Genomic DNA, 55,061 nt, shown 5'->3' on the forward strand with positions numbered 1-55,061 from the left:
CACGCGCACGCGCTCGGTGTAACGTACCAGATGAGGCGAACTATAGACGCCCACACGGTATCCCGCCGCGATTAACACCGACTCCAGCGTGCGACAGGTCGTACCTTTGCCGTTGGTTCCCGCAACGGTAAAAACGAACGGCGCAGGCTTGAGGATGTCCAGACGCGCTGCCACCTGGCTTACGCGCTCAAGGCCTAAATCGATACTCTTGCTGTGCAGGTTTTCCAGATAAGAAAGCCACGAGGCCAGGGGCGACGCAGCTTGAGGTATAGATTTGTTTTTCATTGATTCCGCTGCTTCTTTACGGTGAAAAGCAAAAGGGCAGAGCCTGCGGCCCTGCCCTTTTCAGTTATCAGGCCTCAGACTCCTGATCCGGCGCCGGAGGCACCACCACGCCTTCACGCGGGGCGTCCGGGTTCGGCGCGGGCAGATTCATCAGCTTCGCCAGAATGCTCGCCAGCTTCAGGCGCATTTCCGGGCGGCGGACTATCATATCAATAGCGCCTTTTTCGATCAGGAACTCACTGCGCTGGAATCCTGGCGGCAGTTTTTCGCGAACGGTCTGTTCGATAACGCGCGGGCCGGCGAAGCCAATCAGGGCTTTTGGCTCGGCGATGTTGAGATCGCCCAGCATCGCAAAACTGGCGGAAACGCCGCCCATTGTCGGATCGGTCAATACCGAGATGTAGGGCAGACCACGTTCCTGCATTTTCGCCAGCGCAGCAGAGGTTTTCGCCATCTGCATCAGCGACATCAACGCTTCTTGCATACGCGCGCCGCCGGAAGCAGAGAAACACACTAACGGACAGTTATCTTCCAGCGCCTGTTCAACGGCGCGAACGAAGCGTGCGCCAACGACAGACCCCATTGAGCCGCCCATGAACGCGAATTCAAACGCGGCGGCGACAACCGGCATACCGTGAAGCGTCCCTTTCATGACCACCAGCGCGTCTTTCTCGCCGGTTTCTTTCTGCGCGGACGCCAGTCTGTCTTTATATTTTTTGGAGTCGCGGAACTTGAGCACGTCTTTTGGCTCCAGCTCGCTACCCAACTCCACAAGGGAACCTTCATCTAACAGGCTATGCAGGCGATTGCGCGCCGACATGCGCATATGATGGTCACACTTAGGACAGACCTCAAGATTACGTTCCAGCTCAGCGCGGTATAAAACCTGACCGCAGCTATCACACTTGGTCCACACCCCTTCAGGAATGCTTGCCTTGCGGGTGGGAGTAATGTTGCTTTTAATTCGTTCAATCCAGCTCATTGGTGACCTTTCTGCCTGAACCTTAGTCAGCTTTATTATAAGGGGCGCATAATGCCATTTTTGCCCCCAACAGACCATGAATGTTGCACATTAAAACATAACAGCCCGAAACTTTGGATAAAAAAGTGGTCGAACCGCTGAGTTACTTTCTATTTTGCGGCACGCGACGCAGCGCGCTTATGCCGGACAATCTCAATGACGCCAGGTAATATCGAAACCACGATAATCCCCACAATCAGCAGCTTAAGGTTATCCTGAATCAACGGTATCGTACCGAAGAAATAACCGGCGTAGGTAAAGAGCAGTACCCACAGCAGCGCGCCGATGACGTTATAGGCGGCAAAATGCCGATAGGACATGTGCCCCATCCCTGCCACAAACGGCGCAAAGGTTCTGACGATCGGCACGAAGCGAGCGAGAATGATAGTTTTACCGCCGTGTTTTTCATAAAACTGGTGGGTTTTATCCAGATAACTGCGGCGGAAAATTTTCGAATTCGGATTACTGAACAGTTTTTCGCCGAACAGTCGACCAATCGTGTAATTTACCGCATCGCCGACAATTGCGGCGATCAGCATTAACGCCACCATGACATGCACATTGAGATCGTTGGTTTCCAGCGAAGCCAGCGCCCCGGCGACAAACAGCAGCGAGTCGCCCGGCAGGAACGGCGTGACGACCAGGCCGGTTTCACAAAACAGAATCAAAAACAAAATAGCGTACACCCAGACGCCGTACTCCGCGACCAGCTCCGCCAGATGCACATCGATGTGCAGAATAAAATCAATAATAAAGTAGATCAGGTCCATATTTGTCTTTGCCTTTCTACCCGACACGTTTCGGGTGTGCGATTCGGATTAGTCCGCCAGAAATAGCGGGCCCATTGGTGGTTTTGGAAGGTCAAACCGGTCAGGGTAATCCACCGCAACCAAATATAGCCCTTCCGCCTTCGCCGTTGCCGCCGCCAGCGTTCTGTCCCTGGCCGCTAACAGCTCTGCGATCCAGCTCTCCGGCTGGTTGTGAGCGCCTACTTCCAGCAGGCTGCCGACAATATTCCTGACCATATGATGAACAAAGGCATTCGCTTTGATATCGACCACCACATAAGGACCGTGGCGGGTAACGTTGATGTGCATCACATTACGCCACGGCGTGCGCGACTGGCACTGCACCGCGCGAAACGAGGTAAAATCATTTTCGCCAAGCAGACACTGCGCCGCGCGATGCATCCGCTCTGCATCCAGCGGCTCATAGTAATGCGTCACGCCTTTTGCTAACACCGCAGGACGCAGTCGATGATTGTAGATGATATAGCGATAACGGCGAGCCGTAGCGCTAAATCGCGCGTGAAAATCATCCGGTACAGTTTTCACCCAGCGCACGGCAATGTCACCAGGCAAATTCGCATTTACCCCCAGCGTCCATGCCGCATCTTTGCGCAATGCGGTCGTTTCGAAATGGACAACCTGCCCGGTGCCGTGAACGCCGGCATCGGTGCGCCCGGCGCAGAACACGTTAATAGGTTCATTTGCCACCTGCGAGAGCGCTTTTTCCAGCTTTTCCTGCACGCTGCGCACTTCATTCTGACGCTGCCAGCCATAATACTTGCTGCCGTCGTACTCAATACCCAGCGCAATTTTATAGACCGGCGATGATTGCTGTCCGGACATCAGTACAGATACTCCTGCACCAGCTTCTCCGCAATTTTAACGGCCATCAGCGCGCCGCCGAAACGCACGTTGTCCGCCACTGACCAGAACTGAATTTGTTCCGGCATACCGTAATCATTATGCACACAGCCAATAGAGAGCTGTGGATTGCCGGAAGCGTCGCCCACCTGCGTCGGGTAATCCGTCTCTTCTGACAGTACGATATCTTCACCGCGGGAAAACGCCTCGCGCGCCTCTTCCGCCGCCAGCGGACGGAGCGCTTCAAAGCTCACCATCTGCGCATGGCCATAGAACACCGGCGACTGCACGACACTGGCGGAGATCATCACGCCATCGTCCTGCAAAATTTTACGCACTTCATCGACGATACGACGTTCCTGGCGCACGCTGCCTTCACGATCCGGCAGCAGCGGCAGCATATTGAACGCCAACTGGCGGCCAAAGAAATCATCTTCATCAATCGGTATGCCGTTAAGCAGCTTCGCACTCTGTCCGGCCAGCGCATCGACCGCTTTTTTCCCCTGTGCGGACGCTGATAACATACTGGTGACGGCGATGCGCGACAGTCCCCCCTGATCGATTAACGGCTTGAGCGCCGCCAGCAGTTGACTGGTCAGACTATCGGCGACCGCAATCACGTTACGGTTACGGTAATCCGCCAGTACATACGGGTTAACTTCCGGCACGACCAGCGGCACATCAGGCTCCAGCGCGAACAGACCGCTGGAATCTATCACCAGGCAACCTGCATTAGTCGCGTCGTCTATCCAGGCAGCCGATGCCTCTGCGCCGGCAACGAAAAACGCCAACTGCGCCTGCGTCCAGTCAAAGTCCGCCGCATCCTGGACAATGACCGACTTGCCACCAAAACGGAGGTGCTCGCCCGCGCTTTCATGACGCGCCAACGCATAAATTTCACCGACCGGGAACTGGCGTTCAGCCAGTGTTTCAAGCAGGGCTTCGCCTACGGCGCCCGTTGCGCCCAGAATGGCAATGTTCCAGCCTTCAGACATGGTGATTTACTCCAGAAATACATAAGCGTCCCTGTCGCATTATTCGACAGGGAGCATTAAGAAGACATTAATGTGCCGGGTGATGAACAGCGTTAAAACCTAGCTTACACAGCAAGGCGGCTGCCGTTTCGTCGTCACACATCACGTATAAAGACGACCATTCACGGCGCTCAAGATAATTTTTACGCAATTTATCAAATTCACCCGGAATTCCAGCGACTTTACGCAGCGGCGCATCGTCGCGGCGCACATCATACACCAAATGCGCCAGTCTTTTCAGCGTCGGTTGATCCAGCGGGCCATGAAGCGTAATACGACCAAACTCAGGCGCAGGCAGTAATGTCTCCAGCGCGACATGCTGCTCGCGGCCAATAAACGCGCTATACGCCTCAAAGACCTGGGTGGTGCCGCGCGCTTTGCCTTCCAGCGTATAGCCGGCAATATGCGACGTGCCGATATCCACGGCTTCCAGTAGCGCGACGTTAAGATCCGGTTCGCCCTCCCACACATCAAGCACCACGCTCAGCGGCTGCCCGGCATTAAGTCGCGCCAGCAACGCGGCGTTATCCACCACCGGACCGCGGCAGGCGTTAATGAGAATGGCGCCGGGTTTCAGTCGACGGATCAGCGTCTCATCGGCCAGATGCAGCGTTTTGTACGGTCCGTCTTTATAGAGCGGCGTATGGAAAGTCAGGACATCCGCTTCCTGCACCAGCTCATCCAGCGTACGAAAATCACCCTCGTCCCCGCGTGCGGCGCGTGGCGGATCGCACAGCAACGTGCGGATACCCAACGCTTCAAGCCTGGTCTGTAGTCGGCTTCCGACGTTACCCACGCCGACAATCCCTATAGTGCGATCGCGTAACGAAAAGCCGTCACGTTCGGCCAACATCAACAGCGCGGAAAACACATACTCCACCACGGCGATAGCATTACAGCCGGGCGCGGCTGAAAAACCGATGCCCGCCTGCTTCAGCCATGCCTCATCCACATGATCGGTGCCTGCCGTAGCAGTACCAACGAAGTTAATCGGCGTGCCGCTCAGCAGCGATTCATTCACTTTCGTGACCGAACGCACCATTAACGCATCGGCATGGTTCAATTCTTCAACGGGGATCGGGCGACCCGGCACTGCCTTTACCTCACCCAGGCGGCTAAATAATTCGCGGGCGTAAGGCATATTTTCATCAACGAGAATTTTCACGACTGTCGTACCTGTTTGAGAACGAGAGTTAACCGGACAAGTGTGCCATAATCTGGCCGCCAGGCATATATTGCTCAGATTTATGGTTAAAGGATAATTAATTATGCATCCCATCTCCGGCGCCCCTGCACAGCCTCCAGGCGAAGGGCGTAATCCTCTTTCCGCTGCGAGCGAGCAGCCGCTTTCCATGCAACAGCGTACGGTACTGGAAAGGCTGATCACGCGCCTGATTTCACTGACCCAGCAGCAAAGCGCGGAAGTATGGGCCGGAATGAAACACGATCTGGGGATAAAAAATGACGCGCCGCTACTGTCGCGCCACTTCCCCGCCGCTGAACAGAATCTTACCCAGCGTCTGGGCGTAGCGCAGCAAAATCACGCCAATCGTCAGGTACTTTCACAGCTAACAGAGCTGCTTGGCGTCGGGAATAATCGTCAGGCCGTCAGCGATTTTATCCGTCAGCAATACGGTCAAACCGCGCTTAGCCAGCTTACGCCCGATCAACTCAAAAACGTGCTGACGCTCCTGCAACAGGGGCAGCTTTCCATTCCGCAGCCGCAGCAACGTCCGGCAACGGATCGGCCATTATTGCCTGCTGAACATAATACGTTGAATCAGTTGGTGACGAAGCTGGCGGCCGCGACCGGCGAGTCAAACAAACTTATCTGGCAATCAATGCTGGAACTCTCCGGCGTGAAAAGCGGCGAGCTCATTCCGGCAAAACAGTTTACCCATCTGGCGACATGGCTACAGGCGCGGCAGACGCTGTCACTACAACACGCGCCTACGCTACATACGCTGCAAGCTGCGTTAAAACAACCGCTGGAGCCAGACGAGCTCACAGCGATCAAAGAGTATGCCCAACACACTTATCAAATTCAGCCGCAAACGGTGCTGACCACCGCACAGGTACAGGATTTACTTAACCATATTTTCCTGCGTCGCGTAGAGCGAGAGGCGGATGAGCTGGAACCGCTCTCTATTCAACCCATCTACCGTCCGTTCGCGCCGATGATTGAAACCGTGAAAAATCTGTCTGCGCAACCAGGCCTGTTGTTTATCGCGCTAATAATTGTACTGGCGCTTTTCTGGCTGGTTTCTTAACCACGCCGGAACGATAATATCGTCACCAGGATGCCAACCACTGCGGAGATCGCTCCCGCGAGGAATACGGAAGGATAGCCGCATGACGTGGCCAGCATGCCCGCCAGCGGGCCGGTAACGCCGTAGGAGATATCCTGAAACGCGGCGTAGCCGCCGAGCGCCGTACCGCGTACCTGTGCAGGTACGCGTTTCACAACCTCCACGCCCAGCGCCGGGAAAATCAGTGAACACCCAGCCCCGGTGAGCGCCGCGCCTACCAGCGCTATCCAGGCCGTCGGCGCCAGCCACAAGAGCAGCAGCCCTGCCGTCTCAACCAGCAATGAGACAACGGCGACCTTCACGCCGCCAAAGCGGTCCGGCATCCAACCGAACAACATGCGCATCAGTACAAACGCACCGCCAAACGCGGTCAGGGTGAATCCCGCCATCGTCCAGCCATTGCTGACAAAATAAAGTGAAATAAACGTACCGATGACGGCAAAGCCCACGCCCTGCAATGCCAGACCCAGGCCCGGTTTCCAGATAAGCCCGACCACGCTCCACAGTGAAGGTCGCTCCCCCGTATACGCAGGCACTTTACGCACGGTGCCGTTGAATGCCCAGGCCAGCAGCGGTAAAACCATCGTCGTCCCCGCCAGCGCCGCGAAGCCAAAGTGGCTATGGATCAGCAAGCCCAACGGCGCACCAGCCGCCAGCGCGCCGTAAATCGCCATTCCGTTCCACGACATCACCTTACCGGAACGCGTTGGGCCAACCAGCCCCAGTCCCCAGGTCAGGGTTCCGGTCAGCAGCTGGCTTTCGCCAAATCCGAGGATCAAACGCCCGACAATAAGCAGCGCGAATTTTACCGGCGCGGAAACCGGCAACAGCGCGGCCAGGAGCCAGGCGGCGCCCGCCAGTCCGCAGGCAAACATCCCCTGTAACGCCGATCGTTTAGCGCCATATTGATCCGCCAGCCGTCCGGCATAGCCGCGCGTCAGTACCGTCGCAAAAAACTGAATGCCCACGGCGATCCCAACCATCGTATTGCTATAGCCCAGTTCGTGATGGACAAAAAGCGGGATGACGGGTAACGGCAGGCCGACCGTCATATAGGTCAGGAAAACCGCAAAGGCGATGCGGAACAGCGAAAAATTCGCAGACGGGGTCGTTGTTTTTTGGCTAACTGCTGTCATGCATTACTCCAGAATGCAGAGTAAGGCGGGGAAAGGCCACGCCCCCCTCTACCTGAACGTCAGGATTAAGGTGCGTTGGATAACGTTAAACGCTTACGCATTATCGGAAGGATAATGTAGAAAGTGAAGTCTGCCTGTGAGACGCGAAACTTGTCAACCTTGAAATTGCAGCCAGGGTATCAACGTGGCGGCGTGTCATCAAACAGAAAGGGAAAGACCGCTTTCATCCCTCTCACCTTAAACCGTCCGGTCACCTGCTTGCGCTGTTCTGGCGTCAGTAACCTGAACATCATCTCCTGGATATCTTCAGGCTCCGCTTCCTGTAAGGAAATGGGTTCTGGCGTCGGTTCCTCTCCGCTGTCGTCCAGATAACGATGAACATAAAGAGGGAAAACAGATATATGAAACTCCTCGGCCTTTGATTTAACACGCTTACGCCTGACCCCCTCTTTCCCTTCGCTGTACTTATACAAACGTTCGCGAACCGCAGGCTCGCTTCCCGGAAACCCCGGTAAGCCAAGACATTCCTTAACCGTGAACCATTCCTTTGCCATCGGTTTCTTTCCTTTCTCCTGATGAAATAAAAATATTTCTTCTTTTTCGCGAAATTTTGCTTTCTTTCTGGCACTATTCTCAGAGTGAAAAAGAAAGTAACTTTCTTTTTCTCGCGCTAATTTTTACCTTAAAAATATCGGTGCCGATAACACATCTTCTTAGGATTACAGAATGGAACCAAAAAGCCAGGACTGGCATCGTGCAGATATTAAAAGTGCACTTGAAAAAAGAGGTATTACGCTCAGAGATCTTTCTCGTCAGGCCGGTGTGCGGAATTTACCCGAAAGGCAATTCAGGCGGGCGGTATCACGCTGGGGCATACGTATCATGCGAAAGATTATGGCCCAATGTTAAGAAGCGCCGGATTCACCGCCATTGGTACCTATGAAATGCCGCGCGAGGGTGACGTCATTATTATTCAACCTTACGCTGGCGGAAACCCGAGCGGTCACATGGCGATATACGATGGCGCAGAGTGGTATTCGGATTTTAAACAACGCGATATGTGGGCCGGCCCGGGCTACCGGGCAGCCAGGCCCTCATATACCATCTACAGGAAGAATTAATGAAAACGTTCTCCCTTGTCGCGCTTATCCTGTTGCTTTGTAGTTGCTCTGCGCCTCATCACGACAGTACGCAGGCCGTGAAGCAGTTCTATACCTCATGGATGACGACGTTCACGAACGATGTGAATACCCCTGACGACACCACCGCCTTAATGCAACGTTACGTTGCTAAAGAGGTTATTCATCGCCTGGCGCTAATACAGTCCCTTTATGAACAGGAGATTGTGGGGGCAGATTATTTTATGTATGCGCAGGACTATGCGCCAGAGTGGATTCCACAGTTACGGGTTGGGAAGGCACACCCTTTCCTCGGCGGAGAAAAAGTGGATGTTCTGTTGGCTACAGAGTCAACACCCATCCACCTGGAAGTTTATACCCGTTGGGAAGAGGGACGCTGGAAAATTTACCGCGTTCGGGATGCTGACAGGGGTTATGAACAGCCGATTTATGACGCAGGCGCCATCACCCAGGCTGAGGCCTGGTCAGCGAAAGTCGCGCCGGAATATAAGAAGCATTAAAAAAGGGAACCGCCATCGGTCTCTTGTTCGTACCGGAGAGGTTAAAGCGCCTCTTGCATCAGGCTCTTATTCTGTCGCTGAAAACAGTAAGCCGAAAATAACCCAGGCATTATTTAAAATATGAAGTATTATCGGTATCATTAGCCCACGACTTCTCATTCGAACAACGCATAATATCGATGAAAAAACAAACAGATAAACAAAAGTCACCGCAAAGAGATATTGTGTATGCATAATTGCAAAAGCGAGTGAGGTAATAATAATACCGGAAACTCTTGAGTACCGACCCCAACCGATACTGCTGTTTAATAAAAACCCTCTGAATATAATTTCCTCCGCCACAGGAGCCAGAAAGCACATCGCCAGCGTGTTAAGAAATTTATGAAGAAAAAATTGCCTTGATAACTCGGCCATCCAGGGTTCCGGGCCACTAAAAGCATTGTAGAGAACGGTAAGGCACACCAGGGCCAGCGCCGGAAAAAAACATTCCACAAATGATAAGCGGCCCAATGATAAAAACGGATAATACTTTGAATAAATACTCCAGGCAGCAATCGCATAGACAAAAACAATACTATATATAAAAGGCGCAGCCAGACCTCCCAAATAAAGCCAGGCATAGGAAGGCGAAAATGAGGCAAAAACAAAAATGCCAAGCAAACCAAATAAAACAGCCACACAACTCAAACTATGCCTAATTTTATCTAATGTATTAGTTGGCATTTATAGAATATCCATATAATTTGTTGTTCCCTGAATGAAAAAACAGGTCGCATTAGCGACCTGTTTCATTATTGATACTACAACGTAATAGTCAGGCTTACAACTTACGCATCACCAGCGTGGCGTTGGTGCCGCCAAAACCGAAGCTGTTAGACATTACAGTAGTCAGTTCACGCTCGGTCGTTTCGGTCACGATGTCCAGACCCGCAGCCTGCTCATCCAGCTCTTCGATGTTGATACTCGGCGCGATAAAACCGTGCTCCAGCATCAGCAGAGAGTAGATAGCTTCCTGCACGCCTGCGGCACCCAGCGAGTGGCCGGTCATCGCTTTGGTTGCTGAAATTGCCGGGCTGTTATCGCCAAACACTTCACGGATTGCACCGAGTTCTTTCACGTCGCCTACCGGAGTAGAGGTACCGTGAGAGTTCAGGTAGTCGATCGGCGTGTCTACGCCGTGCATCGCCATCTGCATGCAACGTACTGCGCCTTCACCAGACGGAGCAACCATGTCTGCGCCATCGGATGTTGCGCCGTAACCGACGATTTCCGCATAGATATGCGCGCCGCGCGCCAGAGCGTGTTCCAGCTCTTCGACAACAACCATACCGCCACCGCCCGCGATGACAAACCCATCACGGTGCGCATCATAGGTACGGGACGCTTTTTCAGGCGTATCGTTATATTTGGTGGACAGTGCGCCCATCGCATCGAACTCACAGGCCATTTCCCAGCACAGCTCTTCGCCGCCGCCAGCAAAAACGATGTCCTGTTTGCCCAGTTGGATCTGTTCAACCGCATTGCCGATACAGTGTGCGGAGGTCGCGCAAGCGGAGCTAATGGAGTAGTTCACGCCATAAATTTTAAACGGCGTAGCGAGGCAGGCGGAAACGCCGGATGCCATTGCTTTCGTCACCACATACGGGCCCACGGCTTTCAGACCACGCGGGCTACGCATGGCGTCTGCGCCAAAGACCTGGAATTTCGGGGAGCCGCCGCCGGAACCTGCAATCAGGCCGACACGCGGGTTATTCTGATAGACTTCCGGCGCCAGACCGGCGTCGGCCACTGCCTGCTCCATAGACAGATAAGCATAGATGGAGGCGTCGCTCATAAAGCGCACGACTTTGCGGTCAATGAGGCCAGTGGTATCCAGTTTTACGTTGCCCCATACCTGGCTACGCATGCCGGCGTCCTTCAGCTCCTGAGAGAAAGTGATCCCTGAACGTCCTTCACGCAGAGATGCCAGGACTTCCTGCTGGTTATTACCGATGCTGGAAACGATGCCCAGGCCAGTAATCACTGCACGTTTCATTCAATACCTCTGTAATTCGCACTATTTTTAAGTTTCGATTGGCACAATAGCGTACACTTGTACGCCGAACAAGTCCGATCAGCCATTTAGTACGGAAATTTGCGCCGTCAGGCACACATCGTTAAGATCGCGATACCGCCCGTCAGACGAGTAACTTACGTGAAACAATACGCCATACAACCCGCCACACTCGAATTTAACGCTGAGGGTACACCTGTTTCCCGAGATTTTGATGATGTCTATTTTTCTAATGACAATGGACTCGAAGAGACACGCTACGTTTTTCTTGGCGGCAATCGTCTTGCGGAGCGATTTCCCGTACATTCACATCCATTATTTATAGTCGCGGAAAGCGGTTTTGGCACCGGACTCAACTTCCTGACGCTGTGGCAGGCGTTTGACAGCTTTCGTTCTGCGCACCCACAAGCGACGCTGCAAAGGTTACATTTCATCAGTTTTGAGAAATTCCCGTTAACGCGCGACGATCTGGCGCTGGCGCACCAACACTGGCCGGAGCTCGCGCCCTGGGCAGAGCAGCTGCAGGCGCAATGGCCGCTGCCGCTCCCGGGGTGCCACCGCCTATTGCTGGATCGGGGCCGGGTGACGCTGGATTTGTGGTTTGGCGATATTAATGAACTGACCGACCAACTGGACGCCACGCTGAATCAAACAGTCGACGCCTGGTTCCTCGACGGTTTTGCCCCGGCGAAAAATCCGGATATGTGGACGCCAAACCTGTTTAACGCGATGGCGCGGCTGGCGCGGCCCGGCGCAACGCTGGCGACGTTTACCTCGGCGGGCTTCGTTCGTCGGGGATTACAGGAAGCCGGTTTTACCATGCAAAAACGCAAAGGCTTCGGACGTAAACGCGAGATGCTTTGCGGAGTGATGGAACAACACCTCATGCCGACCCTTTCCGCGCCCTGGTTTTACCGCAGCGGAAGCGAAAAACGTGAAACGGCGATCATTGGCGGCGGCATCGCCAGCGCGCTGTTATCACTGGCGTTACTGCGTCGCGGCTGGCAGGTGACGCTCTATTGCGCTGATGATCAGCCCGCCCAGGGCGCTTCCGGTAATCGACAGGGCGCGCTTTATCCGCTCCTTAGCAAACATGACGCCGCCATTAATCGCTTTTTCCCGACCGCATTCACCTTTGCCCGTCGCCTGTATGATGCCCTACCCGTCTCTTTTGATCATGACTGGTGCGGCGTGACGCAGCTCGGATGGGATGAGAAAAGCCAGCAGAAAATTGCCCAGATGCTGTCCCTGGCGCTGCCCGCCGGACTGGCCTCGGCGCTCAATGCCGAAGAGGCGGAACAGGCGGTTGGCGTGACGACACGCTGCGGAGGAATTACCTATCCGGCAGGCGGCTGGCTGTGCCCGGAACAATTAACTCGCGCAGTCATCGCACTGGCGACCGAACAGGGTTTACAAACGCGCTTTCGCCATACGCTCACGTCGCTCGTTGCGCAGGAGTCGCGCTGGCAACTGCGCTTTACGTCAGGTGAAACCGCCAGCCATGAGACCGTCGTCCTGGCGAACGGCCATCAGATTAACCGTTTTGATCAGACCCAGCCGCTGCCGGTGTATGCCGTCGGGGGGCAGGTCAGTCATATTCCCACCACCCCCGCTCTCTCGGCGTTGCGTCAGGTGTTATGCTACGACGGCTATCTGACGCCGCAAAATCCGCATAATCAGCAGCACTGTATTGGCGCCAGCTATCACCGGGGCGACGAAAGCACCGTCTGGCGCGAAGAAGATCAGCGTCAGAACCGACAGCGTCTGCTTGACTGTTTTCCGGATGCGAACTGGGCCACAGAGGTTGACGTTAGCGGCAACAGCGCCCGTTGCGGCGTGCGTTGCGCCACCCGCGACCATCTGCCGATGGTGGGCAATGTCCCGGATTACCATGCCACGCTGACGCATTACGCCGATTTAGCCGATAATAAAACGTCGGCGGCGCCTGCGCCTGTGTATCCGGGTTTATTTATGCTCGGCGCGCTGGGATCGCGTGGTTTGTGCTCAGCGCCATTATGCGCAGAAATTCTGGCGGCGCAGATGAGTAACGAGCCGATTCCACTGGATGCCGGTACGCTGGCGGCGTTAAATCCGAATCGGTTATGGGTGAGAAAGTTATTGAAGGGAAAAGCGGTGAAGTAATGGGCCAGTCAATAGCGGAAGGCGGCAAGCGTCGCCTTCCAGCCCACGGCGTTATTGTTTTGCCTTGTCGAACAAATTGTCCCACATCGCTTTGACTAACGCCTGATCGCGCGGCGACAGTTCGCCGGCGCCGATCGCTTTTTCCAGACTTTGGCTAACGTTGGCATAGACCGCCTCAACGGAGTGGTCATCACCGCTCTCCAGCTCGGCAATGGCTAACGTCAGGTGGCCACGCAGGTATCCACTGGCAAAAAGCTCATCGTCGCTGGCGTGCTCTACCATATCGTCAATTAATGCCAGAATGCGTGATTCAAACTCCGCGATCATCTTCTTTCCTCATTGTAAACGTGGCGCTGGCTTTAATTAAGCGCTTCCGGCCACGGGAACTGTTCCGCCTTAAGTTCGGGCGTGTGATAGTAATTCTGTAGCGCTTTGATGAAGCGGGCCGGACGTTCAGGAATGCCCTGCTCCAGATACGCCATTACCTGCGCATGAACCCGGCGCTGAAACGCCACGCGATCCGGCTCAATATCGCCTTCCAGATTGTCGCAACTGACGTTAAAGGGATACCCCGCCGCCACGCAAAACAACCAGTCGAAAGCCTGTGGCTTCACCTCAACGTCTTCGAATTGACTTTGGGTCTGCGCGTCGCGTCCGTCCGGGCAGTACCAGTAACCAAAGTCAACCAGTTCGCGGCGCGCCTTACCGGCGATACACCAGTGAGAAATCTCATGCAGCGCGCTGGCGTAAAACCCATGCGCAAAGACGATACGGTGGTACGGTACCTGCGCGTCAGCAGGAAGATAGATCGGTTCGTCGTCGCCTTTAATCAGACGGGTATTAAATTCTTCGGCAAAGCAGCCGTTAAAAATCTCAATTAACTGTTCGTAATGGTGCGTACTGTTCATTAATTCATCCCCAACCAGTGGAGGATCTCCTGTCCGTGGCTATCATAAAGTAACCTGGCGCTCATTACCGCCGAGACAATAACGATCATCGGTCTGATAAGCTTTTGGCCTTTGCTCAACACCAGACGCGACCCCATTCGCGCCCCTAAAAACTGACCAACCAGCATCACGAAGCCCGTCGCCCAGATCACTTTGCCGCCGATGATAAATAACAGCAGGCCGCCAACGTTGGAGGTAGCGTTAAGCACTTTGGCATGTGCCGTGGATTTCGCCAGGTTATAGCCACATAAGGTGACAAACGCCAGAGCGTAAAACGACCCGGCGGCAGGCCCGAAAAAGCCGTCGTAAAACCCGACGCATCCCCCGGCTATCAGCGCGAACGGTAATCCATACAGGCGGCGCTGGCGATCTTCCTCGCCCAGCTTCGGCATCAATAAAAAATAGAGGCCGATGAAAATCACCAGGATGGGCAAGATCTGGCGCAAAATATCCGCCTGCACGTGCTGCACCAGCAGCGCGCCGCTCATCGAGCCAATGAACGTCATCAGAATATTGAGCTTTTGCTCGGCCAGGTTTACCACTTTACGGCGAATAAAATAGAGCGAAGATGAGAGGGAGCCGCCGCACGCCTGTAATTTATTGGTCGCCAGCGCGTTTGCCGGCGACATCCCGGCGGCCATCAGCGCAGGAATAGTGAGCAGCCCTCCGCCCCCGGCGATAGAATCGATAAATCCTGCCAGTACGGCGACAAAAAACAGCACCACCAGCAGCAGCGGGGAGACCATAAACAGATCATAAAAATTGTCCATCAGAGTACATGCTCATCCAGTAGCGCCTGGCAGGAAGGCGGCAGCGGCGGCGGTGTCTTCTTCTCAGGCTTTGTGGTGCCAGGTTTTGGCGGTTCGAACCAGCTTTGCAGTTCAGCGCCGCATCCATCGCCCGGCGGGGGTAAAGGTTGATCTTCGCACTCCAGGCTGTCGGCAGGGCAGCGTAAACGCACGTGCATATGCGCGCGATGCTGGAACCAGGGGCGTACTTTACGTAGCCAGTCACGATCGCTTCCGGCATCGAGGCAAAGCTGTTGTTTAATAGCCGGATTGACGAAAATACGGGTGACCTCATTGTCTTGTGCCGCCAGTTTGATCAGACTGGCGATATCCGACGACCAGCGCGACGGCACGACATGTTTACCGTCGCGGGACACCAGATCTAACGCCTGCGGGCGCAATAGCTGCGCCTGGCTCCAGCGCGTTTTCGGCAACTGCAAGAAAATATCCACATCAAGCCCGGTCTGATGACTGGCGTGTCCGCCATTAAAGCGGCCTCCGGCAGGCATCCCCATGTCGCCTATCAGGACGGTTCCGAGCCCCCGTTGCTGCGCCTGATGACTCAACCGCTGGATAAACATGACCAGATCCGGGTGGCCGAAATAACGGCGCTGATCGGTGCGCATCACCTGATAATTATCGGACTGTACCGGCAACGTGTCGGCGCCAATGATGCATCCGTTGGCAAAGCTACCGATAGACTGGGCGGCGCCGGGGACAGGATGAGTTATTTTCTGCCACGGCGTCGCCGCCAGGCTGGCGCTACTGACAAACCATGCCAGCAGCGCAATCGCGGTTTTTTTCATTTCTTACCAGCGTGGAATCTCTGTCTTTACATCCGCATTCTGTGCCCGATGGCGCAGCAGGTGATCCATCAGCACGATCGCCAGCATGGCTTCTGCGATCGGCACTGCGCGAATCCCCACACACGGATCGTGGCGCCCTTTGGTGATCATTTCGACTTCTTCACCCATCCGGTTGATCGTACGTCCCGGCACGGTAATGCTGGAGGTAGGCTTCAGCGCCATATGCGCCACAATGTGTTGCCCGCTACTGATGCCACCGAGGATGCCGCCAGCGTGGTTGCTCTGAAAACCCTGCGCCGTGATTTCATCGCGATTCTGGCTGCCGCGCAGCGCCACTACGTTAAATCCTTCGCCGATCTCCACGCCTTTCACCGCATTAATGCTCATCAGCGCATGGGCGATGTCCGCATCCAGTCGGTCAAATACCGGTTCGCCAAGCCCTGCCGGCACGCCGCTCGCCATCACCGTCACTTTCGCGCCGATGGAGTCACCCTCTTTTTTCAGCGCGCGCATCAGTTCGTCCAGCGCGTCAAGTTTGTCCGCATCGGGACAAAAGAACGGATTAAGCTCAACCTGACGCCAGTCTTTAATCTCCAGCGGAATGTCGCCCATCTGGGTCAGGCAGCCGCGGATTTCGATGCCGAACTTTTCCGCCAGGTATTTCTTGGCAATCGCCCCTGCCGCTACGCGCATCGCGGTTTCACGCGCGGAAGAACGTCCACCGCCACGGTAATCGCGCAGGCCGTATTTCTGCTCATAGGTGTAATCCGCGTGTCCCGGACGAAAAACATCTTTAATCGCGCTGTAGTCCTGCGAGCGCTGATCGGTGTTTTCAATCAGCAGGCCAATGCTGGTGCCGGTCGTCACGCCATCAAACACGCCGGAGAGAATTTTTACCTGGTCCGGTTCGCGGCGCTGGGTAGTATAGCGCGAGGTGCCGGGGCGGCGTCTGTCGAGATCGTGCTGCAGATCGGCCTCCGTCAACGGGATGCCGGGCGGCACGCCATCGACGATACACCCAAGCGCCAGCCCGTGTGATTCGCCGAAAGTGGTTACGCGAAAGAGTTGTCCAATTGTGTTTCCTGCCATCACGGCTCCGTTATCGTTGTTGTCGTTTGCGTGTTTTAATCTTTATAAATATTGAAATGTTCACGGGCCGCGAGCAACTGCGCTTTGGTCAACATAAAGACGCCATCGCCGCCGTTGTCAAACTCCAGCCAGGTGAACGGCACATCCGGATACTGCTCCATCAGATGTACCATGCTGTTTCCGACTTCACAAATCAGAACGCCGTCATCGGACAGATAATCCGGCGCATTTCCCAGGATACGACGGGTCAATTTGAGGCCGTCAGTGCCGGACGCCAGCCCCAGCTCAGGTTCGTGGCGATATTCGTTCGGCAGATCGGACATATCCTCCGCATCGACATAAGGCGGGTTAGTGACAATCAGATCGTACTGAACTTTCGGCAGATCGCGGAACAGATCGGAACGGATTGGCGTCACGTGATGGATAAGACCGTGTTCTTCAATGTTATGCTCGGCGACAGCCAGCGCATCCGGCGAAATATCGACCGCATCAACCTCTGCGTCCGGGAAAGCATAAGCACAGGCGATGGCGATGCAGCCGCTGCCGGTGCACATATCCAGAATATATTTCGGCTGTTGGCTAATAAGGCCGGCGAAGTGGTTATTAATCAGCTCGCCAATGGGCGAACGCGGCACCAGCACGCGCTCATCGACATAAAATTCGTGGCCGCAGAACCAGGCTTTATTGGTCAGGTAGGCGACCGGGATACGCTCGTTAATGCGACGAATCACTCGCTCGACAATGCGGTGTTTTTCGCTGGACGTCAGCCGCGCGGTCCGCATATCTTCCGGAATATCCAGCGGCAGATAAAGAGACGGCAACACCAGTTGTACCGCTTCATCCCACGGGTTATCGGTACCGTGTCCATACCAGATATTCGCCGCGCTAAAGCGGCTTACCGCCCAGCGCAACATGTCCTGAATGGTATGCAGTTCACTTACTGCTTCATCGACGAAAATTTTATCCACGTATTCCTCCAGGGCATGCTCGCATTAAATTCGGCGGCTAGTTTGCCACGAAGGCAGGGATAAATCAGCATTGACGCGGCGGGAGAATACGAAAAATCCGTTTTGACCGTTCGGATATCCTCCAGGTCGGGTAAACTAAGGCAAAAGATCAGACGAGACCCACGAATGAAAAAGAAAACATCGCTCAGCGAGGAGGACCAGGCGCTGTTCCGTCAGCTGATGGTCGGCACCCGAAAGATTAAACAGGATACTATCGTCCATCGGCCACTGCGCAAGAAAATCACGGAAGTCCCTACCCGAAGGTTAATTCAGGAACAGGCGGACGCCAGCCACTATTTTTCTGATGAGTTCCAGCCGCTGCTCAATACGGAAGGGCCGGTAAAGTATGTCCGTGAAGATGTCAGCCATTTCGAGCTAAAAAAAATGCGCCGCGGCGACTATTCGCCGGAACTGTTTCTGGATTTACACGGCTTAACGCAGCTTCAGGCCAAGCAGGAACTGGGGGCGCTGATTGCCGCCTGCCGTCGGGAACATATTTTTTGCGCCTGCGTCATGCATGGACACGGTAAACATATTCTGAAACAGCAAACGCCGTTATGGCTGGCGCAGCATCCGCATGTGATGGCCTTTCACCAGGCGCCAAAAGAGTACGGCGGCGACGCCGCGCTGCTGGTGTTGATTGAAGTGGAAGAGTGGCAACCGCCCGAATTACCCTGATGCGGAATTGCCGGATGGCGGCGCAAGCGGCTTATCCAGCCTACGAACAGCCAGCGCTGTCGTAGGCCTGATAAGCGAAGCGCCATCAGGCAGCAAAGATTAAATCGCTTTCGCCATTTTCAGATTGCAGGGACTCATTTGCCAGTTGAATGTCCCCTTGCCGCTTTCATCAAGCGTAACGTTGGCAATTGCGGACGTCGTGAACATCGGCGGCGTTTCGCCCGGACAAAGCTCAGATACCAGGTATCCGACCAGAGGTAAGTGAGAGATCACCAGCACCGATCCGATCTCTTCATTGGCCAGCGCCTGGAGGTAGGCGCTGACCAGACCGACATCGCCACAGGGCGTTAGCTCCGGCAGGACATCCACCTGAGCCGGCAGATTCATACAATCGCCGACCACATCTAACGTCTGTTCGGCCCGAAGAAACGGACTCACCAGAACACGTTCGATATCCACTTTTTGACCTTTCAGCCAGTTCGCCATCAGGCGAGACTCGTCACACCCACAAGGGGTCAAGGGACGAACCGAATCACTGGCGGCATCGAGGGCTGCGTCGCCGTGACGCATGATAAAAACTTGCATATTGCACCGCTTTTGTTAACCAGTTTCACCAACACGCTTACCACATGCCCCTATTGGCTGCGGCAAAAATGCGGTGGCCGGCATTGTGCCTTATCCATTCACTGAATGAAACGCTGTTTTTTACCTCAATGGCGTAAGTATAGTCAATCCTTGATTATTATTTCGCCACTAAGGAGGCATTCAGTGCGGATTCATATTCTCTTTGACCTCAATTTCCCTGGTCAGTTTCCCCATTCGTCCAGAAATGCTCCCTGCGCTCCGCCATGCGCACTAATTGTTCACAAGGCGCGTAACGAGGACCGTAAAGTGCGGCCAGGCGCTGTAATGTCGCCACCATTTCACCCGGCCCGAGAGCATCCATATAGCGGAACGGGCCACCGAGAAACGGCGGAAAACCGATACCAAACACGGCGCCGATATCGCCATCGCGCGCGCTGCGAATCACTTTTTCGTCGAAACAGCGCGCCGCTTCGTTAAGCATTAACATGACACAGCGCTCTGCCACCTGCTGCGCAGATAGTCGACTCTGCCCTTGCACGCCAATAAGCTTATAAATAGCAGGGTCAACCTGTTTTTTGCTTTTACGCCCTTTTTCGCCATAAAGATAGAAACCGCGACCATTTTTTCTACCTTTGCGATCGTCATTCAAAATTGAAGCGACAACATTTGCAGGCGCGCTAAAACGTTCTCCATACGCCGCCTCAAGCACAGGAATAATTTTAGTGCCCGTGTCGATTCCTACCTCATCCAAAAGTTGGATTGGCCCCACCGGAAAACCAAATTTTACCAGGGCGGCGTCAATATGTTCGACGCGTTCGCCTTCAGTCAGCATCCGAATCGCCTCATTGATATACGGCGCAAGAATTCGGTTAACATAAAACCCGGCTTTATCACTGACGACTATCGGGGTTTTACCCTGTTTTTTCGCCAGCTTAACGGTCGTGGCGATGGTCTGCGCGGAAGTAGACGCATGAGGAATAACCTCAACCAGCGGCATTTTTTCGACCGGGCTAAAAAAGTGCAATCCAATCACCTGTTCCGGTCTGGCCGCATTCGCCGCAATATCGCCAATCGGCAGGGAAGAAGTATTGGAGGCAAAAATGGTGTGAGCAGCGCAATTTTGCTCCACTTCCGCCACCATCTGTTGTTTTAACGGCAGATCTTCAAACACCGCTTCAATGACCAGATCACGATGACTGAAACCACGGTAATCGGTAGAACCTGATATCAACGCCAACTGTTTATCGCGTTCGCTGGCTTTGATATGGCGGCGGCGTACTTTTGTTTCAAGCAGATCCCAGCTGTATTTCAGAGCATGATTGATCCCCTGAGTATTTATATCCTTAATTCGTACTGGCAAACCGCCTTTACAGGCCGTAACCCAGGCGATACCGCCGCCCATTAACCCGCCGCCTAAGATGCCCACGCTGTTCAGCGGGCCGGGCGGCGCATCGCTACCGGGATCTTTTTTCACCTCGGTACTGGCAAAGAAAACAGCGCGCAGCGCCTGCGATTGAGGCGTCATCGCCAGCTCGCCGAAAGCGCGCGCTTCCGCGTCATAGCCGCTACTGCTGCCCTGCGCCAGTCCGGTTTCAATCACATCAATGATCCGCTCCGTCGCCGGATAATTACCCTGCGTTTTTTGCGCTGTCTTTTTACGCACCAGGCGAAATAACAGCGCGCGCCCCAGCGGCCCCGCCAGGATACGTTCACGGACCGGTAATGTCCGCTGCGCCAGGCGTTCTTTTTTAGCCAGCTCGACAGCCGCTTCCAGTAAAATAGTTTGCGGCACCACATCATCAACCAGCCCGGCTTTAAGCGCCTGTCTGGCGCGAAGCTGTTTACCTGTCAGGATCATATCCAGCGCGGTACTGACCCCCACCAGCCGTGGAAGTCGCTGCGTTCCGCCCGATCCCGGTAAAAGCCCTAACTGTACCTCCGGCAGTCCAAGAACGGTTTTAACGTCATCGGTACAGATGCGCCGATGGCAGGCCAGCGCCATTTCAAGGCCGCCCCCCAGACAGGCGCCATGAATGGCAGCGATAACCGGAACAGGCAACGCCTGGATCTCCGCCATCAGTTGTTGCCCCTGACGCGCCAGCGTTTCCGCTTCCTGCGCGTTTTGGCAGTGACCTATCATGTTGATATCAGCGCCAGCAATAAAGTTATCTGCTTTGGCTGAGATAAAAACAACGCCCTGCAACGCTTTGTTTTCCCGGATCTGCTTCAGAATGGCGCGTACCTGCGCGGCAAACTCCGCTTTCAGGGTGTTCACCTTTTCTCCAGGGACATCAATAGCGACAACCGCGACATTATCCAGACGCACGTTAAGCATAAAAGCTGATGTGGTAGTCATTATTCCGCCTCCAGAACCATCGCCGCGCCAAGACCGCCAGCCGCGCAGGCCGTGACCAGGCCAAAACCTCCGCCCCGACGCCGTAACTCATGCAACGTTTGGGTTATCATCCGTGCGCCCGTTGCGGCAAAAGGATGCCCGTAGGCGATTGAGCCGCCGAGCACGTTGAATTTAGCGTCATCTACCTCCCCTGTCGCCTGCGCACGACCAAGCACCTCACGGGCAAATCGTTCGCTGCCCAGCAGTTGTAAGTTCGCCAGAGTCTGAGCGGCAAACGCTTCATGCATGTCAAAAAGCGTCAGATCTGCCATCGTCAACCCAGCCCGCTCCAGCGCCAGCGGCGTTGACCAGGCCGGCCCCAATAGCATGTCCTGCCAGACATCAATAGCGGTAAAGGCGTAGCTGCGCAGATAACCAAGCGGGTGCAGCCCCAGCTCTTTAGCGCGGGATTCGGTCATCAGAATAACGGCGGCAGCGCCGTCGGTCAGCGGTGTACTATTGGCGGCGGTCACAGAGCCATGTTTTCTGTCAAAAGCGGGACGCAGTTTAGCGTAGTCCGCCAGCGTGGAGGTGCCGCGAATGTTGTTATCTTCTGCAAAGGGGTTTTTATACGGCGGCACATAGGTCGTCATCACTTCTTCCGCCAATTTGCCATCCGCCCATGCCTGCGCGGCGCGCTGATGTGAACGATGCGCCAGCGCGTCCTGCTGTTCACGCGTAATACCATACGTTTTCGCCATCTGTTCGGCGGTATCGCCCATGCGCAGACCGGTGGAATACTCAGCAACGGCGGGAGGCACAGGCAGCAGGTCGCGTAAGCGCAGACGAGAAAAAAGCGTCAGCCGTTGGCGGGTCGTCCGGGCTTTATTGATATCAACCAGTACCCGCGCCAGGGCTTTACTCACGCCTATTGGCAGTACCGACGACGAATCTGCGCCGCCAGCGATACCCGCGCGTATCGTGCCGGCCACCAGGCTTTCCGCCACATTCGCTACCGCCTGAAAACTGGTGGCGCAGGCGCGGCTTACGCTATAGGCATCGGTATGAACATTCATCCCCGTACCCAGCACAATTTCGCGCGCAATATTGGGGGCTTCCGGCATTTGTACTACCTGACCAAAAACCAGTTGCTCAATGGCATCGGCTGGAATTTCACTGCGCGCCAGCAGCTCGCCTACCACCATCTTGCCGAGATCAACAGCGGGAATACCATGAAATGCAGTGGCCTGACGAGCGAAGGGGGTTCGTAACCCACTGACAATAGCAATGCGATCGCCCTGGCGGGTGACCAACGGTAAAGCCTGACGCATAGTACTCCCCTGTAAAAAATAAATTAGTGGTCTGACCTGATCACAGTCTTAACCAATTTTTTACATTTAGCCAAGCAGAGAGAAAAGAAAGTGGGAGCCAAGGCACAGTGAAGGGAAGCGACAAAAAAAGAAAACGCCTCCGCCAGATGATGACGGAGGCGTCGTGAATGAACGGATTAACGCAGGCCGAGCTGGAAGATCAGCGTTTCTGCTTCGCAGGCGAAAACAAAATCAATATCCAGACGAACGCCTTCGGATTCCTCGGTAAAGGTTGGCGTAATTTGGCAAGGTTCAGACTCCACGCTACGCGCTTTTTCGGTTAACGCCGCCAGCGTCTCTTCAGCCTCTGCGCGGGTAGCGAATACGCGGCTGTATGACGCGGTGCAATCGGAGTTGTCCATGATGGTTCCAACGTCCATACAGCAGCAAACCGGGGTTTCATCAGCACTGCATTTACTCATTGTAGATTTCCTCTGTATTTGCACCCAGGGTGCCAGATAAACGATGGGGATATTTTACGCTCCCGGCATTCGCCTCTCCAGTCGTTAATGGTGGGAAACGCGTTAAGTGACCGAAATCACACTTAAAAATGATCTAAAACAAAAATCGCGCGATCGGGTGACCGTTAAGCCCGCCGATTTTGCCAGCCAGATCTCGTTTCTAAGATCACAATTGAAAAAACTTATAAACATACTTGCAACATTCTAGCTGGTCAGACCTATACTCTCGCCACTGGTCTGATTTCTAAGTCGTACCGCAGACCCTACACTTCGCGCTCCTGTTACAGCATGTAACATAGTTTGTATAAAAATAATCAATGAGGTTATGGTCATGAGCCAGAAAACCCTGTTTACAAAGTCTGCTCTCGCAGTCGCAGTGGCAATCATCTCCACCCAGGCCTGGTCTGCAGGCTTTCAGTTAAACGAATTTTCTTCCTCTGGCCTTGGCCGGGCCTATTCGGGTGAAGGCGCAATCGCAGATGATGCGGGTAACGTTAGCCGCAACCCGGCGTTAATTACCATGTTTGACCGCCCGACGTTTTCAGCGGGCGCGGTTTATATTGATCCTGATGTTAATATTAGCGGGACATCGCCATCTCGTCGGACGTTAGATGCGGATAACATCGCGCCGACGGCCTGGGTGCCGAACGTCCATTTTGTCGCCCCGATTAACGACCAGTTTGGCTGGGGGGCTTCTATTACCTCTAACTATGGTCTGGCGACAGAGTTTAACGACACATACGCCGGCGGCTCGGTTGGCGGTACGACCGATCTTGAAACCATGAACCTGAATTTAAGCGGCGCTTATCGTTTAAATGAGGCCTGGAGCTTCGGCCTCGGCTTTGATGCGGTATACGCGCGTGCAAAAATCGAACGTTTTGCGGGCGATTTAGGCCAGTTGGTCGCGGCACAGAATCCGGCGCTGGCGCCGGTCGCGGGTCAGATTCCCAGCGACACCAAGATTGCCCACCTGAACGGTAATCAGTGGGGCTTTGGCTGGAATGCCGGTATCCTTTATGAACTGGATAAAAATAACCGCTACGCGCTGACCTACCGCTCGGAAGTCAAAATTGACTTTAAAGGCAACTACAGTAGCGATCTTCCCATCGCTATAAACCGATTTAACCTGCCTATCCCAACGGCAACTGGCGGCGCGACGCAGTCAGGCTACCTGACGCTGAATCTGCCGGAAATGTGGGAAGTGTCCGGTTATAACCGTGTGGCGCCACAGTGGGCCATCCACTATAGCCTGGCCTATACCAGCTGGAGCCAGTTCCAGGAATTGAAGGCAAAATCGACCGCTGGCGATACGCTCTTTGAGAAGCATGAAGGCTTTAAAGACGCTTATCGCATTGCGTTGGGCACCACCTATTACTACGATGACAACTGGACGTTCCGTACCGGTATCGCCTTCGATGACAGCCCGGTACCAGCGCAAAACCGTTCTATCTCTATTCCGGACCAGGACCGTTTCTGGCTGAGCGCCGGTACGACTTACGCCTTTAATAAAGATGCGTCTGTCGACGTTGGCGTCTCTTATATGCATGGTCAGAGCGTGAAAATTAATGAAGGCCCTTATCAGTTTGAATCTGAAGGGAAAGCCTGGCTGTTCGGTACTAACTTTAACTACGCGTTCTAATCTCTTTCTGAAACGGATCAAAAAGGTGAGCATTGCGCTCACCTTTTTATTTACTGCCGTTTATTCCGAGTCGATCTCTTTGAGTTCGTCCTGAATCGCCTGTGCGTTCGGGTTTTCCTGCGGCTTGAGTTTTCCGCCATTGGCGATAAAGTCATGACGCTGGAAGTACGCCTCGCGCACCATAATATAAGGATCGGAAGACTGGCGCAGCAAACCATCGGAGTCCAGCAACTGCGCGCGGGTTTCTATCCCTTCGATAGTCCATTTTCCTATGGACATTGGCCAGGTCAACCACGAGAGCACCGGATACAAGGTATCCGCCATATCCCCGCCATCTTCACGCAGCGTGAAGCTGCCGTAGAACGGAAGTTGCATATAAGGCCCATACCCCACGCCATAATGGCCCAGCGTACTGCCAAAGCGATGCGGTTCAACGCGCTGCAGCTTAGGATTCGCCATTCCCGCGACGTCAATAAAGCCGCCCATCCCTAATAAGGTGTTCAGGAAGAAACGGGTGAAATGCACCATACCCTGATAAGGATCGCCCTGCAGGAAATAGTTCACCATGATCGCCGGTTCTTCGAGGTTGCCAGTGAAATTACTTAAACCGTTACGCGCAGGCTGTGGAACATAATCACGCCAGGCGACCGCGACCGGCCGAACAACATACGGGTCCAGCACATTAAAGTTGAAGTTGTACATGGTGCGGTTAAACCCTTCAAATGGGTCTGAACGCCCCTGCTGTTCTGTACCGGAACTCGCACACCCGACCAGCAGTGTGGTTCCCAGCGCCAGCGCCGACAGGCGAAGCTTCATAGATGTCTCCCTGTGAATTATGGCTATCGCTGATTGCCATCCATGACGGAACGCTACCGTATCCGCCTGTTTAGGTGTGAGCGATTTTAACAGCACGTCAAACGATGTCTATATGCGCGATCTCATTGCTCTGAGCATAGCCTGGTAACGCAACAACGTGACGGCCCTATTCTAACGAAACAGATAAAAACGAGCGTGATCATTTTTATTTTTTCGGAGAATGCCCCGGCCTGGGTAAATGAAAAACCGCTACGCTTTATTAATATGTGTTAATCAGCAGAGATCATCATGGATAGCCTTAACGACAATAAAATTAACCGGCACAGCAGTGACCTGGAAGTTGAAAGCGAAGAAAAACAAAGCGGTAAAGAGATTGAAGTGGATGAAGATCGTCTTCCTTCCCGCGCCATGGCGATTCATGAACATATTCGCCAGGATGGTGAAAAAGAGATGGAACGCGATGCGATGGCTTTGCTCTGGTCAGCCATTGCCGCAGGACTTTCTATGGGGGCATCACTCCTGGCGAAAGGGATTTTCCACGTGCAGCTTGAAGGCGTTCCCGGCGGCTTTTTACTGGAAAATCTCGGCTATACCTTTGGTTTTATCATTGTCATCATGGCCCGCCAGCAATTATTTACTGAAAATACCGTTACTGCCGTATTGCCGGTAATGCAAAATCCCACTCTGAGTAACGTTGGCCTGCTGATGCGCTTATGGGGCGTAGTCTTATTGGGCAACCTTATTGGCACCGGGGTTGCGGCGTGGGCATTTGAATATATGCCTATATTTGATGAAGAGACCCGCGACGCCTTTGTCAAAATTGGTATGGAGGTCATGAAAAATAGCCCAACGGAGATGTTTGCCAACGCGATTATCTCTGGCTGGATCATCGCCACAATGGTATGGATGTTTCCTGCTGCAGGCGGGGCGAAGATTGTGGTCATTATTTTGATGACCTGGCTTATCGCGCTGGGCGATACCACCCATATTGTCGTCGGTTCCGTTGAAATTTTGTATTTGGTTTTCAACGGCACGCTGCCCTGGAGCGACTTTCTCTGGCCCTTCGCCCTTCCCACACTTGCCGGAAATATCTGCGGCGGCACCTTTATTTTCGCATTGATGAGCCACGCGCAGATCCGCAACGATATGAGCAATAAACGTAAGGAAGAAGCGAGGCTACGCGGCGAGCGCCTGGAACGGGAGCGGAAAAAAGCGGAAAAACAGCGCTGAGTGGCGACGGTTTAACCAGTCAGGCGGCGCTACACTTACTCCGGCGAATAAAAAACGCTATACTGGCGCCGCGTTGTCCCCTTAGTTAAATGGATATAACGAGCCCCTCCTAAGGGCTAGTTGCAGGTTCGATTCCTGCAGGGGACACCACTTTTCCGTTCTCCCTCGTCCGTAACAGTTCTCGAATCCATTTTATAATCAGCATCTCCACTCAATATTAGTTCTTAGGCGTTCGTAGCAGATCGTTGACTACCGCACAATAATGCGGGCATATTGTGGGCACATGCTAAAATGACCACGGATTTATGCCCACATGCTCACGGTTAAGCAAATTGACGCAGCAAAACCTGCAGAAAAATCATATCGCCTTGCTGATTCTGGAGGCCTGTTCCTGTTCGTACCTCCATCAGGCAAAAAGGTGTGGCGAATGCGCTACCGGTTCGAAGGAAAAGAAAAGACGCTGGTCATCGGTCCCTATCCGCAAATCTCCCTTACCGAAGCCAGGGCAAAACAGTCTGACGCGAAAATGAAGCTGCTTGCTGGCGTGGACCCATCAGAACAGAAACAGGCTATAAAGAAGAAGGAAAAGGAAGAAGTAGCTGATTCGTTCGGTGATATCTTCAGGGAGTGGCATGCTCATAAATCGAAGGTATGGTCGAAAGGATATGCTGACGAAATGATGAACATGTTCACTGACGATATATTGCCGCTCATCGGGCATCTTAGAATGGAAGAGGTGGAGCCGATGATGCTACTGAAGGTGATCAGGCTATTTGAGGACAGAGGGGCGATGGAACGTGCTGATAAGGCTCGTCGCAGGTGTGGCGAGGTTTTCAGCTACGCAATAGTAACCGGAAGAGCTAAATATAATCCGGCTCCAGACCTTGTTGGGGCAATGAAGGGTTACAGAAAAAACAACTACCCTTTCCTACCTATGCATCGCATTCACGAATTCCAGAGGGCGCTGAATGGGTATGGAGGCTGGGTTATAGGTAAGATTGCTGCTCAGGTTCTTCACTATACAGCAATGCGAACAGTGGAGTTACGTTCGTTGGTATGGTCAGGAATTGACTTTGAAAACAGGCTGATCACCGTTGACCCTGAAGTCATGAAAGGAAGAAAACTGCATGTCGTTCCAATGTCAGAGCAAGTTACAGCGCTTTTCAAATTCCTGCAACAAATCACCGGACAGTACGAACTTTGCTTCCCGGGAAGGAATGACAGGAAGAAGCCAATCAGCGAAAACGCCGTCCTTGGTGTAATCCGCAGCATAGGATATGAAGGGCAGACATGCGGACACGGTTTCAGACACCAATTCAGCACGGTACTCAACGAGAAGCACTGGAACAGCGACGCAATAGAGATGCAGCTGGCACACGTAAGCGGCGGGACGCGCTCAGTTTACAACCATGCTGCATATCTGGCTACCCGCAGAGAAATGATGCAATTTTGGGCGGACTGGCTTGATGAGAAGGTGACGTAATACCACCAAAGCAAATTATGAGGTAGGGAACTTTCTGTACAGCGTCGACAGCCCCACGTCATAAATTATCGCTACACATTATTACCATCAGTTCGCTCTTCCTTCATCCTGGCTTCCACCATAACGATATGGGCGGCATCCTGTTTCTGATTCCAGACGCTGTCAGCAGGCATTTCAACACGCGCAGAAACAAATGAGTCTGACGGTATATCAATCGGATCTCCATTTGTCAGATTATCAATCTCGTTTCTGGCAAATTCTGGCGATTGCGGATGTGTACGATGGTATGTTTTTACAAGAATCGAACCGTCTGTATTTACCTCATAATCAAGCCAGATACGGGGTTGCTTGTTTATATCAAGCGGGATATCAAATCCTCCGTCAGTACCGCCCCATGCAGCATCAGAGTTCATCCCCAGACACCCTGATATCAAATATTCCCCAACGGCAAGCCGCGTTACCGTTATTCCCTCCGACTCATGGTTTACATCAAAACTACCGTCTGCATAAATTTTAACAACCGGAGACGCTATTTTTATAAAACCATTTGTGTCTATTGAGGTATTGAGGTCCCTGATCAGAAAGTCCCGCCAGTTGGTTAACCGCGGAGAACTTCCGCCAAATCTTTGACGAATTCTCGGAGCAGACTCCTGAATTGACGGGAATGAAACTTGTGCATAATTACCGTTTTCACCAGTATTTCCTGATTCAGAAACGTTCAGAATAGTTGAATATGGATATGGTTTACCATTACCACCGGCTTCCTGCCCATCACCGAGAAAAAAAGAACATGTTGGTAAATGTGGATCACCTGCATTTTGCACACTCCTGTTTACCTGAAGCGCCCCTATACCATTGCATGCAGACTGATGGGTATTACCCCCGGTCCCTCCCTGATACAGGCTTAATGGTGTGGTTAATCCGGCTATACTGGTTATATCGCGATTAGCTCCACTCGAAGCCTTTTGGTTAAGTGTTTCACTAATGTTATTCCACGAAGGGCCGTTCCACGAAGAACCATCAGGTAATTTGATTGTTATGTTACCGGTTCCACTAAAAATGCTTTGCCAGTTCTGCTTATCGTAATTCAGTCCTCGCAATGCCTCAGCGCTTTGAGCCACCAAGGCAGCCGTGACCATGTTCAAAGCAACACGAGGCACGGCAGACCACGCAGCGCCGGATTGTGTCGGGCCTGTGTAAACACTAACCAGCGTCAGTGATGTATTGTTATTTACTGTTTTAACCGGGAGTGTATAAGGGACGCCGCCGACAGTTACGACAATAAAATCACCGGCAGCAAGTTCTGTGGTAAATGCGGTTCCGCTGCCAGCAACCGCAGCAGAGTTATTCGTCAGGGTTAATGTTCCTGCTGACATAGTTTTTCCTCAGTACATGTTCGGAAGGACAAGAATTGGCATATTGATATTTTGATTAAATGTCATATCAAATCTGTTGTCATTGTAATTACCAACAACCTGGTTATACGCTGACCGGATGTTTCCACCTGACATTACCACACCCTTTTTCCTTATATTAAAATATCCATCCACTCGTCTTGACTGAGCGCCAGTGAATACAATCTGACAATATTTATCACCTATGTATTGATTATTGTCTGTTACCGTTAGTTGCTGGTCATACACAAATGGCCGCTTCACTGTTGAAAACGTCACCTGCCCAGCCGAATTAGTCATGGTAATTCCATCACCGGCTACAGGCGCGGTATTATTGAAAATTACCAGTTCCATTGTTACAGATGCGGAAACATCATCCCGTCCTGAGTAATTGATGTCTCTTACAATAATATTTGCTCCGTCAAATCCTACAGACACATTATTGTTATCCCACTTCCCGAATGGTATTCCTGATACGGGAAGCGCCATCGAGCCGTTGACTGTCACCGTGCCAACATAAGCACATGTCATTAATCTTGCCTGATTCGAAATTGCAGTGAAATCAGTAGAGTTGGAAACGAGAAGTCCTTCGTTGTAAGTAGCAGCAGGGAGAATTTCAAATACAGTTCCTGCCCAGTTTGGTATTCGCTGGTAGTTTCCCCTGTTTGTACCGTTAACAGTCACACCGTTGTCTCCGTTTCTTGTAACGGATGTCATATATATCGGTAAAACTATCCATGTCTGATTGTCTGCGAACTCCTGAACGTCAACCGGACGTGTCGGTAAAACAAAAACTGTGGAGCCTGACGTTAATGGAGTATTAACCTGAAACTGGTTTGCCCCCGTACCGTAACCAGCAAAACTTGTGCAGAATGACGGGGCACGGAGCCCCGCTGTAATCGCCATCGCAGGACGGCCATCGTTATAATCTATCAGTATTCCTTCCGGCATATTTCACCTTATGTCCATCGTCCAACAACAACACGACCACCTCCTGAGAGATTTACTGTGATCCCATTGCCGTCAATGCGAGTAACGTTATTCACTCCGTTAAATGCAAATTCACCGCTGTCGGCATAGAGTTTCCCATGGAATTCTGGGCTACCAGATTTTGGTAAATTCCATCCGCGTCCACCACCACCGGGGATAAAGTTTGCAGACTGAAGTGAATCGGTAATTTTCGCAAAATCGATAGATGCTTCCTGAATTAATGCGCTACGAATAAATACCTGTCCGTTATAGACGAAGAATGCAGCCTGCCAGTTGCCGGGGTTATTACCGGAATAAATGCCGAACTGTTCCGCGGCAAATACAACGGTAGATTTATAGCTATTCCCCGATGGCTCGATAGACATGCCGAATCCGGTGTTATATTTCACACCGTTCCTGACAATCCCCATATTGAGTGTGTAAGAGGCTTTTGCAGTCCCATCACTATTTACCTCAGCGGTCATTTTCTGATTTACGGCTGAGGTTAACTCTCCTTCAGGGCCTATTTGTGCCTGTACGTAAGTGGAAAGATCGGCGAGCCCCTGCTCGGCAGTAGCGACAGTTGTTTTCACAACAAGGATGTCGGCGCGAACCTCCCCATATTGCTGATACTGGTGCTCAACGGTTCCGTGGTTCGCCAGCGCGTTCGACATGATACCGTCCAGGTTGGTGTTGACACCCTGCTGAACATTTTTAAACGCATCTGATTCGCGGATCTGCTCATCAATGAGTTCTATCATTCCAGGAATATCTGATGACGCCTGACCTGATGCCTCAACGAACTCCGATACCCCGAAAGCATTTTTGGTGCGGACATAAACGTAATACGTCTTATCAGCCTGTAGACCATGAAGCGTCCACTGGTTAGAGCGCCCGAGGAACTGAGTCTGGTCTTCAATATCGTCAGGATTGACAATCTGGTTCTGCCCGGAGTACCAGAACTCAAACGATGTGTCTGTCGTTGCCGTAATGCGCATGACGGGGACCAGGTCAGCAGAGAACAAGCCTGGCGTCCAGATAACACTGGATGGTGCAGGTGGCGCACCGATGACCATACTAATTTGCGTCTCACCGCCTTTCATTCCGTTTTCATTGCGACCGCGAACGCCAAGCGTGTATCCACCGGCGTTCAGACCAAAGAACTCGTAGCGGAACTGATCTGTTTCGTACTGAGCGATCACTTTGCCGTCGTCGGTATATACGTATAACTCAAACACCAGTTTTTTAGTGGTAGTTGCTGTCTCCCATGTAGCAGTGACCTGGACAGTCTCAGAGTCGGTGTTGATGATGCGCAGGTTCTCCACATTCGGGACTCGGTAACCGTTCAACGTATCGTTGGGAATTTCAAACACGGCACCTTCATCAACAATGGCCTGTTTGTTCGGGTCATGTTGTGATGCAGTGATGCTGTAGACCGAGTTGTTATCGGTCTCTGCAATGCTAAGGATGCGGAATAGTCTGGTAGAAACGTTACTGGTAGAGATAGCGAATACAGTCCCGTCACGAACCCATGCAGGTGTGGTTTTCAGCGTCACGATGTTGTCGGCAATGCTGGCAATCACGTACTTAACGAATTTCCCGTCACTACCCATGATCGACATGGTGTCGCCTTCTGATATCAGAGACGAATCAACAGCATCAACGGTAATCTTATTGCCCGCGTGCGACATGATGCGCCCACCAAGACGCGCTCCAGCATAGTTGTTGTCCATGACTTCAACGATATCACCCGGCGTAAAGTGGATAGCATCGCGCGCCATCTGGAAAGACAGTCTGCTGCTTTCCCGTTTCGCCGTTTCAAGAAGCCATTTCCCAGCGCGCCATGCCTGACCGCGAGACGTGCAACCGAATGCTTCAATTGTTGTTTCGTTGTAGTTTCCGCGAGCGATCATCTCATCGTCGGAAACGTATTCTTTTACCTGCTCCCAACCGTTATCCGGATCAGTCCATGACACAACAACGGCATTGTATTTCTCTGAACGCTTCACGGAGCTACGCTTGAACTCGCCATCAACCACGTTAGCATTCGTGATTGTCGCAATCGGGTCCTGTGGCGCATCCAGCATGACAGACAGTCGCATCCCGTCCCACAGTGCTATACCGCGAAACATGCTCGCTATCTTGTCGAGAATGTCACGCGCACTCACCTGCTCGGTAATATAGGCATTCAGCGTCATCCTTGGTTCCTGCCCGCCGTAGCCATCATTAACAAGCTGATCGCAATACTGTGAGAGGACGTACAACGCACCGTCATCTACATCGATATAACCGGCACGTTTCGCCAGGCCAAAACGCGTATTCTTGGCCAGTTCACGGAACAGCCACGCCGGGTTGTTAGTCCACGCTTTTTTGAATCCGCCAGTCCACAACCCCGAGTAAGTTCTGGCAATCGGATCATAGTTGTCAGGAACGTCCACAATCAGGCCGAGAAGATGGTATGTGCGACTAGGGGTGTCGGTGTACTGGTCACGGTCAATAACCGCACCAGCAATAGCGGAGAACGGATAGTTCAGGTTATCGTCGGTGATCTCACTGTAGCTGTTCCAGATAGTGCCGTTTGACAGCAAGTCACTGGTGCTGTCCGGCGTGATTCGACGCACACGGATATCGAACGGTTTAGTTTCCGGCGCGTCAATCAGGTGTGCTTCAAGATATTCACCTGAGATTTTGCCTGTAATGGTGACGGTCTTTTCGATTACCCACCCAGATGAACCGGTGCGACTTTCAAGCACCAGCGTTACAGAGGTGTTTTTCTGGTTGCCTTTGGTGTCCTGCTCAACAAGCCCGGTGACGCCAACGTTAAACCGAACGCGGGTCACGTCATTATCCGTAATGGTACGCACCAGCGGCGTATCGTAGGTCACCTCTGTGTTGACGATGGTTGTCGCCTCGATTGCCGAGAAGCCGTTAATCGGCTCCTGAGTTTCCGAGCCGGGTCTCCATGCCACGCTGACGCCGTTGATGCTGACGTTTCCGTTTGCATCGGTGACTGGCGTCTTGTTCAGTTTGAATGATGACAGGTGCTCCTGGTCTACCGGACCTGCAATTGGCCCCTCGCTGATAAGGTCGAGCACCCGGTAAAATTGTTTTGATTTGAGGTTATCGTCAAGAAGGGTTGGGGTTGATGCTTTGCCGCCACCTGAAGACATATTGCCACCTTAGCTAATTGATTCTGTCCAGTCCGCGTTATTAGAAGTGTCGATGCCGAGAGAAATGACGTTAGAACCAACTTCCATCTCGCCGAGGAGTATTGGCACCGGGCGGCCTTGCCCGACACGGTTTTCCGCACTGGTAAATGAGTTATTCGTTAGCGTGTTTGTCTCAGCCGCTTCCGCTGACGTTTTAGTTTTCATGTTCCGGGACATGTAGATGGAGTAAGCAACCGAGGCGGCAGACAGCACCAGTGAGGCAATGAGAACTATCGTACTGGTCTCAAGTCCCGCCCCCTCAACCACCGGGACAAACAGCACTACAGAGCCATCCTTCAGGCGCCTATCCATGTGCCACTGCACCGAAGACGTTTCAACATCCTCACCCGCCACTCGCATTCTTACTCTGGCGTTCAGGAATGCTTTTTTGAACTCATGATTCTGAGCAAGCAAAAGACGAATGCCCTGGGCAGGGGTATCAACGTTCAGCTCGACTTTGCGGAAATGTCGGCGTAAATGCCCTGCAAATTTAAAGATGAGCACTGTTCATGTCTCCATATGGAATGCATCTGCTTAACGTATGCCTGGCGCATTTGCTCTCTCCGGCTTAAATGCCCTGAGCAATCGTGGTGAAGAACCATATTGTCATCGAGCAGAATCATTGCGTGGCAAGGGTCGGCACCGGCGAATGGCTGCCTGATTATTACGTCACCTGGCAGCGCTTCTCCCGGCGATACCTGATTGAAGCCATTGCGCGACATGTTGTTCAGATAGAGATTCTCCCCTCTCAGCCACCAGCCATTCGTCCTTTCGAAATCAGGGAGGTCAATGCCGCACAGGTGATACGCATCACGGAATAGCGTGTAACAATCAGTCACTCCGTGCTCGAACCGCCTCCCCAAAAGGTAATCCACCGGTCTGAACGTTCTGATTTTCCCGTTACAGGCCAGCACCCATGGAAGGCCCGATGCAACCTGGCATTTACGGTCTGCACCGGACAGGACAGGGCTGTTCATTGGGTGAGAGTGGAATACCGCAGTCACCTCTCCAGCCTCCTCGGCCGCCAGCCAGTCATCATCACTGATCCGGAAGTGCTTTCCTGGTTCCGGGTGAACATTCCGACAATGGAAAATCCGCCCGCCATCAAGGATTAAGCCGCACACCTCATCCTGCGACGATGCCGCATAATCGAGTAATTCTTGCATCAGGAGACCTTTTGAGAGCCGGGGAAACTGCTTATTGGCATTGGTTCAGGGCGGGGATAGCGGAACCGACATCCGGTACGCCGATGAGAGCATTTATCCTTCGCCGGGTCAGTGGTTGGATTGTCACGCTCGTCTGCAACTGGCGGCCCGTCATATCCACACCCAACGCCGCGATACTGCCACTGGCACACGTCAGCCAGAATAGTGCGAGCCGGGATAATGGCGTTATCGCAGTCAATTGGTGTCGCCAGCGTGTAGGTCACCTGTTCAAACGTCTCTTCCGTCATCTCCTCGACAACGTAGCGGGAAACGGCCTCCTGTGTCGGGTCTGCATCAGGATTACCGTTCGGAAAGTTAACCGCATCAAGATATTTTACCGGCACCTGACGCCTGGTGATTACCACGCCAAGCATGTCATCAAAATCGTGGTTAATCCCGGTAATCAGGCCGGTCACGTTCGCCACAACCATTGTTGGCCTAGCATAGGTCCCTTCGTTCTTCGACTCGAATCCTTCCACAGCTATCGGGTAAGCCTGGTACTGGTTGCCCTTCCAGATAACATTACCGAAATAGCCATTTGTACCGGAATGGAAGCGGATAAGGTCACCGCCATATGGTTGCAGGTCTGCTTCGAAAAGGTCAATGATAGCGCCGACTCCGGCATCGACGCTTTCGATAATTAAATTTGCAGGTATGTCACGCACGAAAGACTCCAATAAAAAAGCCACCAAAAGGTGGCTACTGATCATTTGTCAGGGTGTTACGGGACATTAACCCTGGTTAAAGTGTGTGGTTCAGCCCGTCAGTGGTGGGACACTGGCGCACTCAGGTAACGAGGGATGGCTGATTACCTCTGATTAAGGGAAAATATGAAAGAAATAAGTGCCAAAATTCAATTTAATACAAAGAATCAAAACCTGAAGGAAGTAGCTGACGAAATGAATGATATTAAAATGATCCTTCTAAGCGTAGCTCTGAAGTTAGACAGTGAAGGACGTCAGCAAATCATCAAGGAGTTATCTGACATTAAATCCCCTTCTGTGCAGCAATGGGTTAGTAACCTGAAGGAGTTACATCAGGCTTAATTCCCAAACTTAACATATAAAAGCAAATGGCGGCCTGTTTCCGGGCCGCTTTAGTCGCCCCCTCTTGGATAAATGCCTCATTGATGAACACCCGCCCCCCATCGACAGCAAAATCCCTCCCTGCTAACACCTTTACCGTTTTTTCCAGCGCTTCAACTCGCTGTTCTAAAGTCATAATACTCTCCTTATCGTGGCACCTGTTCAAACGTGGCCGTCAGTTCAAACAGCGGCCCGGTCTTTGTCATATTCCAGGAGCGGCAGACAAACAATGCCTGCACTCCCGTATCGGATGGAGTCCAGTAGAATGACTCTACCGCCATTCGAGCCTTGAGAAATGCCTCAGCATCCTTTGCCGGGTTGCTGCGGCAAGCGCCGCTGACTCCGCGAAAGGTGAGCGAATATTTATCCATTAACGGATTGATACCCTTCACCTGTCGCTGCTCGTAGCCATCACCGAGCTTAACAACGGCTACGTTTGGGGTACGTTCTACCTGATAAGCTCGCTGCGGTGTCCATGTGAATGTTTCTGGCATGGATTACTCCCAATAAAAAACCCGCCGGAGCGGGTTTACGATGCTGGACGACTGTTTAAAAGCCAGCCACAAGCTCTTTCAATTTATTCTTCGCCAATTCCTGAGCCTTTTCCTCAACATCAGAAATTGATAGTTGCTTTTCTAAAGGCAACTTTACGTAAACAACAATTTCACCGCTATTATTCTCGTAATCAATAAAGGTAACAGTCGCGTTAATTCCTGTTGCTACCTCGTTGTCTGCTGCCGTGATATTCGTTACTTCAATCTCCACGTTACGCCTCCAGGGTTAATTTTATTTCCTACGCGGCTGTATCATACCATTTGGCCGATTGGCCTGGTCACTAATTTGGAAAAGCGCCATTTTCTTACTGATGTTAATTGCTTTAGCCTCGATTTGCGCCCACTCAGCATCACTTATTCCACCTGTAGTGTTAATGGTGAAGTAAACGTTTTGAACTCCGCCCCCACCCGCCTTATCAGCAGATATCACCTTCCCTGACTGGTTCGGAATGAACATCTGCTGACCACCAGCAGTCTGGAAGATTTCAGAACGACCATCCTCGTTGACTCGATAGGCGTTGCCAGCAGATACCGTGCCGCCGTAGCGACGACCGCCAGCAAGAGCCATTCCCTTCGCCGCTAATAGCGATTCTGCGTATGCAGCCTGTCCCACGGCAGCAGCACTACCGTATGTTGCTATAGAAGCGCTCATCGCTGCTGGCGCCCATGCAGATGCAGCGGCGGTAGCCTGAGCCATTGTCGATGCCAGCGATGCCGCCGCAGCGGCCTGCCCCATTAACTGGCTCTTGACCCACTCGATCCCCATTTGCACCAGACTACCGACAACACTGTTGAGGATTGTCGTGCCGATGTTGGCAAAGGATTCTTGCAGGCTTTGGGTGCCGTTGATAAGACCAGTAATCGCGTTGGTTGCGCCCCCCTGCAAGGAGTCGATTGCAGAGCCAAGCATGTTGTTGATCTCGCTCTGCTGCTGCCATTCTTCCCACATGGCAGCCATACGCTTCTGGTGATACTGGTCTTCAATTCCTGCGCGGACAGCTTCAGCCTCTGCAATTTTTTGCGGGTAAAGCGCAACATATTCATCAAGCTGGGCCATCTGCTGCGCGTAGGTGTTATCCACTGCAGCGACTGGAGAAACCTGACCCTGTAACCCGGTAAAGTTTTGACCCGCCTGTGTGCGCTTCCTTTCTTCTTCTGCGGCTGCTTTTGTTGCCTGCTGGATTTTCCATATGGATTCCGCTTGCTGTTCAGCTTTGGCAATCTGTTCTGCTGATGCTTTGTTTCCAAGAGCAACTACGGCATCGTATTTCGCTAATTCGAGCGAGCCATCGGCGTAACCAGTGTTCAGGCGGGATAATGCGTTGCTTTGTTTCGCGAGCGCTTGCTGGGCCGCATCAACAGAGGATTGATGTCGAGAGCTTGCCTTTGCTGCTTTATCTCGTTTATCTTTTTCTTCCTCCAGTTGGGCATTGACTCTTGACGCCGCTATAAGTTGATCTTTCTGTTCGCGAGTTAGGTTTTGCTGTTCAATTCCATATTCAATGGCTGCCTGCTTGCCTTTGGTTAGCGCTATTCTCTGCGCTTCAAGTTGTTTGCTGATTCCATCAAAATTAGCCTGCTGCGCCTCCGTTCTAAGCTCATTCAGCGTGTTTTTCAATGCCTCGCCATCATCATGAGCCTGTTGCATTGCAGCGGCGGCATCAAGAATTCTTGTCCTAAGATTATGTATAGCATCAGCACCATCCTGAGTTGTCGGCTTAAGAGAACTCATGTAATTAACAAGAGAGCTTACTGCTTGTGGTGATGGGTTTTTAGCAAGATCTGTTAGCCTTTTTCCTAGCCCAAATGCCGCATCATCAGAAATATCAAACTGGCTGGAAAGCATCGCAACCGTGTTAATCAATGTCATGGTTGAGGAGTTAAATGCCGGGCCAAGCGATGTTGCTTTCTTAATCGCATCGTTGAAATTACCGGAACTAATCTCCATCGTATCCATTGCACCACCAAAAGCCTTAACGCTAGCCACACCACCATTAAGACTTCTCCACCAAGATGACTGATCATCAATAACGTTAGTGATAGCCTTGCCTGCATCCCTAACAGCTATCTCAAATTGCTGAACGGCATTATCTCTTAACTGAGTAGCTAAAGTGGCGTTTGTGACAGCCAGCCTGGCATAGTCATTAGATAGCGCTGCGACCCCCTGACTATTTATAACCACAACTTTATTTAAAGTTTCGGCCGCATTTTTCAATTGCTCCATTTCGTCTTTCGTACTGCCTAATGCAGTCGATAGCGATCCAACCAATACGGAACCTAAAGCGATAACCGCCCCAACCACTGCGCCGCCGGGGCCAAACGCACCCGCGAGCTGCGAACCTTGCTGACTGAATGCCACAAGAGCTGACTGACCACCCTGAACCTGGACAATAAAATCTTGAATCTGATAACCTGCCTGTTGCATACCTGACCTCAATCCACCAGATACCGCGCCAGCAGTTTTCGTTACTGTTGTGTTTAGCTTTTCGGCTGACCTGTCTGCCTTTTTAAATCCAGACTCCATGTTGTCGGTAATGCGATCAACTTGCTTATTTGCTTTCAATAGCTGGTCTGTTTCAGCTTTTATAATTATTTCAATTTCACCAACCGTTGTAGCCATGTGATTTTCTCCAAGCGTAAAAAAACCGGCCGACAGCCGGTTTATTAATTAAAAACTTATCACTTACACCATCGTTCCTGTGATTTATTAAAATTATCAATAATCAGTGAAGTAAGATGCCGTGATTCATTGCTTCTAAATGAACCTGGGTGCCTTGACATTTTCAGGAAAGTAGATTCATCAGCATCGACATAAACAAATCTTGCACCTATTCTGCTGAGATCTGTTTCCCCAGAAACTATGCCGCACACTGCGTCTTTCCCTTCATGTCTAAAAATCTTAACATCGTGGAATTCTACGCCTTTACTGATATTGAAACTCCTATCACAAACTACCTTAGACGCTCCTTGAGAGATAGTCCCCGCAGACTCCATAAACCGCCAGTTTTCACATTCACCTGGTTTGTACTCCTTTGCCAAGGCGCTTTTGACTGAAGTCTTTGCCTCTGTTAATAGCGCGTCATCGCTTTTATTATCGCACCCTGGTAATAAAACACAGGCAAGCAATATAAGCGGTAACTTATTCACATTGCTGCCCCACGTTCTTTATGGATGGATATCTCGTTAAGATGTTCAACAACCCTAATGCCAAAATCAGTGATCGTGTATGGCTTGGTGAATATATTTATCATCTCAGAAAGATGTTTATGTGGATCGCTCAAAATTGGGTGTTCTGGTGAGTTTTTAGCATTGTAGTGAGACACGCCAACGAGAGCAAACGCCAACTCTTCAAATACAACACGCTTCGTTACTCCATCATATGTAACTTTATCATCGCCAGTTTTATGTTTAAGATAGCGTAAATAGGCAGCAGCAACTTCCTCTGCCAAGCGTTGCAATTGGTCTTGTTCCATGTTGCTTCTCCAGTTTTGGGTATTAAATGAATCCTACCACCAGTTGACGGACAGATCAGCATCCGCTATCTTGTTTTGCACGAGGCGTCGAAACCTCTTCTCAGTGCGGTCAGAACCAACCCCGACAGTGTTGGCTTTTTTATGTCTGTCATTCAGTGAACGCATAGCGCGGTCACGTCCCGAACAATGTCGGGAGGGCGACGAATACAACACCCTTACGGGGAATAAGTCCGCGGTCTCACTGAGCCGTTTCGAACCTCCCGGCACCACTCCGATAGTGGTACTTCGAAAAAATCAGTGAGGTCATTATGACTAACCAAATCATCATCTCCGATATCACCATCCATAAAGACGCTCAGGGGCGCTACTCGCTGAATGATCTGCATCAGGCATCAGGCGGCGAAGAGAAAGACAAACCTGCAAACTGGCTTCGCTTAGATAAAACCGTTGAATTAATTGATGAAATTTTAAATGCTCAGATCCGAGCATTTAAACCTGTTGATTCCCGTAAAGGACGCTACGGTGGCACTTACGTTTGCAAGGAACTGGTTTACTCTTATGCCATGTGGATCAGCGCCTCTTTCGCTCTCAAAGTGATTCGGGCATATGACGCGATGGTATCTGGTAACGTGGAAATTAAGCCAAAAATTCGCCAGTGCACAGCAAAACAACTCACCCCGCTGCGCCAGACGGCAGAACGGTTAATCACGACTGGCCTCGGTAAAATCTATCCCGATATCTGGAAGTTAGTGCATCAGCGCTTCGACGTTGAGCATATTCATCAGTTGCAGCCTGAGCAGGTCAGCGAAGCCATCGAATACCTGACCGTGCTGGAAGGTGAATATCTTGGACGCGAGACGCTTCCTGCAACTTCGTCAGGGCATCTCACCAGTGAAGAACTTTGCACCCTATGCTGGGTATGGAATGCCGCCGAATACATGCGGGAAAAAATCGAACTGGCATACCCGGCACTGAGAACTCTCAAATCTGAATACGCTCCAAGTTTCTACTCAATGGCACTTGAGTATCAGCGAACCCTGGAAGCCGGAAGGAAGATTCTCGAACGTGAAACAAAACACATTGCTCCTAACCCTCACAGCATATCAGATGAAAACTGGCGACGAGTGCTGCCTCGTTTACGCCAAGTAAATTACCTCAACTGACTCATCTATTGGCACAAGGACGTGCTATCCCCTTTGGTAAATGTGCTAAAAGAGTAGCAGGGATCGGGCGACGACAGAACAGTTACAGATCACTTGGTAACTAAAGCAATGAATAATGGAACAAGTATTGCCGATACCAAAAGGCCAACCAGCCATTTTTGGTTGTCGTCGATCTTATCAATGAATCGCTTTTCCATTGATGAAAGGTTTTGGTTGATGCTTTTCAGCTCAGATTCAATGCCTCGGATGTTTCGCTCTCGCAGTTCGTCTGTGGCTTCAAGTCTTGCAAGTCTCTCGCGTGTGTACATATCGCCTCCGTCACTGCCGCTACCGCCACCACCATGTTTTGGGAAGTCTACAACGTGAATATTGTCATCCATCTTGCTATTCATTAGTCCCTTTCCCTGAATCTGAAAGCTTCTGCTCCACCCACTTCAATACCGGCCACGTTGCAAAATGCATCGAATACGCACAGTTTTTGCATATCAATCGATACTCATATTTCACCAATGAGTATGGTGGCCCTTCTGTGTCTAGTTTGACTGGAATGGCATAAGTGTTGCTTTCACACCCTTCAGGCCCTACAGTCATCGAACTGGCGTTAGGGATAGAAATATCATCACTACCACAAATTGGACATATGACTGTTTTGACGCCGCGTTCGAAAAGATATTCAGAGAATAGCTCTGGAGTGACTTTCTCCAGTCGTCGCTGAAGTGTCAGTTGAAGCTGCATTTGGCGCTTTTTTTCATCTTCCACTTTGATTCACCACGAAATGTATTTCCGTAAATTTATCACGCGGGACATCGCTATATAAACTGATCATCTATCCATGGCGACGACAAAACCCGCAGTTAAGCGGGTTTGGGTTATAGCTTTGCTAAAGGGTGGTGCTACTTTCTGGAAAGGATCTTTCTCAGCCGCCTTTCACATCTCGCCTGTGCATCCCAGTAACGCTGGATTGGCTTGTTGATGTAGTGGATAGCTACGTCATCACGATCCACCTTCGTAACCGGTCGTGTCTCAATACCTGCGCGACAGAACATCCGCTGGGTCATAAAATGAGCAAGCCGCTTAATTGCTGTGTTTCGACTAAAACAGCGGAACGTCTTGCCATGATTAGAAACCACGTACACCGGGGCGCTTACTCGCTGTAAAGCCTGCATCAGAACATCCCCTTTATGTCGATTTGGTTAACTGCCTTCCATGCCTCTGCGGGCCATGATTTTACACTACCGTAGGTCGCATCCGGTACGTCTTTAGGCTCCATGCCATTAGCGGCACACCATTTCTTCAACGGCCAGTGGCTGAATGACTTACCAGTTACTCGCTGCACTGCTTTAATAGTCGCGTGTTTTTTGCATTCACCCAATTTCTCAGCCAAAGCATTCGCCTTACGTTTCTCCGCAGAGGCGGTCGCCATAGCAGTAGCTTCCCGCTTCTCAGAGATCCAAAGCTTCTCTTTCACTGCCCGGTCACGCTGTTCGGTGATAACCCGGTTTTCCTTCACCTTTGCCAGCAGGTCTTCTAAAGCCGCTTCGTAGGTAAGTGGGATGCCGACAGCCGTGGCTGGACGGAAGTACGAATCCTCCAGGCGCTCAAAGAAAGACCACGCCTCGTCAGTATCGACAATTTTTGACATGCGAGCCGCGCCTTTTTCTGTCCAGAGCGTCACAGAGCGCGCTTTGTTTGAAATTTGTGCGTGACTATTAGTCACTCGCAAACTCTTCAGCTCTCCTCCTTTAACAGTGAAAATATGGATCCCCTCAATAAATCGGGAATTGTTACGAGAGTGATTTTTACGGATATTGGACTCATCCGTTCCGTATCCTTTGGCAAGAGTATCAGTCGTGACGACCCTCACTCCTTCCCACACGATTACAGGGCAATCGAGGGGATCGACAACCGCATTTAACGGTGCTACATTTACAGCAGTTGATGAAGATTGTTGCATGTAAGACTCCAATCAGTAGTTAATGTAAGCCGCCAGCAGCCACTGGCGGTTTTTCTTTGGTTAATCAGTGCCTCCTGGCAATTAACTCGTTAAGGTTATATTCCTCAAACTGACTCAGCATCAACACGCCTTCCTGCTCTTGTGCCTTTAACTCAAGCAACGCGCGATCCATTTCTGCAATAAGCGGCTCAAAATCACCGCGGCGGCGGACGACACGGCGAATAACGTCTTTCTCGAACGCATATACAGCGCTATTAAATGCCGATGTGATTTTCATGATGCGGCGGCACTCCTCACCCAAAACAGGTAAATCGTCCACAGTAAATGGCTGCGGCGATGGTCTGCCGGTAGCTGCGCGTAATGCATACCAGACACCATTGCTCCATGACTGCTTTAATCTCATGCTGTCTGTCATCAGCCAAATAAGACGTTTGAGATTGTTCATATCATTAGGTGTCAACGGATCTGCCGCTGGCTGACGCTCATAACGCCCGGATTTGCGGATCGTAGGAAGAACGTCATTGAATACCCAATCCTGAAATTGTTTGGCTTCCTGTTTGTTACTGCGGAAAATGACGCGGTAGAGATTTGGTTCGTTGACGTAAACTAACTGCTGTTTGCCGCCATCTGTAAGGGTGTAGATTTTATCTACCCCCTCTTTATCGAGCTGCTTCGCCATCAAATCGCGAGGGTTAGCAATGCACAGCACACCGCAAACATCTTTCAGGCAGAACCACGGTTCACCGTCGATTACCTGAATTCGTACATCATGAGTTTCATGGAAATTAAATGTTACTGCCGCAACAACAGTATTTTCGTTCTTCGATAATTTTGATATACTTTTCATGTCAATATTTCCGTCGTAGGATTTGTTCGATACCGAAGCCCTGACTGTTAGCGCAGTCGGGGCTTCAACGTTTTCATGCTTGAGCATTTTTTTCACCCGCCAACCCGTACACCTTTCTCAACTGGTAAATCAGCTCAGTATTGAACTGCCGGCACTCATCACCGCCATTCTTCTCGATTGCTTTGCGCACGTCCTCTGGGAATCGAACCTTACGTTGGTACATATCTTTTGCTTTTTCCATTTCACCCTCCAATCACTGCCCCACCGTGAGGCACTCAACAAGTGTCACACCGTGCGTCATTGCTGTCAACCCCACGGTGGGGCATAATTTACTTATTGTGAATTTTTGCAGGAAGAACACGTAATATGAGCAGAGAAGATCCGCAGTTGCGTATAAGACTTCCAATTGAATTAAAAGAAAAAATTGAAAATTTCGCTAAGAGTAATGGCCGTTCAATGAACGCTGAGATAGTTCAAAGGCTAGAAGGGAGTTTTGTTGGAGAAATCCCTGCTGATAAACAGATATCGGCTAAAGAGGCTGTGGCAATCATCCAAAAAGCCAAAGAAGAAGTGTCCAGAATCATTTTCAAGAGAACATTTGCTGAAATAAGTAAAAAGATAAAGCTCGGTCACTCTAGTTTCAGCATTGAACTCGACGATTTAGATCTTGAGGGCCTAAACGAAGATGATTACATTTCCGTTTTCCAGCCAACATTCAATCGCTTGAAAGAATTGGGTTATCACGTTCCGATGGAAGCTTGGGATGTCACTGGCTTCATCATAGATATCCCCGAATAGGCTTAAAATATAAGCCCACCTGAGTGGGCTGTACGCACCATTCATCACGCTGCCGCATAAAGAAGCTTCATCTGCCCTTTGACGGGGAATGCTGCCATGCAACGGGATTAGAAGTCTCGATAGTCGGAACAACCGTTAGCAATGCTGGTCACAGCAATAATCTGATTCTCAACCAGTTTAAGTGCGTCTGGTTTTAGGTGTTGGTGGATTTTCTCACCGACCGCCAGTCGTGCTTTTACATCCGCGTAGACTTCAGCAGGCAGGACCGGCCCGTAAATCCACTTAGCGCTAATAAGGCTGAATAACATTGGTTTTCGATCATTTCTATGGCGGGGAAGCCCGGTCATTCTGAATAGCGCATCATACAGCGGGTCATTAAAACGCTTTTCCCACGAAGACGGATCGCTAAGCAGAAAGATTGCCTTAATGCGCTCATCATCAACAGGTGCTGTATGGCCGCGAATAATGGCGTCTATTTGTTCGTCACACCAGATTTCAAAATCTACAGAAAGCCAGCGTGCAAAGCGAACAGCCAGTTTTGGATGCAGCCATGTTCCGCCGCCACGATCTTTACGCGCCCGACTGGTTTTTACATACGGGATTTTCCCGTATCTACGCTCAAGTCCTTGAATATATGATTCAGTTTCCGGCAGACGGAGGAATTCATTTGGCACTTTATCGAATTTTTCCGCTGCTGTTGTTGCATCAATCCAGCCATCATCATAGAAGCGCATCGAGTGGCCTTCGAAATTAATTGGGATAATGTTAGACATCATTCTTTCCTTTTTGGTGATATGAGCCAGTTCCCCAGATATGGACAGCCCAAGAGCGGCACGACGGAAGCCACCGTCCTATCTCTGTCTCATATCCCGAAAAGGGCTCCTGGTTTGATTAGCGCGGGGAATGCGCATTTACTGCGGATACAAAAATGCCCCGCGTATGCGAGGCATTGTCTTAAAAGTCACTTGTCGAATTTCTTAAGGCGAGAGATTTTTTAGTGCGGCCCATGCCTCTGCGCATCCATCGCCAGCATTTGTTCTGCCCAGTCCATGACTTCGTCGTATTTCTCCTGAGTCGGCACTCTGGCTTTCTCTTTCTGCGGAAATTTAGCGTTCATGGCGGCCCGGAAGCTGGTCATGGTCATATCCCATGCGTCTGACTCGCTCATGCCTAGGTGAGCAACAGCGGTATAGACGAATGACCGTACATCGAATTTGTCGCTGTATTCACCCTTCTTTCCTTCGAATTCTTCCGGTGGCTGGTCGCCCATTACACCATGAAGAATCAGATGGCGGGCAATCTGGATAACATCCTCGATCGGGATGGCTCCCGGCTTGAACAGAAGTCGCCCCGCACTAGTAACCGAGTAGGATCCGATAACTTCAGCAACGTCACCTTCAGAACAGCGCTTGACTACGTTGGCTGCAGCTGCCGCCATTTCAGCAAAGCAGCGGGCATTAGCCGCTTTTAGTATCTGGGGGTCAGCAATTCTGTGCTTTGGGTAATGGCCCGCATGAACTTTCACGAAAACATCAACGATTTGTTCAGGCGTTCCGATTCGGGACATAGCCAGAAATGAAGGGTTGAGAAATATCTCTTTGTCGCCGGCGCGAATGACAGCCTGGCCGATATCGGTGATTGCTTTCATGAATCCCCATAAGAAAAAGGAGGACGGTGCCTCCTGGCAAGAAGTTACGATGCGTTGACAGTCACTGTGACCGGATTGGTGGTTACACTGGCTGCGGTACTGGAGCTAATCTGACAAGTATATGAACCAGAATCGCCTGTTGTCGCACTGGACTTAGTATATATAGCTGTCGTACCACCGGAGCTCACATTGGTTCCGTCTTTTTTCCATTGATAAGTCAATGATGAGCTATCTGAAACAGTAGCTGCAACAGTGAGAGTCAGGGTGTCGCCAGCAGTCAGTGTTTTACCCTGCGGCTGGGTGGTAATGGTAATAACTGCCCCGACATCACGCACGTCAACCTGACCTGCACTTGATGCCTCAATGGACCACGTTGCCACATCATCGTGTGGAGCTTCATCACCCCATGAAGTAACCATGAATGGCCCTTCGGTGATATCGTTTGGAGAGATGATTTTGAACCACACATACGGCTGGTTGCTGGTCTCCGCTGGCGGGTTATAAACGTGACGCTTCAGCGCGTTTTGCGCGTATACATCCTCTTTGCGGGTAACGCCGTCACCAGAGAACGAAATGTTCTTATAGGTAACAAGATTTTCCTGCGTAAACGCGGCGCTCATATCGGCAGTTGCATCTGCGGTTTCCCACTCTGCATTAACTGTTTTACCGCGCATCATGCCGAGTCGCTTATAGTCACCGTTGGATGGTTGTGATTCTGGGCAGCCAATCGCGTAGTAAACGACGACATCGCGCCCTGTAAAAGCACCCGCTTCACATCCTGCCATAATTTTAACTCCTATTACCGTGTTGTTCGTGATAGCCAAGCTCTCTCGCCCTCAGGAGATAGGCGCAAGAAGCCTCTTCCGGAGTTTTGAATGAACCAAGATATTCGTTTCTGCCGTCGTTATTCATAATCTGCGCAAACCATGGTTTCTTTCTGTTTCTATATGAGACGCCAGGCAGACCATGCCTATTTGTTATTGGGGTGGCCCTATTTCGCATATTCAATTTGTGGGAAACATCGCGAAGGTTTTCCATTCTGTTGTCATCTCTTATGCCATTAACATGGTCAATCTCACCCTCAGGCCAGCAACCATGCATAAAAAGCCATGCAAGCCGATGTGCCTTATGATTTTTCCCACAAAGCTTAATTCGTAGATATCCATGTTTAGGATCCTTGCTCCCCGCAATTTTCCCAGCAAAGTGAGAATTTGACTGATTACATGCCTTCACACTGCTGAAGTGGCTTTTCGGCCTCTCTTTCCAGGTAAATAAACCAGAATCAGGGTCATAGGAAAGAGCCTCACGCAGATATGCAAAGGTTAACTCTTGCATGTCTTTATCTCCGTGTTATCTGGAAATGATGGTTTGAAAGGAAATATCGAAGAGGTAACGGCCTTCTTCGGTCTGGATGGCGGTGATACCGCCGATTGGCTGCATCGAGATGATGCACTCAGTCTGGTAGTCGTCGATCATCGCCTGGCGGATGGCGTCGGCGCGGTTTTCAACTTCATTGATGTCGCTGTCGTTCTGGCCTGACAAAACAAGGATGCGGAAAAAGTCGCGCGTTATGGCTTCCTCAGGCTTGCCACCGCCGTTTTGCTGGATGACAAGGTATCTTTCCACTTCCGTACCTTCCATCTCGTTCCAGAAGCGTTTCTGGACGCGATAACCAACATCAAAGCCATGCGATTGCAACCACGCTCTCAGCGCGTCATACACTTCGCTACGTGTCATACTTTGTACCCTTGCTTGATGATGGCCTTTATCTCGTTGAAACCGTCACGCTCGAAGCCTTTGGTCAGGAACCCCGGCTCGGCATCGGGATCCCAGTAGTTCCCCTTCCCCGTGCCGCCACCGAATTCTTTTCCAGCGCGAGTTCTGCCGAAGTGTTCACGCGGCTGGCCTTTTAGCTTCCCGGACATACCGTGAACGGCGGCAGCGTATGCAGCCGTGTACCCGACCTTTCCCTGCATCCCACCGGGCATTGGTTCAAGCTTTTTGTACTGGCTGTTGATAAGCGTGGATGTGTCAATGGGAGTAAGTAGCGCGGCGTGAGACGATCCGACAATCATGACCTCAGTCAGCACTCTTTCTGTGCGTGGCCCGGCAATTTCTGCCAGCACCTTGCGGGTGTTCATTTGAACACGCTTGATACCTTTTACGGGCATGATCGCCTCACGTCAGAATTTTGTAGTCCGGCTCCTCGCCGAATGGTGACATATCCCATTCCGTCACCGCCTTGATGACGTTTGCACCAGCTTTCAGCGGATCGGCCTGTGCCGTTGTGTCACCTCTGGCGATATACCAGTCACGCTTCGGCATGGTCGCATCGATGCCATTGCGCTTCAGTTCAGTGAAGAAAATCAGGTTCGTGGTGAACTCTTTCCCGCTGGCATCTACCGCAACCTCATTGTTTGCCGTCCAGGTGCAGTCAAGCAGGTAGGGGGTTCCGGTTGTCCAGGTGCTGTTCCAGTCGTCGTAGACTCGCGGGTAAACAGTGGCAACATTGGTATAGCTCCATGCAGCTGTTTCAGACACCGTTATCCTCCCACCGGATCACCTCCGGATTCTCCGCCGCAACCTTCCGGCACAGCAGATACCAGTCACCGTTGCTTTTGACGTATCCGGTAACGCGTTTACCACTGTCGGTCATCACCCAGACTTTGACAAAAGGCTCCGGCAGCCGCTTCTTAACCGATATCCACCCCATCACCGCCCCCCGCCACACATGCATCCACCCCTGGCAATCCATATGCCAGCAAAAGCTGTATTGGTCGGGTCTGGAGGGATGAGGTCATTAGCGCAGCCGTGTTTATCGGTGACGCGCAACAGTGCCAGCGCCCCTTTCCAGCGATCCGGAAACGACTGGTATCGGAATGAACGAGATGCACCATTAGGGCCAGTCTGTGAGCTGATATACTTGTCGCCTTGCGCCAGGCCCATCAATGCGAGCAAATACATCTGGATTGCCAGCGCCTTTGATGCCGGGTAATGCGCATCGAGGCATTCCTGAATGCTGTTAACATCGTCCACTAACGCCTGAAGCATGAAGTCAGGAAGATTTATTCCCTGGCTCTGCAAATACTCTTTGGCCTTCTCCAGCGTTACCATAGCTATTCCAGCCCTGATAATTTATTGAGTTGCAGTTCGCAAAGCGCGCGAAGATGCTTCAGGAGAATCAGTCGTTCCACGCTCGACGAGTCTTTAACCAGTTCGGTGGTACTGGATATCGCCAGACTGATCTCATTGGCGACGCTCAACGATGAAATCTCAGCAAACTTCGTGTACGGCAATGGTTGCTTCATATCTTCTGGGATCATGTTATGCACCTTATTAGCCCCGCCGGAACGGGGCATAAAAAAACCGCTTTCGCGGCTATTCGTCTTCTTCGTTTTTACGGCGTCGGCCTGATTTCGCTTCTGGAGTTGCCGGTGTTAGGTCACCACCCGCCTCTCCACGCATCAGGCGAACGTTCGACTTCAGGGCTGGATGCAGTTCTTTTATATCCACCACATCGCCAACCTTTACGCCGAACCATGGTCGTACAACTTCGTATTTAGCCATACCATTTCCTTACACAAGGTTAGCGCCATAGACAACTCCGGACAGGCCTTGGTCGTCTGCGGTGATTTGCAAACCTTCAGCAGACATGATCTGGAAGTTGTAGTTAACGTTAGGTAACGGACGCGGCAGCGGCACGACGCCAACAGCCATACCAACCAGCGGAGAAATGATGTCCTGACGGCGAACATAGGCAATGAACTCGTTGCCACTGAGCGCAAAGGTCTGGCGAATTTCACGAACAGGCGCAAATGGCAGCACAGCATTCAGTACGTTGCCGCTAACTACGCCGTTTACTACATATGGTTGAGCCAGGTTAGCCCAGATTTCAGGTGACACCCACATCACATCATACTGAGCGACTTTGTTGGCGCGCGCCAGCGTACCAAATGCGCCTTTCCCGAAGAAAGCAAACAGTGCTGTCATATCGGCAGTGGTCAGGTCGATATTTGCGCCACCAGAACCAGAACCAAGGTTGATCTTCTTGGTGTTACGGTGGTTTTTGATACCCTGCGCCGGGTAGGACTGCACCTGAATATTCGGGTCGCCGTTCAGATAGTAGTTGACGCGCTTCTGGTTAAACTTGCGCATTTTAGCCATCTGCGAATCCAGCACAAGGTCAATACCGAGAGAGTTAAGACCAGCAGCATGACGCCAGTTCACACCGTAACCTGCGGTGAATACCGGAATCGGGTCTCCGTCGCTCGCATATTCGGTATGGTCAAATGAGAATGGAGCCTGACCGTCAATGCTTACAGAAACATCATCAGCGATATCACCAATAACGTTGTAAAGCTTTGCTGTTTTGCCAACAGGAAGAACGGTCTGCACACCAATCAGGTCGTTGACGATTTCCATGCCAACCTCCTGATCACGCAGTTGCAGCACCTGACGGTCAATTTCGGCCCAGAAATCACGCGTAAAACCGCCTACAGCATTAACCGCCAGCCATTCAGGAGTCATATTAGAACGATTTGCCGCAATCATGGCATCATGCTGTGCGTTCCACATGTTGCGGTTTGCCCAAAGCTCATTCCAGTGACCACCAAGGCGCGAGTTGGTCGCCAGTGTCTCTTTAGAGAAATACATATATGTTTATCCTTTTGTTACGCGCCTGCAGCGGCGGCAGTGCCAACGCGCATACGAACGCGAATGAAGTCGGTGGTGCTGGCTGCGATGGTGAACTCGTCCTGGCTGTAGCCGATTACTGAATCGGTGTCGCCAGTTGCCAGTGTGAATTGACCAGCCGCGCCAAGCTTAATCGGGCTGTCCTTCTTGTACGCGCCAGGTACACACAGAAGCGCAAGTTCACGGCCTTCTTCTACATAGTTGCCAACAGCAGAATCGCCAGCAGGAACGGCATCACGAATGCCAAGTCCCTGATGATAAGCGCAATCGATAATGTACATGCGGCCAGTTAATGCAGTGGCTTGTGCGAACTTACCATCACTGTTAATAGTGACGGCAGTGCCTGGCAGTAGTTCTGCGGAGGTGAGGCGGGTTTCGGTCTTGTAGAGCGATTCCCCGTCGATATTAACGCGACGATAACGTGACATTATCCAGGCTCCTTATTTGAAGTATTCAGATGCGGCAGGTGCGCCAGTTTCTTTCTGATGCTGAGCAGAGTTAGTACCCAGCGGTGCGGCATCACCAATGGTTTTGTACATCGCGTCCAGCGCTTCGCCAGACAGGGCGTTAGCCACAATCTCGCCGTGAACTTTTGCCACCGCTTCACGCTTCGTTTTCTCTTCGGCGCGGGAGTTGGCAGTCAGGGCTTCAGAAAGTTGTTGCTGATTGGCCTGTAGCGCATCAACCTTTTCCGCGAGAGGCTTGATAGCCTTTTCGGTATTGGTGGCGACGGCCTCGCTAACCATGCTGCCGATTTGTTCCAGTTCTTCTTTGGTTAAAGGCATGTCGCCCTCCATTTTGTGGTTTGGTGCAGGGTTATCCTGCGGTGTGAAAAATGATTTGAGCTTGTTGACGACGGCAACCCATGAACTCTGGCGCTGAACCTCTGTCCAGGTATCGTCAAAGACAATCTTTCCGCCCTCAGATTTGTATCCGTAAACCTTCGGATCACCATTGTTGAGGATGATTACGGCCTGCGAGTCAGTGAAGTCAGCCACCCAGGCGTATTCTTTCTCTCCGGGAGCGAATTTATCTTTCGCATACTTCTCCAGACGCCGCTCTCGCTCGCGATAGGTTTCGCCAACCAGCGCACCGGAATTAGCTTTCAGTGGAGTGGCAAGGTCAGCGTTAACCATCATCCCTACCCCCTGATCTGGTGTGGCCGCGCCAACCTCATCCAGAAGGATGGCGTCATGATCCATCGCGTGAATTTTCGCAACCCATGAAGCCCCCTGAGCTTTCTGCTCATCGTTCGCTTCCAGTTCTTCCAGGAATACGGCAACGCTGGTATGGATTGGCGGAACATCATCGCCTTTCTCCAGCGCCTCAAGACGCTCAAGAAGACGCTTGCCATCATCTGTACGCTTTGCCACTTCTGTGTCGATCCACTTCTCGACGTAGACACGGTTACCTGACTTCTTGACGTTTTTGTTCCACGCCCCGACATATCCCACATTCAAGCCTTCAGGACTGAAAGCCGAAACAAACTGGCCGTTTACCTGTGGATGTCCCAGCGGTGCCAGCGTCCCTTCCAGACCGGTATAGTGCTGGTCAATTTCGCTGGCAGGATAGAGTCCGCCGTTCATGACCACGTTAGCTGGGAGGGTGTAGGAGGGAACAACCCAGTGCTCACGTCCGTTGTGTTGTTCCCTGCGAATGGCTTTGCTGTTCACTTTTGAAGTGACATTAACCTGTACTTTCATTGAAGATTCTCACGTTTATGCAGCGTGCTTGCGCCCACAACCGCAATGCGAATAATTGGGAACCAGTCCTGCCTGCTTCGCTTTCTCCAGCCCTTTTCTGGCCATGTTGATAACGTTCGGGTAAAGAGGATTTCCCGCCTCATCAACGAGAACAGATACCTGAGTGCATTTGCAGTTGATTGCGTTTCCATTGATGCTGTACCACTCCCTCACATCTTCCGTTGTGTAGAGCTTTCCATGTCGTAACGCGTGAGACTGCCTGGTGGTCGTGCTGAGCGCTGACAAATGCAGTTGACGGGTGAGTATCCCGTATTGCTCCGTTGCCTCATCTGATTCATCCCATCGACCACGGCGCAGCGCGGTGGTAATCTCCGTCCGGGCAATACGATTAGCCCGGCGAGACTCAATACCTGTCTGCTCAGTGATGCGCTTCGCTATCTCCAGAGGGTTCTGTCCGCGCCCGAGACCATCGGTCAGTATCCTCGCCATATCGGCTTTAACAGTGGCACTGATGTTCTTCATTTCCTCAAAGGTGCGAGCGCGAACCAGAATTAGTCTGCGGCGGTACGGCTCACTCAGGAGGATTGCCGATACGCTTTCCTGTCCTGCCGCGTACACGGCTGACTGCTGCGCCAGATTGGCAAATTCCTGCGCCGTGCCGCGCTGATACGCCGGGTTGACGTAATCAGTCCAGAACCAGAACCCAGTCTCGTTATCCGCACCCAAAATCTCATCCACCAGCAATGAGGCATTGCTGAGGAGCATTGATAGCTGGGTGGAGTCGAGTTCGAAGGTGTAGCGCTGGTTTACTGATGGTGATGCAGGAATGCGGTCGAGGATATCCTTGTAGGCTTTGCCAATGCGTTTCATTCGCCTGGCGAACTCGTTCATTGCTCCGCGCTCAAGGCGGTCAGCGCCTGTCGGGTCTTTAAGGTTTCCGGGTAGTATCGGTGATTTCGCTTTCTTCTTCGTCATCATCTATCTCCGGAAGTGGTTCAGGTGAACCCTCATACCCGGCAGCCACACGAATCTCTTCACCAGTAAATACCTGCTCGCCTGTTGCTAATGATGCGCTGTTTATCTGCGACATCTTCTGCGCGGCATCCAGTTTTTCACTATCGCTTTGCGCATTAAGGTCGTCCCAAATAACTGTTTTATGGCCTATCGGGTCGATAATGCCGAGGTTAATCAACTTGTCGCAGAAGTCCTCAATCTCGAATGACAATTCGCCTCGTCGGGACTGGCAGCGAGCATTGAAGTACTTCTGGTCCTCTGTGCTGGAACGCTCGGCCTGCTGATTACCTACGAGAATGCGAGTCGGAATATCTACGCCAGCGGAAGCTGTCTGGAGGTTAACGTCGTAGGTTGCTGTTGGGTCTGCTACGGCAGTGACAAGTGGTGTAACTGTCGCCCCCTGCGTGGTCATTAACACGTCGTTACCCCGGTTAATTTCCCCGGCAACTTCGTTAAACTTTTCCTGTAGCTCATCGATACTCACGCCATACAGCGACGCCAGATTATTGAAGTCGATTTCCTTTTCAAAGTTGACGTTAAGCTGGCGTGCAGCGTTCTTCAGGAACGACTCACCGGAACCACCTTCCACCTTCTCCAGACTGACAAAAGCGTTGTATGCAGGCTCAAGGAAACCGATCGCATCGTCTGTATAGTCACCAAGAATGAAAACTCGATCAGGGTGGATGTCGACACGGCGAGAGGAACCATTGGGTAGAATCTCTGTGTACTGCCACATCTTCGGCTGACCATAATTCTTTGAAACCACTCCGTCATGCCATTCGCTGACTTTCAGTGAACCGGCCCATGCAATACTTACTTTTTCCAGACCACGCCCTTTCGTTGGTTCCAGA

64 protein-coding genes, 1 tRNA gene and 2 pseudogenes (2 of these 67 cut by a window edge) are annotated in these 55,061 nt (G+C 51.7%); 13 read left to right on the plus strand and 54 right to left on the minus strand.

Annotated features, from left to right (window positions below):
* The 6 genes from folC to pdxB form a co-directional block, all read right to left on the minus strand.
* Positions 1-285 carry the start of a bifunctional tetrahydrofolate synthase/dihydrofolate synthase gene (gene folC / locus NBA72_RS18100; RefSeq protein WP_000792286.1) on the minus strand. 984 nt of this gene lie to the left of the window's left edge, so the window shows 285 of its 1,269 coding nt (coding positions 1-285); it begins with the start codon at positions 283-285; its stop codon lies beyond the left edge, outside the window.
* 67 nt (positions 286-352) lie between these two features.
* Positions 353-1,267, minus strand: a complete 915-nt coding sequence (gene accD / locus NBA72_RS18105; protein ID WP_000118383.1) for an acetyl-CoA carboxylase, carboxyltransferase subunit beta — start codon at positions 1,265-1,267, stop codon at positions 353-355.
* A gap of 149 nt (positions 1,268-1,416) precedes the next feature.
* A complete protein-coding gene (locus NBA72_RS18110) occupies positions 1,417-2,076 on the minus strand; it encodes a DedA family protein (protein WP_000364318.1) in 660 nt (219 codons plus the stop codon).
* A 48-nt stretch (positions 2,077-2,124) separates the two neighbouring features.
* Positions 2,125-2,937 (minus strand): tRNA pseudouridine(38-40) synthase TruA, encoded by an 813-nt coding sequence (gene truA, locus NBA72_RS18115; protein ID WP_000016631.1) that lies wholly within the window; start codon positions 2,935-2,937, stop codon positions 2,125-2,127.
* On the minus strand, positions 2,937-3,950 hold the full coding sequence (locus tag NBA72_RS18120; protein ID WP_001289141.1) for an aspartate-semialdehyde dehydrogenase: 1,014 nt from the start codon (positions 3,948-3,950) through the stop codon (positions 2,937-2,939). The genes truA and NBA72_RS18120 overlap by 1 nt, the downstream gene beginning before the upstream one ends.
* A 67-nt stretch (positions 3,951-4,017) precedes the next feature.
* Complete coding sequence (gene pdxB, locus NBA72_RS18125) at positions 4,018-5,154, minus strand: 4-phosphoerythronate dehydrogenase PdxB (protein WP_000699176.1); 1,137 nt, start codon at positions 5,152-5,154, stop codon at positions 4,018-4,020.
* Between the two features lie 103 nt (positions 5,155-5,257).
* On the opposite strand from pdxB, the gene flk reads away from it, so the two are divergent.
* Complete coding sequence (gene flk / locus NBA72_RS18130) at positions 5,258-6,259, plus strand: flagella biosynthesis regulator Flk (RefSeq protein WP_042948977.1); 1,002 nt, start codon at positions 5,258-5,260, stop codon at positions 6,257-6,259.
* Here the strand turns inward: flk and NBA72_RS18135 are convergent.
* Both NBA72_RS18135 and NBA72_RS18140 read right to left on the minus strand, forming a co-directional pair.
* Entirely contained in the window at positions 6,256-7,434 is a 1,179-nt protein-coding gene (locus NBA72_RS18135) for an MFS transporter (RefSeq protein WP_000127731.1), read from the minus strand. The genes flk and NBA72_RS18135 overlap by 4 nt on opposite strands.
* Before the next feature lie 179 nt (positions 7,435-7,613).
* Positions 7,614-7,988, minus strand: a complete 375-nt coding sequence (locus tag NBA72_RS18140; protein WP_023138696.1) for a hypothetical protein — start codon at positions 7,986-7,988, stop codon at positions 7,614-7,616.
* A 172-nt stretch (positions 7,989-8,160) separates the two neighbouring features.
* On the opposite strand from NBA72_RS18140, the pseudogene NBA72_RS18145 reads away from it, so the two are divergent.
* From NBA72_RS18145 to NBA72_RS18155, 3 genes and pseudogenes are all read left to right on the plus strand, one after another.
* Positions 8,161-8,292, plus strand: a pseudogene (locus tag NBA72_RS18145) (helix-turn-helix domain-containing protein); the annotation flags it as partial.
* Positions 8,238-8,555 (plus strand): annotated as a pseudogene (locus NBA72_RS18150) (hypothetical protein); the annotation flags it as partial. The pseudogenes NBA72_RS18145 and NBA72_RS18150, both read left to right, overlap by 55 nt.
* On the plus strand, positions 8,555-9,073 hold the full coding sequence (locus NBA72_RS18155) for a YbjP/YqhG family protein (protein ID WP_000847540.1): 519 nt from the start codon (positions 8,555-8,557) through the stop codon (positions 9,071-9,073). The pseudogene NBA72_RS18150 and the gene NBA72_RS18155, both read left to right, overlap by 1 nt.
* A gap of 66 nt (positions 9,074-9,139) precedes the next feature.
* Here NBA72_RS18155 and NBA72_RS18160 read toward each other — a convergent pair whose 3' ends face one another.
* Both NBA72_RS18160 and fabB read right to left on the minus strand, forming a co-directional pair.
* Entirely contained in the window at positions 9,140-9,796 is a 657-nt protein-coding gene (locus tag NBA72_RS18160) for a CPBP family intramembrane glutamic endopeptidase (protein WP_001142914.1), read from the minus strand.
* 97 nt (positions 9,797-9,893) lie between these two features.
* Positions 9,894-11,108, minus strand: coding sequence for a beta-ketoacyl-ACP synthase I (gene fabB, locus NBA72_RS18165; protein ID WP_000817159.1), 1,215 nt, complete (start codon positions 11,106-11,108; stop codon positions 9,894-9,896).
* 159 nt (positions 11,109-11,267) lie between these two features.
* On the opposite strand from fabB, the gene mnmC reads away from it, so the two are divergent.
* Positions 11,268-13,268, plus strand: a complete 2,001-nt coding sequence (gene mnmC / locus NBA72_RS18170) for a bifunctional tRNA (5-methylaminomethyl-2-thiouridine)(34)-methyltransferase MnmD/FAD-dependent 5-carboxymethylaminomethyl-2-thiouridine(34) oxidoreductase MnmC (protein ID WP_023993415.1) — start codon at positions 11,268-11,270, stop codon at positions 13,266-13,268.
* Positions 13,269-13,319: 51 nt separating this feature from the next.
* On the opposite strand, the gene NBA72_RS18175 is transcribed toward mnmC, so the two are convergent.
* The 6 genes from NBA72_RS18175 to prmB are packed head-to-tail and all read right to left on the minus strand — an operon-like array spanning position 13,320 to position 17,866.
* Positions 13,320-13,595: a YfcL family protein gene (locus NBA72_RS18175; protein ID WP_000559749.1), complete on the minus strand. Its 276-nt coding sequence runs from the start codon at positions 13,593-13,595 to the stop codon at positions 13,320-13,322.
* A 32-nt stretch (positions 13,596-13,627) separates the two neighbouring features.
* Entirely contained in the window at positions 13,628-14,176 is a 549-nt protein-coding gene (locus tag NBA72_RS18180; protein WP_001089211.1) for an elongation factor P hydroxylase, read from the minus strand.
* Entirely contained in the window at positions 14,176-14,985 is an 810-nt protein-coding gene (locus NBA72_RS18185; RefSeq protein ID WP_000368599.1) for a sulfite exporter TauE/SafE family protein, read from the minus strand. Before NBA72_RS18185 ends, NBA72_RS18180 begins: the two co-directional genes overlap by 1 nt.
* Entirely contained in the window at positions 14,985-15,809 is an 825-nt protein-coding gene (gene mepA / locus NBA72_RS18190; protein WP_042948978.1) for a penicillin-insensitive murein endopeptidase, read from the minus strand. Before mepA ends, NBA72_RS18185 begins: the two co-directional genes overlap by 1 nt.
* A 3-nt stretch (positions 15,810-15,812) precedes the next feature.
* Positions 15,813-16,898, minus strand: a complete 1,086-nt coding sequence (gene aroC, locus NBA72_RS18195; RefSeq protein WP_000918457.1) for a chorismate synthase — start codon at positions 16,896-16,898, stop codon at positions 15,813-15,815.
* Positions 16,899-16,933: 35 nt separating this feature from the next.
* Positions 16,934-17,866 carry a 50S ribosomal protein L3 N(5)-glutamine methyltransferase gene (prmB, locus tag NBA72_RS18200; protein ID WP_001542329.1) on the minus strand — a complete coding sequence of 311 codons (933 nt, stop codon included), beginning with the start codon at positions 17,864-17,866 and terminating at the stop codon, positions 16,934-16,936.
* A 165-nt stretch (positions 17,867-18,031) separates the two neighbouring features.
* Between prmB and smrB the strand changes: the two genes are divergently transcribed.
* Positions 18,032-18,583, plus strand: coding sequence for an endonuclease SmrB (gene smrB / locus NBA72_RS18205; RefSeq protein WP_000730794.1), 552 nt, complete (start codon positions 18,032-18,034; stop codon positions 18,581-18,583).
* Between the two features lie 99 nt (positions 18,584-18,682).
* On the opposite strand, the gene sixA is transcribed toward smrB, so the two are convergent.
* The 4 genes from sixA to NBA72_RS18225 all read right to left on the minus strand — a co-directional run bounded on the left by sixA (position 18,683) and on the right by NBA72_RS18225 (position 23,295).
* On the minus strand, positions 18,683-19,168 hold the full coding sequence (gene sixA, locus NBA72_RS18210) for a phosphohistidine phosphatase SixA (protein ID WP_001195800.1): 486 nt from the start codon (positions 19,166-19,168) through the stop codon (positions 18,683-18,685).
* A gap of 208 nt (positions 19,169-19,376) precedes the next feature.
* Positions 19,377-21,524 (minus strand): fatty acid oxidation complex subunit alpha FadJ, encoded by a 2,148-nt coding sequence (gene fadJ / locus NBA72_RS18215; protein ID WP_000214145.1) that lies wholly within the window; start codon positions 21,522-21,524, stop codon positions 19,377-19,379.
* Positions 21,524-22,834, minus strand: a complete 1,311-nt coding sequence (gene fadI, locus NBA72_RS18220; protein WP_023194396.1) for an acetyl-CoA C-acyltransferase FadI — start codon at positions 22,832-22,834, stop codon at positions 21,524-21,526. The genes fadJ and fadI overlap by 1 nt, the downstream gene beginning before the upstream one ends.
* Before the next feature lie 176 nt (positions 22,835-23,010).
* Complete coding sequence (locus NBA72_RS18225; RefSeq protein WP_000030904.1) at positions 23,011-23,295, minus strand: YfcZ/YiiS family protein; 285 nt, start codon at positions 23,293-23,295, stop codon at positions 23,011-23,013.
* Between the two features lie 370 nt (positions 23,296-23,665).
* Between NBA72_RS18225 and fadL the strand changes: the two genes are divergently transcribed.
* Positions 23,666-24,973 (plus strand): long-chain fatty acid transporter FadL, encoded by a 1,308-nt coding sequence (fadL, locus tag NBA72_RS18230; protein WP_001518618.1) that lies wholly within the window; start codon positions 23,666-23,668, stop codon positions 24,971-24,973.
* Between the two features lie 60 nt (positions 24,974-25,033).
* Here fadL and mlaA read toward each other — a convergent pair whose 3' ends face one another.
* A complete protein-coding gene (mlaA, locus tag NBA72_RS18235; RefSeq protein WP_000776787.1) occupies positions 25,034-25,789 on the minus strand; it encodes a phospholipid-binding lipoprotein MlaA in 756 nt (251 codons plus the stop codon).
* A gap of 288 nt (positions 25,790-26,077) precedes the next feature.
* Here mlaA and NBA72_RS18240 point away from each other — a divergent pair, with 288 nt between their 5' ends.
* The 3 genes from NBA72_RS18240 (at position 26,078) to NBA72_RS18250 (ending at position 28,502) form a co-directional block, all read left to right on the plus strand.
* Positions 26,078-27,019, plus strand: coding sequence for a formate/nitrite transporter family protein (locus NBA72_RS18240; protein ID WP_042948979.1), 942 nt, complete (start codon positions 26,078-26,080; stop codon positions 27,017-27,019).
* A 75-nt stretch (positions 27,020-27,094) separates the two neighbouring features.
* Positions 27,095-27,169, plus strand: a tRNA-Arg gene (locus NBA72_RS18245).
* A gap of 163 nt (positions 27,170-27,332) precedes the next feature.
* Complete coding sequence (locus tag NBA72_RS18250; protein ID WP_024157222.1) at positions 27,333-28,502, plus strand: tyrosine-type recombinase/integrase; 1,170 nt, start codon at positions 27,333-27,335, stop codon at positions 28,500-28,502.
* Positions 28,503-28,573: 71 nt separating this feature from the next.
* On the opposite strand, the gene NBA72_RS18255 is transcribed toward NBA72_RS18250, so the two are convergent.
* Genes NBA72_RS18255 through NBA72_RS18280 form a run of 6 tightly spaced genes read right to left on the minus strand, consistent with a single transcriptional unit; the run spans position 28,574 to position 35,944 of the window.
* Positions 28,574-29,878 carry a phage tail protein gene (locus NBA72_RS18255; protein ID WP_079987456.1) on the minus strand — a complete coding sequence of 435 codons (1,305 nt, stop codon included), beginning with the start codon at positions 29,876-29,878 and terminating at the stop codon, positions 28,574-28,576.
* 9 nt (positions 29,879-29,887) lie between these two features.
* Positions 29,888-30,847 carry a DUF6453 family protein gene (locus NBA72_RS18260; RefSeq protein WP_020898865.1) on the minus strand — a complete coding sequence of 320 codons (960 nt, stop codon included), beginning with the start codon at positions 30,845-30,847 and terminating at the stop codon, positions 29,888-29,890.
* A gap of 8 nt (positions 30,848-30,855) precedes the next feature.
* The gene (locus NBA72_RS18265) at positions 30,856-34,035 is read right to left on the minus strand and encodes a host specificity protein J (RefSeq protein WP_439005009.1); all 3,180 of its coding nucleotides are present in this window, start codon (positions 34,033-34,035) and stop codon (positions 30,856-30,858) included.
* 9 nt (positions 34,036-34,044) lie between these two features.
* Positions 34,045-34,578: a tail assembly protein gene (locus NBA72_RS18270; RefSeq protein WP_038806733.1), complete on the minus strand. Its 534-nt coding sequence runs from the start codon at positions 34,576-34,578 to the stop codon at positions 34,045-34,047.
* A complete protein-coding gene (locus tag NBA72_RS18275) occupies positions 34,521-35,240 on the minus strand; it encodes a C40 family peptidase (RefSeq protein WP_038806734.1) in 720 nt (239 codons plus the stop codon). The genes NBA72_RS18270 and NBA72_RS18275 overlap by 58 nt, the downstream gene beginning before the upstream one ends.
* Positions 35,240-35,944, minus strand: coding sequence for a phage minor tail protein L (locus tag NBA72_RS18280; RefSeq protein WP_024157146.1), 705 nt, complete (start codon positions 35,942-35,944; stop codon positions 35,240-35,242). The genes NBA72_RS18275 and NBA72_RS18280 overlap by 1 nt, the downstream gene beginning before the upstream one ends.
* A gap of 165 nt (positions 35,945-36,109) precedes the next feature.
* Between NBA72_RS18280 and NBA72_RS18285 the strand changes: the two genes are divergently transcribed.
* Positions 36,110-36,325 carry a hypothetical protein gene (locus tag NBA72_RS18285; RefSeq protein ID WP_001650217.1) on the plus strand — a complete coding sequence of 72 codons (216 nt, stop codon included), beginning with the start codon at positions 36,110-36,112 and terminating at the stop codon, positions 36,323-36,325.
* On the opposite strand, the gene NBA72_RS18290 is transcribed toward NBA72_RS18285, so the two are convergent.
* From NBA72_RS18290 to NBA72_RS18315, 6 genes are read right to left on the minus strand one after another with little or no spacing between them, the layout of a single operon-like run.
* Complete coding sequence (locus NBA72_RS18290; protein ID WP_016062819.1) at positions 36,294-36,500, minus strand: hypothetical protein; 207 nt, start codon at positions 36,498-36,500, stop codon at positions 36,294-36,296. The genes NBA72_RS18285 and NBA72_RS18290 overlap by 32 nt on opposite strands.
* A gap of 10 nt (positions 36,501-36,510) precedes the next feature.
* Positions 36,511-36,858, minus strand: coding sequence for a phage tail protein (locus tag NBA72_RS18295; protein WP_001115297.1), 348 nt, complete (start codon positions 36,856-36,858; stop codon positions 36,511-36,513).
* A 55-nt stretch (positions 36,859-36,913) separates the two neighbouring features.
* Complete coding sequence (locus NBA72_RS18300) at positions 36,914-37,129, minus strand: hypothetical protein (protein ID WP_001747800.1); 216 nt, start codon at positions 37,127-37,129, stop codon at positions 36,914-36,916.
* A 21-nt stretch (positions 37,130-37,150) separates the two neighbouring features.
* On the minus strand, positions 37,151-39,538 hold the full coding sequence (locus NBA72_RS18305; protein WP_439005010.1) for a phage tail protein: 2,388 nt from the start codon (positions 39,536-39,538) through the stop codon (positions 37,151-37,153).
* 59 nt (positions 39,539-39,597) lie between these two features.
* A complete protein-coding gene (locus NBA72_RS18310; protein ID WP_023234674.1) occupies positions 39,598-40,065 on the minus strand; it encodes a hypothetical protein in 468 nt (155 codons plus the stop codon).
* Positions 40,062-40,391, minus strand: a complete 330-nt coding sequence (locus NBA72_RS18315; RefSeq protein WP_023234673.1) for a hypothetical protein — start codon at positions 40,389-40,391, stop codon at positions 40,062-40,064. Before NBA72_RS18315 ends, NBA72_RS18310 begins: the two co-directional genes overlap by 4 nt.
* Before the next feature lie 308 nt (positions 40,392-40,699).
* Here NBA72_RS18315 and NBA72_RS18320 point away from each other — a divergent pair, with 308 nt between their 5' ends.
* Entirely contained in the window at positions 40,700-41,554 is an 855-nt protein-coding gene (locus NBA72_RS18320) for a KilA-N domain-containing protein (RefSeq protein WP_000184444.1), read from the plus strand.
* 89 nt (positions 41,555-41,643) lie between these two features.
* Here the strand turns inward: NBA72_RS18320 and NBA72_RS18325 are convergent, their stop codons facing one another.
* From NBA72_RS18325 to NBA72_RS18345, 5 genes are all read right to left on the minus strand, one after another.
* Complete coding sequence (locus tag NBA72_RS18325) at positions 41,644-41,934, minus strand: hemolysin XhlA family protein (RefSeq protein ID WP_228408081.1); 291 nt, start codon at positions 41,932-41,934, stop codon at positions 41,644-41,646.
* A 4-nt stretch (positions 41,935-41,938) separates the two neighbouring features.
* Entirely contained in the window at positions 41,939-42,313 is a 375-nt protein-coding gene (locus tag NBA72_RS18330; RefSeq protein WP_016062811.1) for a hypothetical protein, read from the minus strand.
* A gap of 406 nt (positions 42,314-42,719) precedes the next feature.
* Positions 42,720-43,508 carry an ORF6N domain-containing protein gene (locus NBA72_RS18335; protein WP_001187765.1) on the minus strand — a complete coding sequence of 263 codons (789 nt, stop codon included), beginning with the start codon at positions 43,506-43,508 and terminating at the stop codon, positions 42,720-42,722.
* Between the two features lie 64 nt (positions 43,509-43,572).
* Positions 43,573-44,442, minus strand: a complete 870-nt coding sequence (locus tag NBA72_RS18340; protein WP_001650222.1) for a BRO-N domain-containing protein — start codon at positions 44,440-44,442, stop codon at positions 43,573-43,575.
* Positions 44,429-44,596, minus strand: a complete 168-nt coding sequence (locus tag NBA72_RS18345) for a hypothetical protein (RefSeq protein ID WP_023972215.1) — start codon at positions 44,594-44,596, stop codon at positions 44,429-44,431. Before NBA72_RS18345 ends, NBA72_RS18340 begins: the two co-directional genes overlap by 14 nt.
* Positions 44,597-44,721: 125 nt before the next feature.
* On the opposite strand from NBA72_RS18345, the gene NBA72_RS18350 reads away from it, so the two are divergent.
* Positions 44,722-45,153, plus strand: a complete 432-nt coding sequence (locus NBA72_RS18350; RefSeq protein WP_023972214.1) for an Arc family DNA-binding protein — start codon at positions 44,722-44,724, stop codon at positions 45,151-45,153.
* Between the two features lie 107 nt (positions 45,154-45,260).
* Here the strand turns inward: NBA72_RS18350 and NBA72_RS18355 are convergent, their stop codons facing one another.
* The 16 genes from NBA72_RS18355 to NBA72_RS18430 form a co-directional block, all read right to left on the minus strand.
* The gene (locus tag NBA72_RS18355) at positions 45,261-45,926 is read right to left on the minus strand and encodes a KilA-N domain-containing protein (protein ID WP_023253533.1); all 666 of its coding nucleotides are present in this window, start codon (positions 45,924-45,926) and stop codon (positions 45,261-45,263) included.
* A gap of 221 nt (positions 45,927-46,147) precedes the next feature.
* Positions 46,148-46,801 (minus strand): DUF6246 family protein, encoded by a 654-nt coding sequence (locus NBA72_RS18360; protein ID WP_023205069.1) that lies wholly within the window; start codon positions 46,799-46,801, stop codon positions 46,148-46,150.
* Positions 46,802-46,845: 44 nt separating this feature from the next.
* Positions 46,846-47,586: a phage tail tube protein gene (locus tag NBA72_RS18365; protein ID WP_020838526.1), complete on the minus strand. Its 741-nt coding sequence runs from the start codon at positions 47,584-47,586 to the stop codon at positions 46,846-46,848.
* 4 nt (positions 47,587-47,590) lie between these two features.
* Entirely contained in the window at positions 47,591-48,136 is a 546-nt protein-coding gene (locus NBA72_RS18370) for an HNH endonuclease signature motif containing protein (protein ID WP_020838525.1), read from the minus strand.
* A gap of 15 nt (positions 48,137-48,151) precedes the next feature.
* The gene (locus tag NBA72_RS18375; protein WP_001650226.1) at positions 48,152-48,538 is read right to left on the minus strand and encodes a phage tail termination protein; all 387 of its coding nucleotides are present in this window, start codon (positions 48,536-48,538) and stop codon (positions 48,152-48,154) included.
* Entirely contained in the window at positions 48,535-48,972 is a 438-nt protein-coding gene (locus NBA72_RS18380) for a hypothetical protein (protein WP_020838523.1), read from the minus strand. The genes NBA72_RS18375 and NBA72_RS18380 overlap by 4 nt, the downstream gene beginning before the upstream one ends.
* A 7-nt stretch (positions 48,973-48,979) precedes the next feature.
* Positions 48,980-49,342: a hypothetical protein gene (locus NBA72_RS18385; protein WP_020838522.1), complete on the minus strand. Its 363-nt coding sequence runs from the start codon at positions 49,340-49,342 to the stop codon at positions 48,980-48,982.
* Positions 49,335-49,514 carry a DUF551 domain-containing protein gene (locus NBA72_RS18390; RefSeq protein WP_020838521.1) on the minus strand — a complete coding sequence of 60 codons (180 nt, stop codon included), beginning with the start codon at positions 49,512-49,514 and terminating at the stop codon, positions 49,335-49,337. The genes NBA72_RS18385 and NBA72_RS18390 overlap by 8 nt, the downstream gene beginning before the upstream one ends.
* Complete coding sequence (locus NBA72_RS18395; protein ID WP_020838519.1) at positions 49,514-49,915, minus strand: DUF7370 family protein; 402 nt, start codon at positions 49,913-49,915, stop codon at positions 49,514-49,516. Before NBA72_RS18395 ends, NBA72_RS18390 begins: the two co-directional genes overlap by 1 nt.
* A 2-nt stretch (positions 49,916-49,917) precedes the next feature.
* A complete protein-coding gene (locus tag NBA72_RS18400; protein ID WP_267270316.1) occupies positions 49,918-50,124 on the minus strand; it encodes a hypothetical protein in 207 nt (68 codons plus the stop codon).
* A 55-nt stretch (positions 50,125-50,179) separates the two neighbouring features.
* Positions 50,180-50,368 carry a hypothetical protein gene (locus NBA72_RS18405; protein ID WP_001151796.1) on the minus strand — a complete coding sequence of 63 codons (189 nt, stop codon included), beginning with the start codon at positions 50,366-50,368 and terminating at the stop codon, positions 50,180-50,182.
* A 9-nt stretch (positions 50,369-50,377) separates the two neighbouring features.
* Entirely contained in the window at positions 50,378-51,454 is a 1,077-nt protein-coding gene (locus NBA72_RS18410) for a major capsid protein (RefSeq protein WP_000273924.1), read from the minus strand.
* 17 nt (positions 51,455-51,471) lie between these two features.
* Positions 51,472-51,921, minus strand: coding sequence for a gp53 minor capsid family protein (locus tag NBA72_RS18415; protein ID WP_001747835.1), 450 nt, complete (start codon positions 51,919-51,921; stop codon positions 51,472-51,474).
* Between the two features lie 12 nt (positions 51,922-51,933).
* Positions 51,934-53,196, minus strand: coding sequence for a hypothetical protein (locus tag NBA72_RS18420; RefSeq protein ID WP_023205066.1), 1,263 nt, complete (start codon positions 53,194-53,196; stop codon positions 51,934-51,936).
* A gap of 15 nt (positions 53,197-53,211) precedes the next feature.
* Entirely contained in the window at positions 53,212-54,171 is a 960-nt protein-coding gene (locus NBA72_RS18425) for a phage minor head protein (RefSeq protein ID WP_020838512.1), read from the minus strand.
* On the minus strand, positions 54,125-55,061 hold the 3' portion of the coding sequence (locus tag NBA72_RS18430; protein WP_020838511.1) for an anti-CBASS protein Acb1 family protein. It continues 416 nt past the right edge of the window; 937 of the gene's 1,353 nt are visible here — the last part of the coding sequence; its start codon lies beyond the right edge, outside the window — the gene reads right to left on this strand; the stop codon is at positions 54,125-54,127. Before NBA72_RS18430 ends, NBA72_RS18425 begins: the two co-directional genes overlap by 47 nt.

It is taken from the genome of Salmonella sp. NW1250 (assembly GCF_051812965.1).
GTDB classification, from domain to species: Bacteria; Pseudomonadota; Gammaproteobacteria; order Enterobacterales; family Enterobacteriaceae; genus Salmonella; species Salmonella enterica.

Excerpts from the sequence above, each read along its gene's own strand:
- NBA72_RS18120 (WP_001289141.1), bottom strand. The coding sequence starts at position 3,950 with ATGTCTGAAGGCTGGAACATTGCCATTCTGGGCGCAACGGGCGCCGTA.
- NBA72_RS18285 (WP_001650217.1), top strand. The coding sequence starts at position 36,110 with ATGAAAGAAATAAGTGCCAAAATTCAATTTAATACAAAGAATCAAAAC.
- aroC (WP_000918457.1), bottom strand. The coding sequence starts at position 16,898 with ATGGCAGGAAACACAATTGGACAACTCTTTCGCGTAACCACTTTCGGC.
- NBA72_RS18350 (WP_023972214.1), top strand. The coding sequence starts at position 44,722 with ATGAGCAGAGAAGATCCGCAGTTGCGTATAAGACTTCCAATTGAATTA.
- NBA72_RS18175 (WP_000559749.1), bottom strand. The coding sequence starts at position 13,595 with ATGATCGCGGAGTTTGAATCACGCATTCTGGCATTAATTGACGATATG.
- NBA72_RS18355 (WP_023253533.1), bottom strand. The coding sequence starts at position 45,926 with ATGTCTAACATTATCCCAATTAATTTCGAAGGCCACTCGATGCGCTTC.
- NBA72_RS18365 (WP_020838526.1), bottom strand. The coding sequence starts at position 47,586 with ATGGCAGGATGTGAAGCGGGTGCTTTTACAGGGCGCGATGTCGTCGTT.
- NBA72_RS18255 (WP_079987456.1), bottom strand. The coding sequence starts at position 29,878 with ATGTCAGCAGGAACATTAACCCTGACGAATAACTCTGCTGCGGTTGCT.
- NBA72_RS18180 (WP_001089211.1), bottom strand. The coding sequence starts at position 14,176 with ATGAACAGTACGCACCATTACGAACAGTTAATTGAGATTTTTAACGGC.
- NBA72_RS18275 (WP_038806734.1), bottom strand. The coding sequence starts at position 35,240 with ATGCAAGAATTACTCGATTATGCGGCATCGTCGCAGGATGAGGTGTGC.
- NBA72_RS18395 (WP_020838519.1), bottom strand. The coding sequence starts at position 49,915 with ATGGTAACGCTGGAGAAGGCCAAAGAGTATTTGCAGAGCCAGGGAATA.
- NBA72_RS18405 (WP_001151796.1), bottom strand. The coding sequence starts at position 50,368 with ATGGCTAAATACGAAGTTGTACGACCATGGTTCGGCGTAAAGGTTGGC.
- NBA72_RS18315 (WP_023234673.1), bottom strand. The coding sequence starts at position 40,391 with ATGGAACAAGACCAATTGCAACGCTTGGCAGAGGAAGTTGCTGCTGCC.
- NBA72_RS18425 (WP_020838512.1), bottom strand. The coding sequence starts at position 54,171 with ATGACGAAGAAGAAAGCGAAATCACCGATACTACCCGGAAACCTTAAA.
- accD (WP_000118383.1), bottom strand. The coding sequence starts at position 1,267 with ATGAGCTGGATTGAACGAATTAAAAGCAACATTACTCCCACCCGCAAG.
- NBA72_RS18140 (WP_023138696.1), bottom strand. The coding sequence starts at position 7,988 with ATGGCAAAGGAATGGTTCACGGTTAAGGAATGTCTTGGCTTACCGGGG.
- NBA72_RS18370 (WP_020838525.1), bottom strand. The coding sequence starts at position 48,136 with ATGCAAGAGTTAACCTTTGCATATCTGCGTGAGGCTCTTTCCTATGAC.
- NBA72_RS18160 (WP_001142914.1), bottom strand. The coding sequence starts at position 9,796 with ATGCCAACTAATACATTAGATAAAATTAGGCATAGTTTGAGTTGTGTG.
- truA (WP_000016631.1), bottom strand. The coding sequence starts at position 2,937 with ATGTCCGGACAGCAATCATCGCCGGTCTATAAAATTGCGCTGGGTATT.
- NBA72_RS18260 (WP_020898865.1), bottom strand. The coding sequence starts at position 30,847 with ATGCCGGAAGGAATACTGATAGATTATAACGATGGCCGTCCTGCGATG.
- fadI (WP_023194396.1), bottom strand. The coding sequence starts at position 22,834 with ATGCGTCAGGCTTTACCGTTGGTCACCCGCCAGGGCGATCGCATTGCT.
- smrB (WP_000730794.1), top strand. The coding sequence starts at position 18,032 with ATGAAAAAGAAAACATCGCTCAGCGAGGAGGACCAGGCGCTGTTCCGT.
- mepA (WP_042948978.1), bottom strand. The coding sequence starts at position 15,809 with ATGAAAAAAACCGCGATTGCGCTGCTGGCATGGTTTGTCAGTAGCGCC.
- NBA72_RS18340 (WP_001650222.1), bottom strand. The coding sequence starts at position 44,442 with ATGCTCAAGCATGAAAACGTTGAAGCCCCGACTGCGCTAACAGTCAGG.
- NBA72_RS18375 (WP_001650226.1), bottom strand. The coding sequence starts at position 48,538 with ATGACACGTAGCGAAGTGTATGACGCGCTGAGAGCGTGGTTGCAATCG.
- NBA72_RS18410 (WP_000273924.1), bottom strand. The coding sequence starts at position 51,454 with ATGTATTTCTCTAAAGAGACACTGGCGACCAACTCGCGCCTTGGTGGT.
- NBA72_RS18390 (WP_020838521.1), bottom strand. The coding sequence starts at position 49,514 with ATGGGGTGGATATCGGTTAAGAAGCGGCTGCCGGAGCCTTTTGTCAAA.
- NBA72_RS18380 (WP_020838523.1), bottom strand. The coding sequence starts at position 48,972 with ATGCCCGTAAAAGGTATCAAGCGTGTTCAAATGAACACCCGCAAGGTG.
- NBA72_RS18335 (WP_001187765.1), bottom strand. The coding sequence starts at position 43,508 with ATGCAACAATCTTCATCAACTGCTGTAAATGTAGCACCGTTAAATGCG.
- NBA72_RS18400 (WP_267270316.1), bottom strand. The coding sequence starts at position 50,124 with ATGATCCCAGAAGATATGAAGCAACCATTGCCGTACACGAAGTTTGCT.
- NBA72_RS18225 (WP_000030904.1), bottom strand. The coding sequence starts at position 23,295 with ATGAGTAAATGCAGTGCTGATGAAACCCCGGTTTGCTGCTGTATGGAC.
- NBA72_RS18110 (WP_000364318.1), bottom strand. The coding sequence starts at position 2,076 with ATGGACCTGATCTACTTTATTATTGATTTTATTCTGCACATCGATGTG.
- NBA72_RS18360 (WP_023205069.1), bottom strand. The coding sequence starts at position 46,801 with ATGAAAGCAATCACCGATATCGGCCAGGCTGTCATTCGCGCCGGCGAC.
- NBA72_RS18415 (WP_001747835.1), bottom strand. The coding sequence starts at position 51,921 with ATGTCACGTTATCGTCGCGTTAATATCGACGGGGAATCGCTCTACAAG.
- mlaA (WP_000776787.1), bottom strand. The coding sequence starts at position 25,789 with ATGAAGCTTCGCCTGTCGGCGCTGGCGCTGGGAACCACACTGCTGGTC.
- fabB (WP_000817159.1), bottom strand. The coding sequence starts at position 11,108 with ATGAAACGTGCAGTGATTACTGGCCTGGGCATCGTTTCCAGCATCGGT.
- NBA72_RS18320 (WP_000184444.1), top strand. The coding sequence starts at position 40,700 with ATGACTAACCAAATCATCATCTCCGATATCACCATCCATAAAGACGCT.
- NBA72_RS18135 (WP_000127731.1), bottom strand. The coding sequence starts at position 7,434 with ATGACAGCAGTTAGCCAAAAAACAACGACCCCGTCTGCGAATTTTTCG.
- NBA72_RS18250 (WP_024157222.1), top strand. The coding sequence starts at position 27,333 with ATGCTCACGGTTAAGCAAATTGACGCAGCAAAACCTGCAGAAAAATCA.
- NBA72_RS18325 (WP_228408081.1), bottom strand. The coding sequence starts at position 41,934 with ATGGATGACAATATTCACGTTGTAGACTTCCCAAAACATGGTGGTGGC.
- NBA72_RS18305 (WP_439005010.1), bottom strand. The coding sequence starts at position 39,538 with ATGGCTACAACGGTTGGTGAAATTGAAATAATTATAAAAGCTGAAACA.
- fadL (WP_001518618.1), top strand. The coding sequence starts at position 23,666 with ATGAGCCAGAAAACCCTGTTTACAAAGTCTGCTCTCGCAGTCGCAGTG.
- fadJ (WP_000214145.1), bottom strand. The coding sequence starts at position 21,524 with ATGACTACCACATCAGCTTTTATGCTTAACGTGCGTCTGGATAATGTC.
- NBA72_RS18345 (WP_023972215.1), bottom strand. The coding sequence starts at position 44,596 with ATGGAAAAAGCAAAAGATATGTACCAACGTAAGGTTCGATTCCCAGAG.
- flk (WP_042948977.1), top strand. The coding sequence starts at position 5,258 with ATGCATCCCATCTCCGGCGCCCCTGCACAGCCTCCAGGCGAAGGGCGT.
- sixA (WP_001195800.1), bottom strand. The coding sequence starts at position 19,168 with ATGCAAGTTTTTATCATGCGTCACGGCGACGCAGCCCTCGATGCCGCC.
- NBA72_RS18295 (WP_001115297.1), bottom strand. The coding sequence starts at position 36,858 with ATGCCAGAAACATTCACATGGACACCGCAGCGAGCTTATCAGGTAGAA.
- NBA72_RS18185 (WP_000368599.1), bottom strand. The coding sequence starts at position 14,985 with ATGGACAATTTTTATGATCTGTTTATGGTCTCCCCGCTGCTGCTGGTG.
- NBA72_RS18290 (WP_016062819.1), bottom strand. The coding sequence starts at position 36,500 with ATGACTTTAGAACAGCGAGTTGAAGCGCTGGAAAAAACGGTAAAGGTG.
- NBA72_RS18155 (WP_000847540.1), top strand. The coding sequence starts at position 8,555 with ATGAAAACGTTCTCCCTTGTCGCGCTTATCCTGTTGCTTTGTAGTTGC.
- NBA72_RS18265 (WP_439005009.1), bottom strand. The coding sequence starts at position 34,035 with ATGTCTTCAGGTGGCGGCAAAGCATCAACCCCAACCCTTCTTGACGAT.
- NBA72_RS18420 (WP_023205066.1), bottom strand. The coding sequence starts at position 53,196 with ATGAAAGTACAGGTTAATGTCACTTCAAAAGTGAACAGCAAAGCCATT.
- NBA72_RS18240 (WP_042948979.1), top strand. The coding sequence starts at position 26,078 with ATGGATAGCCTTAACGACAATAAAATTAACCGGCACAGCAGTGACCTG.